Origin of the sequence: Janthinobacterium sp. BJB426 (assembly GCF_002735705.1) — a bacterium.
Lineage (GTDB): Bacteria > Pseudomonadota > Gammaproteobacteria > Burkholderiales > Burkholderiaceae_D > Janthinobacterium.
Window position 1 is genome coordinate 395,014 of record NZ_PDZL01000004.1, and the last position, 57,422, is coordinate 452,435.

General features: G+C 63.4%; 49 protein-coding genes and 1 riboswitch (2 of these 50 only partly in view). Of the genes, 31 read left to right on the top strand and 18 right to left on the bottom strand.

Translation table 11 applies throughout. The annotated features are described in order from the left end of the window. The 11 genes in view from gspI to CSQ93_RS09685 are tightly spaced (at most 58 nt apart) and all read left to right on the top strand, a layout consistent with a single transcriptional unit that may run on beyond the window. Positions 1-120, top strand: the final stretch of a protein-coding gene (gene gspI, locus CSQ93_RS09635) for a type II secretion system minor pseudopilin GspI (RefSeq protein WP_099377856.1). The gene continues 264 nt to the left of window position 1, outside the view; only the last 120 of its 384 coding nucleotides appear in the window; the start codon falls outside the window, past its left edge; the stop codon is at positions 118-120. Beyond that, entirely contained in the window at positions 120-743 is a 624-nt protein-coding gene (locus CSQ93_RS09640; protein ID WP_099377857.1) for a PulJ/GspJ family protein, read from the top strand. Before gspI ends, CSQ93_RS09640 begins: the two co-directional genes overlap by 1 nt. After that, a complete protein-coding gene (gene gspK, locus CSQ93_RS09645) occupies positions 740-1,714 on the top strand; it encodes a type II secretion system minor pseudopilin GspK (protein WP_099377858.1) in 975 nt (324 codons plus the stop codon). The genes CSQ93_RS09640 and gspK overlap by 4 nt, the downstream gene beginning before the upstream one ends. A gap of 19 nt (positions 1,715-1,733) precedes the next feature. Next, positions 1,734-2,963: a type II secretion system protein GspL gene (gene gspL, locus CSQ93_RS09650; protein WP_233516125.1), complete on the top strand. Its 1,230-nt coding sequence runs from the start codon at positions 1,734-1,736 to the stop codon at positions 2,961-2,963. Continuing rightward, on the top strand, positions 2,960-3,493 hold the full coding sequence (gene gspM, locus CSQ93_RS09655; protein ID WP_099377860.1) for a type II secretion system protein GspM: 534 nt from the start codon (positions 2,960-2,962) through the stop codon (positions 3,491-3,493). Before gspL ends, gspM begins: the two co-directional genes overlap by 4 nt. Beyond that, positions 3,490-4,266: a type II secretion system protein N gene (locus tag CSQ93_RS09660; RefSeq protein ID WP_099377861.1), complete on the top strand. Its 777-nt coding sequence runs from the start codon at positions 3,490-3,492 to the stop codon at positions 4,264-4,266. The genes gspM and CSQ93_RS09660 overlap by 4 nt, the downstream gene beginning before the upstream one ends. Further along, entirely contained in the window at positions 4,263-6,503 is a 2,241-nt protein-coding gene (gspD, locus tag CSQ93_RS09665; protein WP_099377862.1) for a type II secretion system secretin GspD, read from the top strand. Before CSQ93_RS09660 ends, gspD begins: the two co-directional genes overlap by 4 nt. A gap of 10 nt (positions 6,504-6,513) precedes the next feature. After that, the gene (gene gspE / locus CSQ93_RS09670) at positions 6,514-7,935 is read left to right on the top strand and encodes a type II secretion system ATPase GspE (RefSeq protein WP_099377863.1); all 1,422 of its coding nucleotides are present in this window, start codon (positions 6,514-6,516) and stop codon (positions 7,933-7,935) included. A gap of 10 nt (positions 7,936-7,945) precedes the next feature. Then, complete coding sequence (gene gspF / locus CSQ93_RS09675) at positions 7,946-9,166, top strand: type II secretion system inner membrane protein GspF (RefSeq protein ID WP_099377864.1); 1,221 nt, start codon at positions 7,946-7,948, stop codon at positions 9,164-9,166. Between the two features lie 15 nt (positions 9,167-9,181). Next, positions 9,182-9,745, top strand: coding sequence for a type II secretion system protein N (locus tag CSQ93_RS09680; RefSeq protein WP_099377865.1), 564 nt, complete (start codon positions 9,182-9,184; stop codon positions 9,743-9,745). Positions 9,746-9,803: 58 nt separating this feature from the next. After that, a complete protein-coding gene (locus CSQ93_RS09685; RefSeq protein ID WP_099377866.1) occupies positions 9,804-12,065 on the top strand; it encodes a patatin-like phospholipase family protein in 2,262 nt (753 codons plus the stop codon). Here the strand turns inward: CSQ93_RS09685 and CSQ93_RS09690 are convergent. Then, entirely contained in the window at positions 12,038-12,817 is a 780-nt protein-coding gene (locus tag CSQ93_RS09690) for a helix-turn-helix domain-containing protein (RefSeq protein WP_233516126.1), read from the bottom strand. The genes CSQ93_RS09685 and CSQ93_RS09690 overlap by 28 nt on opposite strands. A gap of 167 nt (positions 12,818-12,984) precedes the next feature. On the opposite strand from CSQ93_RS09690, the gene CSQ93_RS09695 reads away from it, so the two are divergent. Then, positions 12,985-13,599: an outer membrane protein gene (locus tag CSQ93_RS09695; RefSeq protein ID WP_099377867.1), complete on the top strand. Its 615-nt coding sequence runs from the start codon at positions 12,985-12,987 to the stop codon at positions 13,597-13,599. Between the two features lie 68 nt (positions 13,600-13,667). Here CSQ93_RS09695 and CSQ93_RS09700 read toward each other — a convergent pair whose 3' ends face one another. The 8 genes from CSQ93_RS09700 to CSQ93_RS09735 all read right to left on the bottom strand — a co-directional run bounded on the left by CSQ93_RS09700 (position 13,668) and on the right by CSQ93_RS09735 (position 21,025). Beyond that, positions 13,668-13,862, bottom strand: a complete 195-nt coding sequence (locus tag CSQ93_RS09700; protein WP_099377868.1) for a hypothetical protein — start codon at positions 13,860-13,862, stop codon at positions 13,668-13,670. 18 nt (positions 13,863-13,880) lie between these two features. Further along, positions 13,881-15,233: an ATP-dependent protease ATPase subunit HslU gene (gene hslU, locus CSQ93_RS09705; RefSeq protein WP_099377917.1), complete on the bottom strand. Its 1,353-nt coding sequence runs from the start codon at positions 15,231-15,233 to the stop codon at positions 13,881-13,883. Between the two features lie 43 nt (positions 15,234-15,276). Next, complete coding sequence (hslV, locus tag CSQ93_RS09710) at positions 15,277-15,813, bottom strand: ATP-dependent protease subunit HslV (RefSeq protein WP_010394217.1); 537 nt, start codon at positions 15,811-15,813, stop codon at positions 15,277-15,279. A gap of 210 nt (positions 15,814-16,023) precedes the next feature. Next, positions 16,024-16,476, bottom strand: coding sequence for an RNA polymerase-binding protein DksA (dksA, locus tag CSQ93_RS09715; RefSeq protein WP_034753066.1), 453 nt, complete (start codon positions 16,474-16,476; stop codon positions 16,024-16,026). Positions 16,477-16,957: 481 nt separating this feature from the next. After that, entirely contained in the window at positions 16,958-18,046 is a 1,089-nt protein-coding gene (locus CSQ93_RS09720) for a CobW family GTP-binding protein (protein WP_099377869.1), read from the bottom strand. Between the two features lie 135 nt (positions 18,047-18,181). Further along, positions 18,182-19,129, bottom strand: coding sequence for a tyrosine recombinase XerC (locus CSQ93_RS09725; RefSeq protein WP_099377870.1), 948 nt, complete (start codon positions 19,127-19,129; stop codon positions 18,182-18,184). 7 nt (positions 19,130-19,136) lie between these two features. After that, a complete protein-coding gene (locus CSQ93_RS09730; protein WP_099377871.1) occupies positions 19,137-19,814 on the bottom strand; it encodes a DUF484 family protein in 678 nt (225 codons plus the stop codon). 179 nt (positions 19,815-19,993) lie between these two features. After that, the gene (locus CSQ93_RS09735; protein ID WP_099377872.1) at positions 19,994-21,025 is read right to left on the bottom strand and encodes a porin; all 1,032 of its coding nucleotides are present in this window, start codon (positions 21,023-21,025) and stop codon (positions 19,994-19,996) included. Between the two features lie 415 nt (positions 21,026-21,440). Between CSQ93_RS09735 and CSQ93_RS09740 the strand changes: the two genes are divergently transcribed. Beyond that, entirely contained in the window at positions 21,441-22,943 is a 1,503-nt protein-coding gene (locus CSQ93_RS09740) for a tetratricopeptide repeat protein (protein ID WP_099377873.1), read from the top strand. Positions 22,944-22,967: 24 nt separating this feature from the next. On the opposite strand, the gene dapF is transcribed toward CSQ93_RS09740, so the two are convergent. The 3 genes from dapF to CSQ93_RS09755 are packed head-to-tail and all read right to left on the bottom strand — an operon-like array spanning position 22,968 to position 25,584. Beyond that, entirely contained in the window at positions 22,968-23,831 is an 864-nt protein-coding gene (gene dapF / locus CSQ93_RS09745; RefSeq protein ID WP_099377874.1) for a diaminopimelate epimerase, read from the bottom strand. An 11-nt stretch (positions 23,832-23,842) separates the two neighbouring features. Beyond that, positions 23,843-24,718 carry an LpxL/LpxP family acyltransferase gene (locus CSQ93_RS09750; RefSeq protein WP_099377875.1) on the bottom strand — a complete coding sequence of 292 codons (876 nt, stop codon included), beginning with the start codon at positions 24,716-24,718 and terminating at the stop codon, positions 23,843-23,845. Then, positions 24,715-25,584, bottom strand: coding sequence for a lysophospholipid acyltransferase family protein (locus CSQ93_RS09755; protein WP_099377876.1), 870 nt, complete (start codon positions 25,582-25,584; stop codon positions 24,715-24,717). Before CSQ93_RS09755 ends, CSQ93_RS09750 begins: the two co-directional genes overlap by 4 nt. 188 nt (positions 25,585-25,772) lie before the next feature. Between CSQ93_RS09755 and metK the strand changes: the two genes are divergently transcribed. From metK to metF, 4 genes are all read left to right on the top strand, one after another. Next, complete coding sequence (gene metK / locus CSQ93_RS09760) at positions 25,773-26,939, top strand: methionine adenosyltransferase (protein WP_034783537.1); 1,167 nt, start codon at positions 25,773-25,775, stop codon at positions 26,937-26,939. Positions 26,940-27,061: 122 nt separating this feature from the next. Next, a riboswitch (S-adenosyl-L-homocysteine riboswitch) is annotated at positions 27,062-27,130 on the top strand. 24 nt (positions 27,131-27,154) lie between these two features. Then, positions 27,155-28,579 carry an adenosylhomocysteinase gene (gene ahcY / locus CSQ93_RS09765; protein WP_099377877.1) on the top strand — a complete coding sequence of 475 codons (1,425 nt, stop codon included), beginning with the start codon at positions 27,155-27,157 and terminating at the stop codon, positions 28,577-28,579. A gap of 81 nt (positions 28,580-28,660) precedes the next feature. After that, entirely contained in the window at positions 28,661-29,017 is a 357-nt protein-coding gene (locus CSQ93_RS09770; protein WP_077398738.1) for a phage holin family protein, read from the top strand. Beyond that, complete coding sequence (gene metF, locus CSQ93_RS09775) at positions 29,004-29,834, top strand: methylenetetrahydrofolate reductase [NAD(P)H] (protein WP_035823894.1); 831 nt, start codon at positions 29,004-29,006, stop codon at positions 29,832-29,834. Before CSQ93_RS09770 ends, metF begins: the two co-directional genes overlap by 14 nt. Positions 29,835-29,848: 14 nt before the next feature. On the opposite strand, the gene CSQ93_RS09780 is transcribed toward metF, so the two are convergent. Next, on the bottom strand, positions 29,849-30,376 hold the full coding sequence (locus tag CSQ93_RS09780; protein ID WP_099377878.1) for a 5-formyltetrahydrofolate cyclo-ligase: 528 nt from the start codon (positions 30,374-30,376) through the stop codon (positions 29,849-29,851). Positions 30,377-30,480: 104 nt separating this feature from the next. Here CSQ93_RS09780 and CSQ93_RS09785 point away from each other — a divergent pair, with 104 nt between their 5' ends. From CSQ93_RS09785 to CSQ93_RS09800, 4 genes are read left to right on the top strand one after another with little or no spacing between them, the layout of a single operon-like run. Continuing rightward, positions 30,481-32,469: a lytic transglycosylase domain-containing protein gene (locus CSQ93_RS09785; RefSeq protein ID WP_099377879.1), complete on the top strand. Its 1,989-nt coding sequence runs from the start codon at positions 30,481-30,483 to the stop codon at positions 32,467-32,469. Positions 32,470-32,481: 12 nt separating this feature from the next. Continuing rightward, positions 32,482-33,198, top strand: coding sequence for a glutathione S-transferase family protein (locus CSQ93_RS09790; protein WP_099377880.1), 717 nt, complete (start codon positions 32,482-32,484; stop codon positions 33,196-33,198). Between the two features lie 12 nt (positions 33,199-33,210). Beyond that, positions 33,211-34,323, top strand: coding sequence for a multifunctional CCA tRNA nucleotidyl transferase/2'3'-cyclic phosphodiesterase/2'nucleotidase/phosphatase (locus CSQ93_RS09795; protein WP_099377881.1), 1,113 nt, complete (start codon positions 33,211-33,213; stop codon positions 34,321-34,323). Then, positions 34,320-35,033 carry a GNAT family N-acetyltransferase gene (locus CSQ93_RS09800; RefSeq protein ID WP_099377882.1) on the top strand — a complete coding sequence of 238 codons (714 nt, stop codon included), beginning with the start codon at positions 34,320-34,322 and terminating at the stop codon, positions 35,031-35,033. The genes CSQ93_RS09795 and CSQ93_RS09800 overlap by 4 nt, the downstream gene beginning before the upstream one ends. Here CSQ93_RS09800 and CSQ93_RS09805 read toward each other — a convergent pair. Then, positions 35,025-35,549: an Lrp/AsnC family transcriptional regulator gene (locus tag CSQ93_RS09805; protein WP_034753092.1), complete on the bottom strand. Its 525-nt coding sequence runs from the start codon at positions 35,547-35,549 to the stop codon at positions 35,025-35,027. The two genes, CSQ93_RS09800 and CSQ93_RS09805, sit on opposite strands and share 9 nt — an antisense overlap. 125 nt (positions 35,550-35,674) lie before the next feature. Here CSQ93_RS09805 and hppD point away from each other — a divergent pair, with 125 nt between their 5' ends. The 9 genes from hppD (at position 35,675) to kefC (ending at position 52,034) form a co-directional block, all read left to right on the top strand. Continuing rightward, positions 35,675-36,802, top strand: a complete 1,128-nt coding sequence (hppD, locus tag CSQ93_RS09810; protein WP_099377883.1) for a 4-hydroxyphenylpyruvate dioxygenase — start codon at positions 35,675-35,677, stop codon at positions 36,800-36,802. Between the two features lie 207 nt (positions 36,803-37,009). Then, positions 37,010-40,606, top strand: coding sequence for an indolepyruvate ferredoxin oxidoreductase family protein (locus CSQ93_RS09815; RefSeq protein WP_099377884.1), 3,597 nt, complete (start codon positions 37,010-37,012; stop codon positions 40,604-40,606). Between the two features lie 124 nt (positions 40,607-40,730). Further along, on the top strand, positions 40,731-42,227 hold the full coding sequence (locus tag CSQ93_RS09820; RefSeq protein ID WP_099377885.1) for a S41 family peptidase: 1,497 nt from the start codon (positions 40,731-40,733) through the stop codon (positions 42,225-42,227). Between the two features lie 163 nt (positions 42,228-42,390). Then, a complete protein-coding gene (locus CSQ93_RS09825; protein WP_099377886.1) occupies positions 42,391-45,111 on the top strand; it encodes a TonB-dependent receptor plug domain-containing protein in 2,721 nt (906 codons plus the stop codon). Positions 45,112-45,236: 125 nt separating this feature from the next. Next, positions 45,237-47,036: a M14 family metallopeptidase gene (locus CSQ93_RS09830; RefSeq protein WP_099377887.1), complete on the top strand. Its 1,800-nt coding sequence runs from the start codon at positions 45,237-45,239 to the stop codon at positions 47,034-47,036. Positions 47,037-47,155: 119 nt separating this feature from the next. Continuing rightward, on the top strand, positions 47,156-48,301 hold the full coding sequence (locus tag CSQ93_RS09835) for an ankyrin repeat domain-containing protein (protein ID WP_158301189.1): 1,146 nt from the start codon (positions 47,156-47,158) through the stop codon (positions 48,299-48,301). Between the two features lie 105 nt (positions 48,302-48,406). Further along, positions 48,407-49,558 (top strand): MGDG synthase family glycosyltransferase, encoded by a 1,152-nt coding sequence (locus tag CSQ93_RS09840; protein WP_233516127.1) that lies wholly within the window; start codon positions 48,407-48,409, stop codon positions 49,556-49,558. A gap of 10 nt (positions 49,559-49,568) precedes the next feature. Then, the gene (locus CSQ93_RS09845; protein ID WP_099377889.1) at positions 49,569-50,141 is read left to right on the top strand and encodes a dual specificity protein phosphatase family protein; all 573 of its coding nucleotides are present in this window, start codon (positions 49,569-49,571) and stop codon (positions 50,139-50,141) included. Between the two features lie 63 nt (positions 50,142-50,204). Continuing rightward, positions 50,205-52,034 (top strand): glutathione-regulated potassium-efflux system protein KefC, encoded by a 1,830-nt coding sequence (kefC, locus tag CSQ93_RS09850; RefSeq protein ID WP_099377890.1) that lies wholly within the window; start codon positions 50,205-50,207, stop codon positions 52,032-52,034. Between the two features lie 16 nt (positions 52,035-52,050). Here kefC and pepF read toward each other — a convergent pair whose 3' ends face one another. The 4 genes from pepF to CSQ93_RS09870 all read right to left on the bottom strand — a co-directional run bounded on the left by pepF (position 52,051) and on the right by CSQ93_RS09870 (position 56,312). Beyond that, complete coding sequence (gene pepF / locus CSQ93_RS09855) at positions 52,051-53,922, bottom strand: oligoendopeptidase F (RefSeq protein ID WP_099377891.1); 1,872 nt, start codon at positions 53,920-53,922, stop codon at positions 52,051-52,053. 180 nt (positions 53,923-54,102) lie between these two features. Next, positions 54,103-55,065, bottom strand: a complete 963-nt coding sequence (ttcA, locus tag CSQ93_RS09860) for a tRNA 2-thiocytidine(32) synthetase TtcA (protein ID WP_099377919.1) — start codon at positions 55,063-55,065, stop codon at positions 54,103-54,105. Positions 55,066-55,070: 5 nt separating this feature from the next. Beyond that, entirely contained in the window at positions 55,071-55,469 is a 399-nt protein-coding gene (locus tag CSQ93_RS09865; RefSeq protein ID WP_034783508.1) for a dihydroneopterin aldolase, read from the bottom strand. 54 nt (positions 55,470-55,523) lie between these two features. Further along, a complete protein-coding gene (locus CSQ93_RS09870; RefSeq protein WP_099377920.1) occupies positions 55,524-56,312 on the bottom strand; it encodes an SDR family oxidoreductase in 789 nt (262 codons plus the stop codon). 74 nt (positions 56,313-56,386) lie between these two features. On the opposite strand from CSQ93_RS09870, the gene CSQ93_RS09875 reads away from it, so the two are divergent. Beyond that, positions 56,387-57,422: the 5' portion of a class I SAM-dependent methyltransferase gene (locus CSQ93_RS09875; RefSeq protein ID WP_099377892.1), read on the top strand. 116 nt of this gene lie beyond the right edge of the window; only the first 1,036 of its 1,152 coding nucleotides appear in the window; it begins with the start codon at positions 56,387-56,389; its stop codon lies beyond the right edge, outside the window.

Below are 57,422 nucleotides of genomic sequence, written 5' to 3' on the forward strand. Positions count from 1 at the left end.
GAAGAGGAAGTGGTGGCCACGCCGAATCCCCGCATCCGGCAAGTGCGCGTCAACGTGTACGACGCGCAATATCCGGCCCGGCGCATCGTGCGCCTGGTATTACTTTCCTTTAACGACTGATGGCGCGCCGTCATCTTCCCGCCAAGGGGTTCACCCTGATCGAGCTGCTCGTGGCGATCGGCATCCTGGCCATGGTCGCCGTGTTGGGCTGGCGCGGCCTGGACAGCATCATGCGCTCGCGCGAAGTGCTGACCAGCCAGCTGGAACAGGCGCGCGGCATGCAGCTGGCGTTTGCCCAGATGCAGAGCGATTGCGACCACCTGGCCGGCGCCGGCCAGAACAATACCCTGCTGAATGGCCGCATCAACCTGTCGGCGGAGACTGACCGCCTGACCCTGGTGCGCCTGGCCGCCTCGGAACAGGAGCCGCAGCAGTTGCAAGTGGTCACTTACCGCCTGCGCGGCGGCGTGCTGACGCGGCGCGAGTCGAACGGCACGCGCGACCTGGCCGTGCTCGACACCCTGTGGCAGGCGGCGCGCGACGATACCGATACCTCCAGCGCCGACGTCACCTTGATGAACGGCGTCGACAGCATGGTCATGCGCGGCTGGAACAATGGCGCCTGGAACGTGCTGACGGCGGGCGCCACCATCTCCACGCAAGTGCCGGGCCTGGAAGTGACCCTGCAGATGCCGGGCCAGGACGCGGGCCTGTCGAAAGTCTTTTTATTGGGGCCGGGATGACGCGCTTCAAGTTTCCCTCGCGCCAGCGCGGCGTGGCCGTCATCACGGCCCTGCTGCTGACGGCGCTGGCTATTACCGTTGTCGCCAGCCTGTTCTGGCAGCAGCAGGTGCAAGTGCGTTCGATGGAAAACCAGCGCCTGCGCCTGCAGACGCAGTGGGCCATGCGTGGCATGGTCGACTTCGCCCGCTTCTGGCTGCGGCAGGACAACCCCATGCTGACGGCGCTCGATGGCGTTTGGGCCACGCCCATCGAGGAAGCGCGGCTCGACGATTATGTGGACCGCGAAAAGGTCGACACGGAAAAATTCGACGCCACCGTCTCGGGCCGCGCACTCGATGCGCAGGCGCGCTTCAATATTACGAACCTGCTTGAAGCCACGGGCGGCATCAATGCGAAGCAGGTGCTGGCCTACCAGCGACTGTTATCCAACTTGCAGCTCGATAGTTCCCTGGCGCAAGCGACGGCCGATGCCGTGCTGCGCGCGAAGCCGAAACCGCGCACTGTTGCCAGCGGCACCGACGGCAAGACGCCCGCCGCCATGCCCGCATCGGGCGGCGGCAGCGAGCCGGTGGCGTTCACGCAGGTCGAGGATTTGCTGGCCGTGCCTGGCTACACGCCACAGATCATTGAAAAACTGCGCGATTTCATCATCGTATTGCCGGAAATAACGCCCGTGAACGTGAATACGGCCCCGGCCGAGGTGCTGGCGGCCGTGACGATGATGTCGCTGTCCGAGGCCAGCGCCCTGACTTTGAGCAATCCGCGCAAAAAGTTTGTCGATAAGTTAAATTTCCAGAATAATATTAATGCTGCATTGATTGAAGGCGTGGAACTCGATGTGAAGAGCCGCTACTTCCTCACCGTCATCCGCGTGCGGCTGGATCGTGCCGCCCTGGACGCCGTGGCGCTCGTCAATCGAAAAACGGATCCGCAACGCACCACCAGCCTGGTCTGGCTGCGGGAAAATTAACAGCTGAAAGCGAGTCACTTTGACAATATTGTATATCCGTCACCCGGCCAAGGCGTCTACCAACAGCGCGCCTGCCTGCTCCTTTGTGCTGGCCGGCGACGGCGGCGCCCTGTTGCAACAGGGCAGCGCGCCGCTGGGCAGCCTGGGCCAGCTGATCGCCGGCGCGAAGCAGGTGCTGCTGCTGCTGGCCGCGGCCGATGTGACCCTGCTGCGCCTGAAAATGCCGCCGCTGGCCGGCGCCCGTTTGCGCGCAGCCTTGCCGGGCCTGGTGGAAGAACACATTTTGGGCGACGCGCAGGATTGCCTGCTGGTTGCCGGCGCGCCCGACGCTGCCGGCATGCGCACGGTGGCCGTGGCGCAGCGCGCCTGGGCCGAGGTACTCGTCAAGGCTTTGCTGGCGCAGGGCGCGCGCAAGGTGGTGCTGCTGCCGTCGCAGCTGTGCCTGCCCTTGCAGCCGGGCAGCGTGACGGCCGCCTTGCAGGCAAGCGGCGACGGCCTGGAACTGGCCTTGCGCCAGGCGCCGCAAGAGGGCCTGGGCCTGGTCTTGCCGCCCCAGCCGCAGCAGGCGCTGCTGACGACGCGCGCCTTTGCCGGCGATGTGCCGCTGACGGTCTATGTGGCGCAGGCCGAGCTGGCGCACTATCAACAGCTGGCCGCCGGCATGGAGGGTGTGACGGTGGAGCTGGACCACTGGGCGCACTGGATCGCCGGCGCCAAGGGCGCGGGACTGGACCTGGCCGGCGCCCTGGGCACGGCCACGGGATCGGCCACTGAATGGCGCCGCTGGCGCTGGCCGCTGCGCCTGGCGCTGCTGGCCGTGATCGTCAACCTGGCCGGCATGAATATCGAATGGATGCGCCTGAAGCGCGAGGCCGCCACCGTGCGCACCTCGATGCAGCAAACCTTCAAGGCTGCGTATCCGAACGAAGCGCCCGTGTATGGCCTGGAAGCGGAGCAGATGCGGCGCAATATCGCCGCTGCCCGCCTGCAGGGCGGGCAGGCCAGCATGGATGATTTTACGAGCATGAGCGCGGCCCTGGGCGAGGCGCTGGGCGGCCTGGCCGGGCGCGGCGTGGTGGCCTCGCTGGAATACCGCGAGCGCAGCCTGATCGTCAGGCTGAAGCCGGACATGGTCGACGCCAGCGCCCAGGCGCAGGTACGCGATGGCCTGGCCGCGCGCAAACTGGCCTTGAATGAAACGGCGCCGGGCGTGTGGAAGATCACGCCGGTCACGGGAGCAAAAGCATGAGTGCAGCAGTCAACAAGGCGCGCGCCGCGTGGGCGGGGCAGCAGCAGGCCGTGCAGGCCTTCTGGGCCGAACGCACGCAGCAGGAGCGCAAGCTCCTGACTATCGGCGGCGTGGTGGCGGGGCTGGCCCTCGTTTACGCCGTGTTTTTCGAGCCGGCCTGGACGGGCCGCATCGCCTTGCAAAAGAGCTTGCCCGAGCTGCGCCAGAATGCGGCCCAGCTGCAGGCGCTGGCGCGTGAAGCGGGCGACCTGGCGCGTCAGGCGCCCGTGCAGGTGGCGCCGATGAGCCGTGACAGCCTCGATGCGTCGCTGAAGGCGCGCGGCCTGGCGCCGCAATCGCTGTCGCTGACGGGAGAATACGCGCGCGTGCAATTGAACGGCGTGCCGTTCGCCAGCGTCATGCTGTGGCTCGATGGCTTGCGCCGCGAAGGCCGCGTGGCGGTGCAGGAAGCGAAGATCACGGCGCAGGGCAAGGCGGGCTTGGTCGACGCCAGTTTGAGCCTGCACCAGAGCCCGGGCGCGGCGCGATGATGCGCCTGCTTGGCTGGCTGCTGGCCATCATCGTCAGCGTCTGCGTTACCCTGCTGGTATTCTTCCCCGCCGGCTGGGTGGCCAGTCTCGTGGAAAAGCAGACGGGCGGACGTTTGACCTTGGGCGACGCGCAAGGTACCCTGTGGCGCGGCTCGGCCTTTGTCGGCGGGGCGGCCAGCGCGAATGGCGCCGTGACGCCGCTGCTGCCGGGGCGCTTCAGCTGGCGCATTTCGCCGTCCGTGCTGTGGGGATCGGTGGACGTGGAATTGCAGAATGCGCAGGCGCTGTCGCAGGCCGTCAATTTGCGCGGCTCGTGGTCGCACTGGCAAGTCAGCCCGGCGGCCCTGCTGCTGCCGGCCGATGGCCTGGGCGGCCTGGGTGCACCGTTAAATACCGTGGCGCCGACGGGCAGCATGCGCCTGTCGTGGAGCACCTTGCAGCTGGCACTGGAACAACAGCAGTTTTCCGCCGTCGGCCGCACGACCTTGCAGATGACGGACATGGCCTCGCGCCTGTCATCCTTGCGTCCGTTGGGCAGTTACGAGCTTGATTTCGATTGGCAGGGGCAGCAGGCGACGTTGACCTTGCGTTCCATCAAGGGACCGCTGCTGCTCGACGGCAGCGGCAGCCTGAATCAGGGGCGCATGCAGTTTTCCGGCCAGGCCCAGGCCGCAGCAGGATATGAAGAGACCTTGGCGAGTTTGTTGAATTTGCTGGGACAGCGCCGTAGCAATAGCGAAAAAAACATCATCGCCTTAGAGTTCAGACAATGAAAAAACCATCCGTGAGCCCAATTACCTCCTCCTTCTCGCTGCGCCGCCTGTCGGCCGCCGCCTTGCTGTGCTGTTCCGTGGCCGGCATGCCGGCACCCGTCTGGGCCGCGCCCGGCGATGAAGCGGCGCTCAATTTCGTCGGCGCCGACATCGAGTCGGTGATCAAGGCGGTGGGCCATTACACCAACATCAATTTCGTCATCGACCCGCGCGTCAAGGGCACGATCACGCTGGTGTCGGAAAAATCGATCAGCAAGACGCAGGCGTTCGCGCTGCTGGCCTCGGCCTTGCGCCTGCAGGGCTATGCGGTGGTTTCCGGCGACGGCTATGCGAAAGTGGTGCCGGAAGCGGATGCCAAGCTGCAATCCGTGCCGACCCAGGTGGGCAACGGCGCCAGCCAGGTGAAGGGCGACCAGATCGCCACGCAGGTGTTTTACCTGAACTACGAATCGTCGGCCAACCTGCTTGCCGTGCTGCGCCCCCTGATTTCGCCGAACAACACGATCAACGCCAACCCGGGCAACAACTCGCTGGTGATCACCGATTACGCGGATAACCTCAAGCGCCTGGCGAAGATCATCGCCGCGCTCGACGTGCCCGCCTCGACGGACCTGGACGTGATTCCCGTGCGCTATGCCATCGCGTCCGACCTGGCCTCGATGGTGAATAAACTGATGGAAGGCGGGAATGCGGCCGGCGCCGCAGGGGGCGACGCGGGCAAGGTGTCCGTGCTGGCCGACCCGCGCACCAATTCGCTGGTGCTGCGCGCGCCGTCGGCGGCGCGCGCCAACCTGGCCAAGTCGCTGATCTCGAAGCTGGATCAGCCGACCACGCAGCTGGGCAATGTGCACGTGGTGTACCTGAAAAATGCGGACGCCACCAAGCTGGCGCAAACCCTGCGTTCGGTGGTGACGTCGGACGGCACGGCCGCCTCGGCGCAGCAGCCGAGCAACAACAGCCTGAATACGAATAACCAGAATAACCAGGGCGGCGGCATGAACAGCACTGGCCTGGGCGGCAATACGCAAAGCGGCACCACGGGCGGCGCTTCGCTGAGCAACGGGCCGCAGCAGCTGTCGTCGGGCGGCGCGGCCGGCTTCATCCAGGCCGACGCATCGACGAATACCCTGATCCTGACCTGCAACGAGGCCGTCTACCGCAACCTGCGCGCCGTGATCGACCAGCTCGACGTGCGCCGCGCCCAGGTCTACATCGAGGCGCTGATCGTCGAAGTGACGTCGGCCAAGGCGTCCGAGTTCGGCGTGCAGTGGCTGGGGCTTTCCGGCGACAGCAGCAGCAGCTACCGCGTGGGCGCGCTGCAGTCGTTCGCCGGCGGCACCGACAACAATATCGCCAAGCTGGCGCTGGGCGGCGGCAAGGTGCTGCCGACGGGCGGCCTGACCCTGGGCATCTTCAAGCAGATCAACGGCGCGCTGGGCCTGGGCGCCGTGGCGCATGCGCTGGAATCGGACGGCAACGCGAACATCCTGTCGACGCCGAACCTGATCACCCTGGACAACGAGCTGGCGACCATCAAGGTGGGCCAGAACGTGCCTATCCTGACGGGCCAGTACACCAGCACGGCCGGCACCAACACGAATCCGTTCCAGACCATCGACCGCAAGGAAGTGGGCCTGACCCTGAAGGTGCGTCCGCAGATTTCCGAAGGCGGCACGATCAAGCTGGGCATCTATCATGAGACGTCGAGCGTCGACAAATCCACGTCGACAGCCGTCAGCGGCATCACCATCAACAACCGCGTGATCGAGAACAATGTGCTGGCCGACGACGGCCAGATCATCGTGCTCGGTGGCCTGATCGAGGACAGCACGGGCGACAACGCGGAAAAAGTGCGCGGCCTGGGCGACATTCCCCTGATCGGCAACCTGTTCAAGTACCAGACGCGCGAGCGCAAGAAAACCAATCTGATGATCTTCCTGCGCCCTGTCATCGTGCGCAACAAGGAACAGAGCGGCAGCCTGGCGGCCGACCGCTACGACTACATGCGTTCGGCCGAGACGGCCGCCGTGCCGGCCACGGGCAATCTGATGCTGAAAGACCTGGGCACGCCCGTGCTGCCTGCCTTGCAGGATGGCCAGCCGGTGGGCGGCAACATGGTGACGCGTCCCGTGCCGCCGGCACCGACGCCGCCGCCAGGCGCGCCGGCCAACGCGGCCACGCCGCCGCAGTCGCTGCTGCAGCAATATCAGCAACAACCGCAGCAGCCGCAGAAGTGATGGGACAGTCATGAGTAATCTGCTTCCCTACGCCTACGCGCGCGATTTCGGCTTGCTGGCCCGGCCCGGCGCCGTCGACGGTGCCCCCGTCGAGGTGCTGGTGGCCGCATCGACGGCGCCGGCGGCGATTGCCGAAGTGTCGCGCCGTTTCGGCCAGATCCAGCTGACGGTGCTGCCGCGCGGCGAACTCGATGCGGCCATTGCCGGCGCCTACGCGGGCGGCGGCGGCGACGCGTCGCAGATGGCCGATGAATTCGACGCCGACCTCGATCTGACCAAGCTGCTGCAGGACGTGCCGGCCATCGAGGATTTGCTGGAATCGTCCGACGACGCGCCCGTCATCCGCATGATCAACGCGCTGCTGACGCAGGCGCTGCGCGAAGGCGCGTCCGATATCCACATCGAGCCGTTCGAGCAGACCTCCGTTGTGCGCTTTCGCATCGACGGCAGCCTGCGCGACGTGGTGCGCCCCCGCAAGGCCATCCACGGCTCGCTGATTTCGCGCATCAAGATCATGGCGCAGCTCGACATCGCCGAAAAGCGCTTGCCGCAGGACGGCCGCATCACCCTGCGCGTGGGCGGCAAACCCGTCGACGTGCGCGTCTCGACCCTGCCCACCGGGCATGGCGAACGGGCCGTATTGCGTTTGCTGGACAAGGAAGCGGGGCGCCTCGACCTGCAGCACCTGGGCATGAGCGCGCCCATGCTGGGGCAGTTCGACGGCCTGATCACGCAGCCGCACGGCATCGTGCTCGTCACGGGCCCCACCGGCTCGGGCAAGACGACGACCCTGTACGCGGCGCTGTCGATGCTGAACGCCACCACCACGAACATCCTGACGGTGGAAGACCCGATCGAGTACGACCTGGCCGGTGTCGGCCAGACGCAAGTCAATCCGCGCATCGACATGACATTTGCCAAGGCGCTGCGGGCGATTTTGCGGCAAGATCCCGATGTGATCATGATCGGCGAGATCCGCGACCTGGAAACGGCGCAGATCGCCGTGCAGGCATCCTTGACGGGCCATCTGGTGCTGGCGACTTTGCACACGAACGACGCCTCTGCGGCCGTCACGCGTTTGCTCGACATGGGCATCGAGCCGTTCCTGCTGTCCTCGTCCCTGCTCGGCGTGCTGGCGCAGCGCCTGGTGCGCAAATTGTGCGGCTCCTGCAAGACCTTCGACGGGCAATACTGGCAGGCGGTCGGCTGCGAACATTGCGGCCAGACGGGCTACCAGGGGCGTGTCGGCGTATATGAACTGCTGCGCACGACGGAGCAGATCCGCGCGCAGATCCACAACCGCGCGTCGGAAGCGGAAGTGCGCACGGTGGCCCTGCAGGACGGCATGACGAGCATGCGCGACGACGGCGAACGCTGGCTGCGCGACGGCACCACCACGCAGGCTGAATTGCTGCGCGTGACCAAAGACTAGGCCCGCCACCATGCCCGCATTCCGCTATGAAGCCGTCGACGCCCAGGGCGCCACCCGCAAGGGCGTGCTCAATGCCGACAGTCCCCGTTCCGCGCGCGCCGAGCTGCGCGTGCAAGGCCTGGTGCCGCTGGCCGTCGAGCCGATCGCCGCGCAAGTCGACGCCGCCGGCGTGACCAAGCGGCGCGGCTTCGGCGAGCGCCTGTCCAGCACCGAGCTGGCCCTGTTTACGCGCCAGCTGGCCAGTTTGCTGGAAGCGGGCCTGCCGCTGGAGCAGGCCTTTTCCGCCCTGCTGGAACAGGCCGAGCGGCCGTATCTGCGCGACCTGATCGCCTCGATCCGCTCGGAAGTGATCGGCGGCGCCGCGTTTTCCGACGTGCTGGCGCGCCATCCGCGCGACTTCGCGGAAATTTACCGGGCGCTGGTGGCGTCGGGCGAACAGATCGGCCATCTGTCGCGCGTGCTCTCGCGCCTGGCCGACTATATCGAGCGGCGCAATGCGCTGGTGCAGAAGGTCAAGCTGGCGTTTACCTATCCGGCCATCGTCACGGTGGTGGCGTTTTCCATCGTGATTTTCCTGCTCACCTATGTGGTGCCGCAGATCGTTTCCGTATTTGCCAATACCAAGCAAAAGCTACCCATGCTCACCGTGATCATGCTGGCGCTGTCGGACTTCGTGCGCAACTATGGCCTCATCGTGGCCGTGATCCTGGCCGGCGCCTGGTTTGCCTGGCGCCGCGCCTTGCAGCAACCGGCCCTGAAACGCCGCTGGCATACCTGGCTGCTGACGGCGCCTTTGTATGGGAAATTTGAGCGCAGCCTGAATACGGCGCGTTTCGCCAGCACCCTGGCCATTACCACGGGTTCCGGCGTGCCGATCCTGCGCGCGCTCGACACCAGCCGCGACACCTTGACCAACGTGGCGATGCAGGAATTGGTGGCCGAGGCCAGCGGCGCCGTGCGCGAAGGCGTCAGCCTGGCGCGCGCGCTGTCGGCGCAAAAGCATTTTCCTCCCATGCTGATCCACATGATACGCGCCGGCGAAATCACGGGCGAGCTGCCGGCCATGCTGGAACGCGCCGCCAGCGCGCAGGAGCAGGACCTGGAACGCCGCACCCTGACGATTGCCGGCCTGCTGGAGCCGGCCCTGATCCTGGCCATGGGCGTGGTGGTGCTGCTGATCGTGCTGGCCGTGCTGATGCCGATTATCGAAATCAATCAGCTCGTAAGATAAGAATCCAAGGAAGCCATGAAGCGTTTGCCTCAAGTTACAAGTTTGCTCGCCGTCGTGGCGCTGTCCGTGTCGCTGGTCTATTGGGCCATGCAGCTGTTCAAGGCGCCGCAACGCCCCATCAATCCGCCCCCCAATCCGGTGGTGCAGGATGCCAGCGTGGAGGCGGGCGCTTCGCTGTTCGGCGGCCAGGTCAGCGTGGCCACGGCCAGCAACTACCAGCTCAAGGGCGTGGTGGCCGCCGGCAATGGTCGCGGCAGCGTGGCCATCATTTCGACCGATGGCAAGCCTTCCGTGGCCTTGCCGGAGGGTGCCGAAGTGGTGCCCGGCGTGACGGTGCTGGAGGTGCATGCGCGCCACGTGCTGCTGCGTGACGGCGGCGTGAGCAAGCGCATCGACCTGGTGGCCGACGACAAGGCGCTGGCCTTGCCGGGGCCGGTGTCCGCCACCCCAACGCCGGCCGCGGCCCCTGCGCCGGCATCGAATTTGGTGCCGCCGCCGCTGCCGATGGAGCAGCAGCGGCCGGCGACCATGATGCCGACGCCGCAAGTGAGCGGCAGCGTGCCGCCGCCGTCGAATTAACGCTGTTTTTATCGTATTTTGCCGATGGCGCCATGCCGCCATCGCCACAGGAGTCTTCATGTTCCCGATCCGTGCCGTCCTGGCGGGCTGCGTGGCGGCGCTGTGCGCCTTGCCGCCAGCTGCCGCAGCCGACGTCCCCGCTGCCGCCACTGCCTCTGCCTCCGTTGCCCCGCTGACCGTTCCCGCACCCGTGGCGGCGCGTCCGCGCATCGCCCTGGTGCTGTCAGGCGGCGGCGCGCGCGGCCTCGCGCATATCGGCGTATTGAAAGTGCTGCAGGAGCTGCATGTGCCGATCGACATGGTGGTCGGCACCAGCATGGGTGGCGTGGTGGGCGGCGCGTATGCGGCCGGCGCTTCCGTGGCGGACCTGGAAAAGATGGCGCGCGAGACCAACTGGGCGCGCGTGGTGGCTGACCGGCCGCCGCGCGACGAACTGGCGTTCCGCCGCCGCGAGGAAGATTTGTTGCTGCCGTCGCGCATCGAGTTTGGCGTGAGCCACAATGGCATTTCCACGCCGCCGGCCGCGGCCAGTAATGCGGCACTGGAGATGGCCTTGAACCGGCTGCTGCCGGCCGGCATGCGCGACCGCCCCGCCAGCCAGCTGCCGCTGCCTTTCCGTTCTGTGGCGTCGGACCTGGTCAATGGCGAGCTGGTGGAACTGGTGGACACGCCTTTGTTCCTGTCGATGCGCGCTTCGCTGGCCGTGCCGGGCGTGTTTGCGCCCGTGCGCGTGAATAACCGGCTGGTGGTCGATGGGGGGCTGGTGCGCAACCTGCCCGTCGACATGGCGCGCGCCATGGGCGCCGACATCATCATCGCCGTCAACGTGGGCACGCCGCTGGCGCCGGAAAAAGACCTGGGCAGCGCCATCGGCGTGGCGCAGCAGATGCTGCAAATCCTCACGGAGCAGAACGTGCAGCGCTCGCTCAAGGAACTGCAGGCGCAGGATATCCTGGTGGCGCCGGATTTGACGGGCGTCAGTTTCCTCGACTTTGAAAACTATGCGCGCGCCATGCGTGCCGGCGAGCAGGCGGCGCAGGCCCTGGCCGCCCGTCTGGCGCCGCTGGCCCTGCCGCCGGAGCAGTATGCGGCGCGCGAGCAGCTGCGCCTGGCCGCTCCGGCCCTGCTGGACGTGGCCCTGCCGCTCACGCGCCTGGCCGTGGAGAGCGAAGGCGATATCAATCCGCGCATCCTGCAGGCGCAATCGGGCCTGGTGGAAGGACAGTCGGTCAGCCAGGAAGATGTGCTCAAGGCGGCGGCCAGGCTGTATGGCCGCGGCGACGTGGCGCGCGTGGAGACGGAAGTGGTCGATTCCGGCGACCAGCGCGCCGTCACCATCAAGGCGGTCGAAGCGCCATGGGCCAGCAACCGCCTGCGCGTGGGCCTGGAACTGGCCAGCGATTTCAGGGACAGCAATAATTTCGCCCTGAAGCTGCTGCATGCGCGCTCGAACCTGAACAGCTGGGGCGGCGAGTTGCGCAGCACGGCGCAGATCGGTAATACGCGCGGCTATGGCCTGCAGTTCTGGCAGCCGCTGGGGGCCGGCAACCCGTGGTATATCGCGCCGCAGCTGCAATACACTTCGTCGGCGATAGATTTGTTCGACAAGGGCCGGCGCAACGCCCGCCTGGCCTATAACGGCCAGACAGCTGCACTGGTGCTGGGACGCCAGTTCGGTACCTGGGGCGATCTGCAGTTCGGCGTCGCTCGTACGGAAGTCAAGGGCAAGCTGGCGATTCCGGCCGACCCTACGCAGCCGGAGTCGCGCGCGCTGGGCACCACGCAGTTCGTGCGATTCCGCGCTGATACGCTCGATTCGCCGGGCTTTCCCACGCGCGGCGTCCTGCTTGAGGCCACCTGGGCGCGCGATACGACCACGGGGGCAGGCGAGGCGGCCCTGGGCCAATCGTCCATCACGGGCCTGAAGGCCTTTGGCCGCGGCAACTGGGCCGGTCACGTGTATGGCGAATGGGCGCGCTCACAGCGTGACGAAGCGCCTCTCAATCTCGGTGGTTTCCTGCGCTTGTCCGGCACGGAATTTGAATCGGTGAGAGGACGCAGTATCGCCTTCGCGCGCTTCGTGATGGCGCGCCGCATCGGTTCCCTGCCGAGTACCCTGGGCGGCGTGGTGCGGGCCGGCTTTTCGCTGGAGATGGGCGGCGGCTTCGATCAGAGCGAGCGCTGGAAAAGCAGCAAATTCACTCAGGCGAGCAGCGCCTTTGTGTCCGTCGACACGCGCTTCGGTCCTGTGTATGTGGCGGCGGGCGCGACCAAGGGCGGCGAGAGCACGCTTTATCTGTTCCTGGGACCGGTCTGGTAGGGCGCCGCGGGGGCGGCCGTACTGCGGCGCAGGGCCGTGAAGGCGGCAAATTCCCATGAGCGAAAGCCCAGCAGCAGGGTAAAGCCGTCGCGCTCGGCGGGTGCCAGGCGCCGGTCGTTCTGGTGCAGGCGCGCCAGTTCCTCGGCCAGCTGGCGGATCTTTTGCACCAGCTCCTGCGCGCTCGACAGCGACAGGCGCGCCGGGATGCACATCAGGGTTTCGCCGGCGCCGTCAAAATGCCCGCTGAAATAATCGGCCACCACGTGTTCGCGGAAGTACTGCTGCACCGGGCCGTCGGCCAGCCAGTGGAAGGCGTTCGAGACGCGAAGGCTGTAGCGGTTCAGGGGCTTGAGTTCGATCAAGCCCAGGCGATCCAGTTCGGCCAGGCAGCCGATGCATTCGGCCTGCGTCAGCGCATACGTTTCCACCACCTGCTCCAGGCTCCAGTGGCCGAGGCAGCAGATCGCCACCAGCAGCAGGCGCGGATGCGCGACCAGCGACTTTTCCTGCACCAAGGTGAGCGTGTCGGCATGCGGCGTGATGTCGGCCGCGCCGCGCAGCACATCTTCCATGGCGATGCCCGAGGCCTTGCAGATCAGGGCCAGGCGCGACAGCGACATGTCGTGCTGGCCAAACATGCGCTTGACGCTCGATTCGCTCATGCCGATGCGTTCGGCCAATACCTTGTAGGTGATGCCGGCGGCGCGCAGTTGGGTGCGCAGCACGCGCAAAACCAGTTCAGGTGAACTCACGATAGTTCCTTTATGCAAGTTTAGTAGCGGTTGACGGTACCGAATGTAGCCGTTAATGGCACTTTGCACAAGGTGATAGTACTTTTCGGCGAAAGCGATGACACTCCCGCTTGTGGCTCGCGCAGCGCGCTACAACCAGGCAATCCATCCACTTGTAGAGGTTATCCATGTTCTCCAAATTTCATTTTTCAGCAGCGCTGCTGGCGCTGGCCGCCATCGCTCCCCTGCATGCCGCCGCAGCCGAACCGGCACCGGGTCCGTTCTATGCGGGCGCCAGCTATGGCTTTCGCGCCAGCACCGGCCTCGATTGCATCGCCGGACAAAGCGATTGCGACAAGAGCAGCAAGCGCAATGGCAAGGCCTACCTGGGTTACAGTTTCGACGCGCTGCCGTTTCAGGGCGGCGTGGCCCTGCCTTCGATTGAGCTGGTGGGGTACACGGGTGGCGAGGTCAAATCCGGTTTCGACACGGGCGCCGGCAAGCGCGCGGGCCGCGGCAAGTTCACGGGTCTCGGCATGCAGGGCGTGCTCGGTTACCAGTTTGACGCGTTTACACTGAGCGGACGCGCCGGCGCTGCCTACACGCAGGGCAAGGTCGATTATCTGGGCGGCGGTTCGGACAAGAAGAGCAAGATCGGCCTGACCTACGGCATCGGCGCGGCGTATGCGCTGAACCAGAACTGGTCGCTGCACCTTGACTGGGACCGCGTGCCGGTCAAGTACAACAGCAAGCAAACGACCAAGGTCGACATGTTTTCGCTGGGCGCGTCCTACCGTTTCTAAGGGGATGCTGCTGCGGCACAGAGTGGCCTGATGGCGGACGCCCTATGAACAGGGTGTCCGCGGGCGGCCTATTTTTCCGTTTCGACTTTCAACAGCAATTTCGCCAGCAGGCGTTTTTCCTGCTGGCGCTGGCCTGACACGGTCTTCACGTGCGCCCCGGCGGCGCGCTGCAGGGCGGCAGTGGCGACCGGATTGCGCGGTTTTTGCGAGGGTTCGACGCGGAACTGCATTTTCTGCCGCGTCGCCAAGGCCTTGTTTGCCATCGGTTTCCCCCTTCCTTCCTACAGCACGTAGCGCGACAGGTCCTCGTTGACCGACAGCGCTTCCAGGCGTTCGTTGACGTAGGCAGCGTCGATCACCAGCAGGTTTTCCGTGGTGCTGCTCCCTTCGCTGGCCGTAAACGACACTTCTTCCAGCAGTTTTTCCATCACCGTGTGCAGCCGGCGCGCGCCGATGTTTTCCGTGCGCTCGTTTACCGAATAGGCGATTTCGGCCAGGCGCGTGATGCCTTCCGGCGCGAATTGCAGTTTCAGGTTTTCCGTCGCCAGCAAGGCTTCGTACTGCATCGTCAGGCAGGCATCGGTGCTGGTGAGAATGCGCTCGAAGTCCGAGATCGACAGCGATTCCAGTTCCACGCGGATGGGGAAGCGGCCCTGCAGTTCGGGGATCAGGTCCGACGGTTTCGACAGGTGAAACGCGCCCGAGGCGATGAACAGGATGTGGTCCGTGCGGATCATGCCGTACTTGGTGTTGACGGTCGTGCCCTCGACCAGCGGCAGCAGGTCGCGCTGCACGCCCGCGCGTGAAACGTCGGCGCCGCCCGATTCCGAGCGCGAGGCGATCTTGTCGATTTCATCGAGGAAGACGATGCCGTTCTGCTCGACGTTCTGGATGGCCTTCTGCTTCAGTTCATCTTCGTTGAGCAGCTTGGCCGCTTCTTCTTCGACCAGCAGTTTCAAGGCTTCCTTGATCTTGACCTTGCGCGCCTTCTTGCGCTGCCCGCCCACGCCCGAAAACATGGACTTGATCTGCTCCGTCATTTCTTCCATGCCCGGCGGCGCCATGATTTCCATCTGCGGGCCTGCCTCGGCCAGTTCGATCTCGATTTCCTTGTCATCGAGCTCGCCCTGGCGCAAGCGCTTGCGGAAGGTCTGGCGCGTGCTGTCGCCGCTGCCCGTGTCCACGGCCGCCGCCGTATTCGGCGTGAAGCCGAAGTCGCGCGCCGGCGGCACGAGGATGTCGATGACGCGGTCTTCGGCCGCATCTTCGGCGCGTGCGCGCACTTTCTTCATTTCCAGCGCGCGCGTCTGCTTGATGCCGATGTCGATCAGGTCGCGGATGATGGTGTCGACGTCGCGCCCCACATAACCGACTTCCGTGAATTTGGTCGCTTCGATTTTGATGAACGGCGCCTCGGCCAGCTTGGCCAGGCGGCGCGCGATTTCCGTCTTGCCGACGCCCGTGGGGCCGATCATGAGGATATTCTTGGGTGTGATTTCATGGCGCAGGGGCTCGGCCACCTGCTGGCGGCGCCAGCGGTTGCGCAGGGCGATGGCGACGGCGCGCTTGGCCTTGGCCTGGCCCACCACGTGCTTGTCGAGTTCGGTAACGATTTCCGACGGGGTCATGTTCATGATCATAGTTGGCTTTCTATTCTGTGCTCGGGCGTGCCTGGACTCAGTCCAGGGTCTCGATGATGTGCGACATGTTCGTGTAAATGCAGAGTTCCGCGGCGATGGTCAGCGATTTCTTGACCACTTCGGCCGGCGACAAGTCCGTGTTTTCCTGCAGCGCCTTGGCGGCGGACTGGGCATAGGTGCCGCCCGAGCCGATGGCGCCAATGCCGTCTTCCGGTTCCAGCACGTCGCCATTGCCCGTGATGACCAGGGTCGACTCGCTGTCGGCCACCAGCAGCATCGCTTCTAGGCGGCGCAGCACGCGGTCGGTGCGCCAGTCCTTGGCCAGTTCGACGGAGGCGCGCAGCAGATTGCCCTGGTGTTTTTCCAGCTTGCCTTCAAACCGGTCGAGCAGGGTAAAAGCATCGGCGGTGCCGCCGGCAAAGCCGACCAGGACCTTGCCCTGATACAACTTACGCACTTTGCGGGCCGTGCCCTTCATGACGATGTTGCCCAGCGTTACCTGGCCGTCGCCGCCCAGGGCGACTTGCTTGCCGCGCCGGACGCAGAGGATGGTGGTGCCGTGAAATTGTTCCATAGTGACCTCAAAAGATTCGTGCCGATGCGTGCAAGGCCATGCGATTGCGCGCCCATGGCTCAAAAGTGGGGATGGAAAAGGCAATTGCAAGCGGCAGTGCCTGCTTCAGTGTAGTCGGCGCGGGACGAAAAAAAAGCACGCAACCGAAGGTTGTGTGCTTTTTTATGCGCCATCGCGGGCCGCCGGGACGGCCGCGCAAGGGGAGGGCGATCAGTCGCCGTACAGCTTTTGCTTCAGTTCGCGCCGTTGCTGGGCTTCCAGCGACAGGGTGGCCGTTGGACGGGCGATCAGGCGCGGGATGCCGATAGGCTCGCCCGTTTCTTCGCACCAGCCATAGTCGCCGGCGTCGATGCTGGCGATCGATTGCTGCACTTTCTTCAGCAATTTGCGTTCGCGGTCGCGCGTGCGCAGTTCCAGCGCATGCTCTTCCTCGATGGTGGCGCGGTCGGCAGGGTCCGGTACGAGCACGGTTTCACGCAAGTGTTCCGTGGTTTCGCCGGCGTTTTTCAGCAGGTCTTTTTCGAGCTGCTGCAGGCGCGCCTTGAAGAATGCCAGTTGTGCCGGATTCATGTAGTCATCTTCGCTCATGGCGCGAATTTGGTCTTCGCTGATGAGAGGGATGTCTTGGTTGGCGGCCGGGGTCGATTTATTAGTTTTGGTCATAACTTCGCTTACCTTCGATACGACAGAGTTTTCAAATTGATCAGTTGATGCGGCGATACCGAGCAACTGTACAGGTTCCGCTTGGCATTGCTGTCCCGCTGTACTGCGTGCGACCTTGGCTTGCCGGCGAAAGCCAGGACTACCGGCCGGCTAAGGTGCCATGTTGATAACTTTTTACCGCTCTATGCCAGTCGCGCTATGCGCGCGTCAACAGGCGTGTTGGGTGGATCGGTTGCATGCCTGGCATGCGGCCAGCGGCAGTTTGCCAGCATTTCATGACAGGCGAACGACATGGGCCGTTTTCGTCGCTGATTTTGGCACGCTTTGCTTTATATTGCCATCCCGATTTGTTGACTAGCCGATCAGAAACGGCTACTTGTTGGTTTATGCCAGCAAGACGGGTGTCAGACAGCGGGAAAGCGTGCTTAACTTTCCCTTTTGTTTCTGCTTTGCAACGGATACTTTACAAAACCCGGCTAGTTTATACCAAACATTGTTCGAGTCCGCGAATAAAAATGTCTTTTGGTAGATTCTTGCCAATAAACACCATTTTGCTGCCGCGCACTTCGTTTTCGCCCCATTTGGCGCCCAGGTCGCTACCCATCAGTTGGTGCACGCCCTGGAAGACCACCTTGCGTTCGGCGCCCTGCATCAGCAGCACGCCCTTGTAGCGCAGCATGCGCGGGCCATACACTTGCACCAGGCCGCCGAGGAACTCATCGAGCTTGGCGCTGTCGAACGGTTGCGTGCTCTTGAAAACAAAGGCGGCGATATCGTCGCTGTGCTGCGCATGGTGGTGGTCGGCATGGCCGCAATCGGTGGCGCAGGCGTCGCTGTGCTCGTGTTCATGCTCGTGGCCGTGATCCTCTGCGTGTGCATGCGCGTGATCGTGGTCGTGGACGTGCGCCGTTTCCGTGGCCAGGAAATCCGGGTCCAGTTCCAGCTTTTCATTCAGGTTGAAACCGCGGATGTCGAGCACTTCGGCCAGCGGGGCGCGGCCGAAATCGACCTTGGCGATCGGTGCGCGGGGATTGATGCGCTTCAGGCGGCGCGTCAGCGTGGTCACGTCCTCTTCACTGACGAGGTCGGTTTTCGACAGCAGCAGTTTGTCGGCAAAACCCACTTGCCGCTGGGCTTCCTCGTATTCATCCAGTTGCTTCATGGCATGACGGGCATCGACTACCGTGATAATAGCGTCGAGCATGTAGTGGCTGCCCACTTCTTCGTCGACAAAGAAGGTTTGCGCCACGGGGCCGGGATTGGCCAGCCCCGTCGTTTCGATGACGACGCGGTCGAAGGCCAGCAAGCCGGCGTCGCGCTTGCGCGCCAGTTCCGTGAGGCCCACGATCAGGTCGCCGCGCACGGTGCAGCAGATGCAGCCGTTGTTCATCTCGATGATGTGTTCGTTGCTATCCTGCACCAGGATTTCATTGTCGATGTTTTCCTGGCCAAACTCGTTTTCGATCACGGCGATGCGCATGCCATGGTCTTCCTGCAGTATGCGGTTGAGCAAGGTGGTTTTGCCTGCGCCCAGGAAACCGGTGAGGATGGTGGTTGGAATCAGTGCCATGAGAGATGCCTTGTAATCGGTGGTGCCGCCGCGCAAGCGGAAGAATGCGGACGATTATGCCGGAATTTTGCAAAAGCTTGCAAATGCGCGCCCATCCGCTTGATATGGATCAGGCTGCCCCATTGGTGCGGCCGCCTACTTGAGCTTGGCGCGCGGGTGCGCCTGGTCGTACACGTGCGCCAGGTGCTGGAAGTCGAGGGCCGTGTAGACCTGGGTCGAGGTGATGCTGGAATGGCCCAGCATTTCCTGTACGGCGCGCAAGTCGCCCGACGATTGCAGCACGTGCGAGGCGAACGAGTGGCGCAGCACGTGCGGGTGCACATTCGCGGGAATTTCCGTCGCCAGCGCGTGCGCCTTCAGGCGCAGTTGCAGCACGCGGGGCGAGATGCGCGTGCCGCGCGTGCTTAAAAACAAGGCAGCGCTGCCATCGGCCGCTGGCGGGCGCACGCCCAGCCAGGCGGTCAGGGCCACGAGGGCCGCCTTGCCGACGGGCACCTTGCGCATCTTGCTGCCCTTGCCCGTGACGATGACTTCGAAGCTGGCCATGTCGAGCCAGCCCAGCGAGGCGGGCTGGCCATTTTCCGCCTTGCAGTAATGGGTATCCAGGCTGGTCAGTTCGGACACGCGCAGGCCGCTCGAATAGAGCAGTTCGAACATGGCGCGGTTGCACAGTTGTTCCGGTTCGGCAGCGCCTTGCTGGTGTTGCGCGGGCGCCACGAGGCGCACGGCGTCATCCACCGACAGGGCTTTGGGCAACGTTTTGGCCCGCTTGGGGGCGCGGATGCCGTCGACGGGATTGGCGTCGAGCGCCGTCTCGCCGCTGAGCCAGTTGAAAAAGCCCCGCCACGACGACAGCTTGCGGGCGATCGAGCGCGGGTCGAGGCCGCCGGCATGCAGCTTGGCCGTGTAGCGGCGCACTTCGTTGTGCGCCAGCGCCGTCCAGGGCGTGTTGCCGCTCAGTTCCAGCAAGGTGCGCAGGTCGCGCCCGTAGGCGTCCAAGGTATGCGGCGACAGCTTGCGCTGCGTGGCCAGCTGCGCCAGGTAGGCGTCGAGCCACTCGGCCTTGCCGCGCGCCTCGTTCATGGCTGACTCAGGCAGGCGAGCCGGCGCGCAGCGCGGCCAGGGCGGCGCTGGCCGTGGCGCCGATATGCACGAGGAAGTCCGTGCCCATGCTCGAGGTAAAACGTTCGCTGTCGGGCGAACCGAGCACCAGCAAGCCGAAAGTGCCCGTCGTGCCAGGCGCGCGCAGGGCGATCATGACGGCCGATTCGATTTTATCCGCTTGCAACCAGTGCACGGCTTCGAAATCGCGGTTGCTGCCGCAGTACGGCGTTTGCAGGCTGTTGGCGAACATGCGCACATCGGCCGTGACATCTTCCGTGAACCAGCCGTTGGCGTGTTCCGGCAGCACTTGCCACAGGCGCAGGCTGACGTAGGGCACGTCGAAATTGCTGTGCAAGGCATCGACCAGCACGCGCGGCATGTCTGCATCGTTGCGCACTTGCAGCATGGCCTGATTCCAGCCGTGGAATTTGCTGGCGATGTCGCCATTTTCCTCGGCCAGGCGGCTCAGCTTGGACATGCGCAGTTCCAGCGCCTTGTACTTGTCGCGCATCACTTCCATCTGCCGTTCCTGCAGCGAGATGGTGCGTCCCGTCAGCGGGCTGCTCAGCTTGACCTCACCGAGCAGGGCGGTATGCTCTTCGAAGAAATTCGGGTGCTCGCTCAGGTACTGGGCGACGGTGCTGGAATCGAGTGTGGCGGTCATTGAGAATATCTGTCAGTGAAAGTTGAACACTTCATTCTAACCGAGAGTGCGGCGCCATAGGCGCAAAGGGGACGGTAGCGATGCATTTTCCGTGCGCCCATGAAAAAAGCGGCATGGTTGCCCATGCCGCCTTGTACTCCTGGCTCAGCAATCACCCGTGGAGGGTGACTGGTCGGCCATTAGAAGTTGTGATGCAAGCCCAGACCGATGTAGGTCTTCGAAACAGCATCCTTGCGGTTCGAGATGTCCGCGTACAGGTAGGTGCGCTTCGACAGGTTGTAGTCGTAGCCCAGCGATGCTTGTTTGGTCTTGGTCACGCCGTCTGGTGTTTTTTGACCGTAGCCAGCGCGAATCTTGCCTGGGCCGACGTCGTAGTTGGCGCCAACGAGCCATGCTTTGGTGTCGGTGTTGATGATCTTGAAGTTGCCATCATCCTGATGCTGGTACGATGCCATCAGTTTCAGTTCCGTTACCGGATTGAACGATGCTGCAACCGACCACAGCTTGGCTTGCAGGCCATTGCGCTCATACGCGGCCATACCGGCGAACTGGCCGTAGTTGTACGTAGCCGAGACCGAGTACGGATTCGACGCTGGCACGGCATTGGCTGGCACGAAGTAGTTGCCTGCCGTCGCAGGAACCGCGATGTTACCGTTGGCTTCCTTGGCGGCGACAGTGGCGTTGAACTGGAAGCCGCTGATGACTGGCGAGTTGTAGAACACGGCATTCGAGAAGCGGTTACGCGAGTTGCCTGGCGCGCTCAGCGGATCGCTGCTGTAGGCGGCAACGGTCAGGTCGGTTTGGAAACCGGCTGGCGTAGGCATGCCCGACCATGGTTCAAACGCGGTGCTCGATTCCTGGAAGGCGGTCAGGCCACGGCCCAGACGCACGGTACCGAAGTTGCCTTGCAGGCCGACGCGGCTTTGACCCTGGAACAGGGGACGCGAATTGGCGCCCGACGTGTTTTCTACGGTGCCGGTGTCGGATTCATAGCGAATTTCCAGTTGGAAAATAGCTTTCAAACCATTGCCCAGATCTTCCGTGCCCTTGAAGCCCAGTTTGTTGTTGTCGCGCTTGGTGACAGCGGTGGTCGAACCAGTCGCTTTGCCCAGGCCTGCATCGATCGTGCCGTAGATTTGGACGGACGACTGCGCTTGTGCGGTTGCGGCAAAGGCGCCGAAGAGTGCGAGGGCAACGAGTGATTTTTTCATGTCTTATTCCCTATTAAAAGTGAGTTCCGTCCGAGATCCGAGCAGATTGAAACACGCTAACTGTCGCGTTTCGATGAATGAACCTTAATTCGTCGGCGCGCAAGACGTGCGGGATTGGTCAAATGTGCGTGAAAAGATTGGTGAAAAGCGGCATAACTGCATGCCCCTGTTGTATTTTTGTAACGCGCGGTTTATGCCGGTTCTGCGCCGGGGGCACGCGTTTCCCCACCGTCACGCCAGCCGCGCCTCGTCATCTTGACGTGTCCGGGCCAGGACATTGTTGCGTTGAATCAAGTTCTTAAGCCGGCTTTGGCTGATTTATGACACAAGGACGTTACACTAAGGGACGGCCTGCATTGATGGGCCTGGAGACGGCTCACTATTATTAGAATCATTGACTCAATATCGAGAATCGATGGCAAATCGCGAAACATTAGGATTGATCAAGGGCGCACGCGCGGGCGATGTGGCTTGCCAGCTGGCGTTGGGACGCGTGTATCTGTTTGGACAGGGTGTGCCGCAAAGCTTGCCCACGGCCTTGCACTGGCTGGCGCGGGCGGCCCAGGAGGATAGCGAGGAAGCGTGCCTGCTGATCGGCACGCACGTGCCGTTCGAAGTGGCGCAACCGGCAGCCAAGGCGCTGATCCCGTATTACGCGCAGGCGTTCGATGCGGGCCTGGTGCAGGCGGGCCTGGTGCTGGCGCAGCTGGTGCTGGGCAATGCCGCCAGCCACTGTGAAACCATGCGCGCCAAGGCGCGCGTTGCGCTGGACGCCGCCGTGCGCGCCGGCTTGCCCGATGCGCAATGGTTGTTATCCATGCAAGAGGGATCGCTTGCCGCTTCCGGGCCGGCCACCAGCCTGGCTGGCGAGCACGCCTTCGATGGCGACGCGCCGCTGTACGCCTGGCTGGAGCAGGCATGGAGCCAGGGCAACCATGCGGGCTTCCTGTCGCAAGGCTTGCCGCTGGCGCGCGAATTGCTGCAACGCCAGGCAGCGGCCGGGGCGCGCACGATCGCCCTCGACGCGCAGCAGGTGTTGTTGCTGTCGCGGTGCGCCCAGGCCTTGGCGCCTGGCGGCGATGCCGAGGGCTGGCAGTGTTGCGAGCTGGCCGCGCATGGCGGCGACCGCACGGCGCAGCTGGAGCTGGGGCTCGGCTATGCGCGCATGGATGCGCATGGCCAGCGCCTGGCCACGCGCAATGGCGCGGCCAATTTCAAGCGGGCCGTGCGCTGGCTGACGCAGGCTGGCGAGCAGGGACTGGCCGAAGCCTGGTTCGTGCTGTCGCGCATCTATACGAAACCGGAATTTTCCCAACGCAATGTGGTCGAAGCCCATTCCTGCCTGGAGCGTGCCGCCGACCTGGGGCATGGCCCGGCCCAGCTCGAGTGCGGCATGCATGCCTGGCGCAATCGCCGCGACGGCGTCAACAATGATGTGCGGGCCGCGTACTGGCTGCTGCAGGCGCAGGCGCAAGGCAGTCGTGAAGCGGAGGCGGCGCTGGCGAAGATTGCGCCGCAAGGCGAACCCGGCGACTGGGGCCAGTGCGCCGCCATGCACGCCGATGGGCATTTGCGGCAATTGGGCCAGAGCCACCCCCTGCTGGCGGCGCGGCTGGCACTGGCGCGCTGCTTTCATCTGTCGCGTGCCGAGGCGCTGCTGCTCGATATCCATGCAGCCGACCAGGGGCATTGTCTGTTGATCGATATCAGCGCCACGCATGGGCGCGGCAAGCGGCGCCTGGTGCTGATCCGCACGGCGCAGGAGCGGCAGCTGCTCGACCAGGCGGTGCGCCTGTTCGAGCGCGTCGATTGCGGCGTGGCGGGGCCGGAAGGCAATTACCGGCAGCGCCTGTACCGCCTGAAGTGCTACCTGGCGGAACTTGATGTCGCGCAGGAACAGCAGTTCCTGGCGGCCTGACTTTTACTGCTCACTTTCACCCGTCTACAACTCGATCGTGCCTTCGAACACGGTCACGGCCGGGCCCGTCATCAGCACGGGCTGGCCGGGGCCTTGCCAGGCGATCGACAGTTCGCCGCCGCGCGCGCTGATGCGCACGGGGGAATCGAGCAAGCCGCGCAGGATGCCGGCCACGGCGGCGGCGCAGGCACCCGTGCCGCACGCCAGGGTTTCGCCCGCGCCCCGTTCAAATACGCGCAGTTTCACATGATGGCGGTCGACGACCTGCATGTAGCCGGCGTTGACCCTGCGGGGAAAGCGCGGATGGTGCTCGATGCGCGGACCCGTCACTTCCAGGTCTTGCGCCTCGACATCATCGACCACTTGCACGGCATGCGGATTGCCCATCGAGACGACGGACACCAGCACGGGAGAGGTTTGGCCCGGCAAGGCCAGGTCCAGCGGCCACACAGTGTCGTTGCCTTGCGCCACGCCATCGATGCCGTTGGCATCGAACGGCACCAGCTGTGGCTCCAGCACGGGCGCGCCCATGTCGACCGTGATGCTGCCGTCGAGTTCCAGGCGCGGCGCGATGATGCCGGCCATGGTTTCTACGCGGATACTGTCCTTGGTCGATAAACCCTTTTCGCTGACGAACTTGACGAAGGCGCGCGCGCCGTTGCCGCACTGTTCCACTTCGCCGCCATCGTTGTTATAGATGCGGTAGCGGAAGTCGCAGCCGGGCAGGCGCGGCTTTTCCACCACGAGGATCTGGTCGGCGCCGATGCCGAAACGGCGGTCGGCCAGGCGCTGCCACTGGGCCGGCGTGAGGTCGATATCTTGATGGATGGCATCGATGACGATGAAGTCATTGCCGGCGCCATGCATTTTGGTAAATTGAAGTTTCATGGTCTGCCGTATCACTTGTGCTGGTTATAGAACGATGCTTCGCCTTCCGGACGCGTCTTGAAGCGTTTATGCGTCCAGAAATACTCGGCTGGTGCTTCGCGCACTCTTTCCTCGATGAATTCGTTCATGCGGCGCGTGGCGGCCGTGATGTCGTCGCCCGGATAATCGTCCCAGGCCGGGTAATACGTCACTTGCCAGCCCTGGTAATTGGGCAGAAAGGTGGCGATGACGGGAATGACTTGCGCCTTGGCGGCCAGCGCCAGGCGCGCCGTGGCCGTCAGGGTGGCGGCGGGCACGCCGAAGAAGGGCACGAATTCCGCATCCTTCTCGCCGAAATCCATGTCCGGCAGCATGAAATACGGCAAGCCGTCGCGCAGCGCGCGCAGAATCGTCTTGATGCCGTCCTGGCGCGTAAACAGCTTGGGCGGCTTGAAGCGCGAACGGCCGTTGCGCAAGGCCTGGTCGAAGGCGGCGTTCTTTTGCTGCACATACATCGACGAGGCGGAGATCTCCATGGCGGTAGCGGCGCCGGCCACGTCGAGGCAGACAAAGTGCGGACACAGCAGGATGGTCGGCTTGGCCGCGATCTGCTGGCCGGGGAAGGCGGGCACCTTCTTGATCAGGCGGTTCAGGCGTGCTTCCGATGACCACCACAGGATGCTGCGTTCCCACACGCTGCGCGAGTACGCCTGGAAATGCTGGCGCGCCAGCGCCACGCGTTGCTTTTCCGTCAGCTCCGGCATGCACAGGCGCAGATTCGTCAGGGCGATGTCGCGGCGCGCGGGCATGGCGATGAACAGCAGGCTGCCGACGGCCACGCCGAAGCGGCCGAGGATGGGCAAGGGCAGCCAGTGCAGCAGCCACATGAAGGCGATCAGCAGTCTCATGCCTGCTCCTTGGCGGCATCGGACGTGGCGGACGTGGGCGGCGGCGCGCCGCGCGGCACCTTGTAGCGATTGTAGCTCCACAGGTATTGCGCCGGGCTGCGCGCGATCAATTGTTCCATCGCCGCGTTGATGGTGCGCGCCTGCTCGGCCGAGGTGCTGGCTAGCGACTCGGTGAAGGGCACGAAATGCACGACATAGCCGCGCCCGCCCGGCAGGCGTTCCGCGTAAGTGATGATGACTTCGGCGCCGCCCATCTGCGCCAGCTTGGCGGGCAGGGTCATGGTGTAGGCGGGACGGCCGAAGAAATCGGCCCACACGCCTTCGCCTTCTTGCGGCACCTGGTCGGGCAGCAGGCCGATCGGTTGTCCTTTTTTCAGGCATTTGGCGAAGATGCGCACGCCCGACATATTGGCTGGCGCCAGCATCAGGTTTTCGCGCGCGCGGGCGCCTTCGATCAGCGGTTTCAGGGCGGCGCGCTTGGGCGGGCGGTACATCACGGTGAGCGGCGTGCGCAGCGCGATTTGCTGGGCGACGATTTCAAAGCAGCCCAGGTGCGGCGTCAGGAAGACGATGCCACGGCCGTGCTGCAGCGCTTTTTCCACCAGTTCCCAGTTTTCCACCGTTGCATGGCGCGCCACGCGTTCGGCTGGCGCGCACCAGATGAAGGACAATTCCAGCACGCTCTTGCCCGCTTCGGCCACGGCCGTGTGCAAGTGTTGCGAAAACCCCGCACCTTGCATGTTCTCGCGCATGCGGCGGCGGTAGGACGGGGAAATGGCGTAAATCACCCAGCCGAGCGCAGCGCCCAGGGTATGCAGGACGGGCAGGGGAAAGATCGATAAGAAGCGGAAAATTGGGACTAACATGTATAAGCTGTTTCCAGGAATGGCGTGTTGCCGTGCCAAAATTTTTTAAGAAGCGTAAAATACCACGTATGCAGTAACCGCTGAGTTAATAGACAACTTGCGATGCGGAATATAAATCTCGCTAAAGCGTCGCAGGCAAAATCCTCTTTACTGCGACAGAACATTCACATAGTAAACAGGAGCTTGCAATGTCAAACGACTATCTCTTCACTTCCGAATCCGTTTCGGAAGGCCATCCCGACAAGGTTGCCGATCAAATTTCCGACGCCATCCTTGACGCCATCCTGACCCAGGATCCAGCCGCCCGCGTGGCTGCTGAAACCCTGTGCAACACCGGTCTGGTGGTGCTGGCTGGCGAGATTACCACGCACGCCAATGTGGATTATATTCAAGTTGCGCGCGAAACCATCAAACGCATCGGCTACGACAACACGGAATACGGCATCGACTACAAGGGGTGCGCCGTGCTGGTGGCCTACGACAAGCAGTCGCCGGACATCGCGCAAGGCGTCGATGAAGGTGCGGGGATTGACCTGGATCAAGGCGCTGGCGATCAGGGCCTGATGTTCGGCTATGCCTGCGATGAAACGGCCGAGCTGATGCCCGCCGCCATCCACTACGCGCACCGCCTGGTCGAGCGCCAGTCGCAGCTGCGCAAGGATGGCCGTCTGCCATGGCTGCGTCCGGACGCGAAATCGCAAGTGACCCTGCGCTACGTCGATGGCCGCCCCGTCGGCGTGCACACGGTCGTGCTGTCGACCCAGCATGCGCCGGAAATCTCGCACAAGCAGATCGAAGAAGCCGTCATCGAAGAAATCATCAAGCCGATCCTGCCGCGCGAATGGCTGACGGAGACCAAATTCCTCGTCAACCCGACGGGCCGTTTCGTCATCGGCGGCCCGCAAGGCGATTGCGGCTTGACCGGCCGCAAGATCATCGTCGACACCTACGGTGGCGCAGCGCCGCACGGCGGCGGCGCGTTCTCGGGCAAGGATCCTTCGAAAGTCGACCGTTCGGCAGCCTACGCGGCCCGTTACGTGGCGAAAAACATCGTCGCGGCCGGCCTGGCGCGCCAATGCCAGGTGCAGGTCAGCTACGCCATCGGCGTGGCCAAGCCGATCAACATCACCGTCTACACGGAAGGCACGGGCGTGATTCCCGACGCGGAAATCGCCAAGCTGGTGCTGGCGCACTTTGATTTGCGTCCAAAAGGCATCGTGCAAATGCTCGACCTGCTGCGCCCGATCTACCAGAAGAGCGCCGCCTACGGCCACTTCGGCCGCGAAGAGCCGGAATTCACGTGGGAACGCACGGACAAGGTCGCCCTGCTGCGCGACGCTGCCGGCCTGAAGTAATCTAGTCAGACTTGCAAGAAAAGCGCCCCGGCCTCTGGCCGCGGGCGCTTTTTTTATGTGTTGTTACATGGCAATACATGGCGAACAAACTGGCGCGCCGGCCTTGCCAATGTTAAAATCCACAGTCCGAGGAGCGTTGCGACGAAGAAATTCGCCAGGCTCGGAATATCCTGCAACTGCGCTCACGTACCTTTTTCAACTGAAAGGAGGGCGTGATGAACGCCGTACTCAAATCGCAACACGACTACACCATCGCCGATATCACTCTGGCTGCATGGGGCGACAAAGAAATCAAGATTGCTGAAACGGAAATGCCTGGCCTGATGGCCATCCGCGAAGAATTCGCGGCAGCGCAGCCTTTGAAAGGCGCGCGCATCACCGGTTCCATCCACATGACCATCCAGACCGCCGTGCTGATCCAGACCCTGGAAGCACTGGGCGCGCAAGTGCGTTGGGCATCGTGCAACATTTACTCCACGCAAGATCACGCTGCCGCCGCCATCGCCGCCGCCGGCACGCCTGTGTTCGCCATCAAGGGCGAGTCGCTGGATGACTACTGGGAATACACGCACCGCATCTTCGAATGGCCGAACATGGACGGCAAGGCGGTCTACTCGAACATGATCCTCGACGATGGCGGCGACGCTACCCTGCTGCTGCACCTGGGCGTGCGCGCGGAAACCGACCTGTCGGTGCTGGCGAATCCGGGTTCGGAAGAAGAAATCTGCATGTTCAACTCGATCAAGCGTCATCTGCTGGCCGACCCGACCTGGTACTCGAAGCGTCTGCCGGAAATCCTCGGCGTGACGGAAGAAACCACCACCGGCGTGCACCGTTTGTACCAGATGCACAAGGAAGGCAAGCTGGCTTTCCCTGCGATCAACGTCAACGATTCCGTCACGAAATCGAAGTTCGACAACCTGTATGGCTGCCGCGAGTCCTTGGTCGACGGCATCAAGCGCGCCACCGACGTGATGATCGCCGGTAAAGTGGCCGTTATCGCCGGTTACGGTGACGTCGGCAAGGGTTCGGCCCAAGCCATGCGCGCCCTGTCGGCGCAAGTGTGGGTAACGGAAGTCGATCCGATCTGCGCACTGCAGGCGGCGATGGAAGGCTACCGCGTCGTGACCATGGATTACGCCTGCGAACACGGCGACATCTTTGTCACCTGCACCGGCAACTATCACATCCTCACGCACGATCACCTGACGCGCATGAAAGACCAGGCCATCGTCTGCAACATTGGTCACTTCGACAATGAAATCGACGTTGCTTCGTTGAAACAATACGAGTGGGAAAACATCAAGCCGCAAGTCGACCACATCATCTTCCCGTCGGGCCGCCGCATCATCCTGCTGGCCGAAGGTCGCCTGGTCAACCTCGGTTGCGGCACGGGCCACCCGTCGTACGTGATGAGCTCGTCGTTCGCCAACCAGACGATCGCGCAGATCGAGCTGTACGCGAACACGGCCAACTACCCGGTCGGCGTGTACACCCTGCCAAAACACCTGGACGAAAAAGTCGCCCGCCTGCAACTCAAAAAGTTGAATGCGCAGCTGACGGAACTGACGCAAGAGCAAGCCGACTACATCGGCGTGCGTCAAGAAGGCCCCTACAAGCCTGAACACTACCGCTATTAATCGGTAGCTCTGGGCTGTAACTCACCCTCTGAGGGCCGGCGCCTGCCGCCGGCCTGACCCTATTTTTGACAGGCTAGAGAAATGCGCTTGCTACTGATTTGGTTTATCAATGCGGCAGCCCTGTTTGCCGTCCCCTACCTGATGCACTCGGTGACGATGAGCAGCGGCTGGACGGCGCTGCTGGCCGCTGCCGTGCTGGGGCTGGTCAATGCGTTGATCCGTCCCTTGCTGATCCTGCTGACCCTGCCCGTGACGTTCTTGTCGCTGGGCTTGTTCATCTTGATCATCAACGGCTTCATGTTCTGGCTGGTGGCGCAGATGATCGATGGTTTCCATGTCGCCAGTTTCTGGTCTGCCGTGGGCGGTGCCATTTTGTACAGCATCATTTCCTGGGCCCTGTCGACCTTACTTTTGAGTAACGACGATGGAAAAGCATAATTTCAGTATTGAGTTTTTCCCGCCGAAAACCCCGGAAGGGGCGGAAAAGCTGCGTGCCACGCGTGTCAAATTGTCTGAGTTGCATCCGAAGTATTTCTCGGTGACCTTTGGCGCCGGCGGCACCACGCAGCAGGGCACGCTCGACACCGTGCGCGAGATCCTGGCGGCCGGCGAACAGGCCGCGCCGCACTTGTCTTGCGTGGGCGGCTCGCGCGAATCGATCCGCGCCGTGCTGGCTGATTTCAAGGCGGCCGGCGTGAAGCGTATCGTGGCCTTGCGGGGTGACTTGCCCAGCGGCTATGGCGCCTCGGGCGAGTTCCGCTACGCCAACGAGCTTGTGGAATTCATCCGCGCCGAGACGGGCGACCATTTTCATATCGAAGTGGCCGCCTATCCGGAAGTGCATCCGCAAGCCCGTTCGCCGCAGGATGACTTGAACGCGTTCGCGCGCAAGGTGCAGGCCGGTGCCGACGCGGCCATCACCCAGTATTTCTACAATGCCGACGCGTATTTCCAGTTTGTCGAGCAGACGCAGAAGATGGGCATCAACGTGCCGATCGTGGCCGGCATCATGCCGATCACGAATTACACGCAGCTGATGCGCTTTTCGGACATGTGCGGTGCGGAAATTCCTCGCTGGGTGCGTCTGAAGCTGGCCAGCTTCGGCGACGACAGCGCGTCGATCAAGGCTTTCGGCCTGGACGTGGTGACGGGCTTGTGCGAACGTCTGCTGGAAGGCGGCGCGCCAGGCTTGCATTTCTATAGCATGAACCAGGCGGCGCCCACGACCGCACTGTGGCAGCGCCTGGTGAAATAAACCGTCCTGACGCGTTAAAAAAGATCGCCCTCGGTCACGATGTGATCGAGGGCGATGTCGTATTCGCCGTTGGGAAAGCTGGCAGACAGGCAGGCATAGGCGATGCCGAGGGTGCGCGGACGGGGCGTGGCCGCCAGGGTGCGGTCATAGTAGCCGCCGCCATAGCCGAGGCGAAAGCGTTCTTGGTTAAAACCCAGGCAGGGCACCAGCAGGGTGGCGGGCGCCGCACGCAGGCGCAACTGGGCCGGCACGGCCACGCCCATGCCATCCTTCACCATGGCTTCACCGGGCGTCCAATTGCTGAATGCCAGCGGCGCATGCTTTTCAAGCACCACCGGCAAGCTTAATTGCACGCCGCGCGCGGCCAATTGCGCATAGGCGCCGTGCAAGTCCGGCTCGCCGTGCAGGGGCCAGTACACGCCCAGTTCCTCGACATTTTCCTGCGCGCACCAGTCCAGCAGGCGCTGCGCGATGGCCGCATCCCATTGCGCGCGCGTGGCGTCGGGCAGGGCGCGCCGGGCCGTCAGCAAGGCTTTGCGCAAGCCGGCTTTTTCCTGTGGCGCAATGGGTGGCCGTGCAGCCGGATCGCATGTTATTCTAGGGTCGCTATTCATATCACCATCAAGTTAAGATTGAGAGTCGTACATTGATTTCCCCACTGAAATGGATTGCCGGCACGATGCTGTGTGTTGCATCGGCCTTGTCTCCCCTGGCCGCCCTGGCCCAGGTATCGACCACCGCAACGCCTGCCGCGCCCGACACGCGCAGCGAGGACGATGCCTTCCTGCTGCTGCGCGACGCCGCGCGCAAGGATGACGTCGAAAAAGCCGACTTTTATGCGGGGCGCCTGACGAATTACCAGATTCCATCGTATGTTGACTATTATCGGCTGAAACCGCGCATCAAACTGCTGACCGAGGCGCAATTTCGCGATTACCTGAACCGCTACAAGGGCAGTGCCATCGCCGACCGTTTCCGCAACGACTGGCTGCTGGAACTGGGTCGCAAGCGCGACTGGGTCGTGTTCGATGAGCAATACCCGCAATTCGCCCTCGATGACGACACCCAGCTCAAGTGCTATGCGCTGATGTCGCGCGCGGCCAAGGGCCAGAACGTGGCGTCCGAGGCGCGCAACCTGCTCGTCTCGCCGCCTGGTTATGGCGAAGCGTGTGGCAGCCTGATCGCGGCATTGGCGCAAAATGGCCAGTTCGACACGAACGACCTGTGGGCGCAGATCCGCCTGGCGGGCCAGACGAATGCCACGGGCCCGGCGCGCCGCATCGCGCTGCTGCTGGGCGCGTCCGACGCGAAGATGGCGCAAGCCATCGATTTGCCCGCGCTGGTGCTGGCCAAGGGGGCGGGTCTAAGTCGCGCCGACCACGAGATGTACCTGGTGGCCGTCGGCCGCATGGCAAAAAGCACCTTGAAACTGGGCGTGGTGGCCTTGCAAAAGGCCAGTGCGCAACTGACGGCGCAGGAACAGGCCATCGGCTGGGCCAGCCTGGCCCTGCAAGCGTCGTACTCGCTTGCCCCGGAAGCATTTGAATATTGGCAAAAAACCAATGGCGCACCGTTGACCCAGGAGCAGATGCAGTGGAAGGCGCGTATTGCCTTGCGCGAAGGCAACTGGCCGCTGGTAAAGGCTGCCATCCAGGCCATGCCGGCCTCCCTGCGCGCCGACCCGACCTGGGTCTACTGGCTGGCGCGCGCGCAGCAGGCGGAAACGCCGGGTCGCCCGAACGCGCAGGCGGACGCCCTGTACCGCACGATCAGTGAACAATCGAATTTCTACGGCTTGCTGGCCAATGAAGAGCTGGGCAACCACCTGGTCTTGCCGCCGCCGGGCCAGCCGATCACGCCGGCGGAAATCGCCGCCATGGCCGCCAATCCGGGTTTGCAGCGCGCCTTGAAATTCTTCAACATGCGCTTGCGCTTCGAAGGCACGCGCGAGTGGAACTGGGAATTGCGTTCGATGACGGACAGGCAACATCTGGCGGCTGCGGAATTTGCGCGCCAGAACAATGTGCTCGACCGCATGGTCAACACCTCGGACCGCACGCGCCTGGAAGTGGACTACACGCAGCGCTACCCGACGCCGCACGACGACGTCATGCACCCGGCCACGCAAACCCTGGGCCTGGACAAGGCGTGGGTGTATGGCTTGATCCGCCAGGAATCGCGCTTCATCATGGATGCGCAGTCGCACGTGGGCGCGTCCGGCCTGATGCAGGTGATGCCGTCGACGGCCCGTTACGTCGCCAAGAAGATCGGCCTCACCGATTTCGTTACGGAAACCTTGAGCGACGTGCGCACCAACGTGTTGCTGGGCACGAATTACCTGAACATGGTGCTTGGCGGTCTCGACGGTTCGCAAGTGCTGGCCAGCGCCGCCTACAACGCGGGGCCGGGGCGCTTGCGCATCTGGCGCGCCACCATGACGCGTCCGCTGGAAGGCGCCGTCTTTGCCGAGATCATTCCGTACACGGAAACGCGCGGCTACGTGAAAAACGTGATGGCCAACGCCACCTATTATGCGGCCCTGTTCGAGAAGAGCCCGCAATCGCTGAAAGCCCGCCTGGGTACCGTGGGCCCGAAAAACAGCGCTGTTTCTGCCGATTTGCCATCATCCAACTAAAGCTCGCCGACCATGCAAACGACCATCCTTGATCCCAGCCTGACGCAAACCCTGGCCGCCGCGCGCGAGCCGGGCCTGACCCTCATCATCGGCAACAAGAATTACTCGTCCTGGTCGATGCGCCCTTGGGTGGCCATGACAGCGTTCGGCATCCCGTTCCAGGAAGTGCGCGTGCTGCTCGACCAGAGCGACACGGCCACCAAAATTGCCGAATATTCGGCTTGCGGCCGGGTCCCCGTGCTGTTGGCGGGCGAGATCACGATCTGGGACAGCCTGGCCATCTGCGAATACCTTGCCGAGCAGTTTCCCGATAAACACATGTGGCCGCAAGACGTGGCCGCGCGCGCCATGGCGCGCTGTGTCTGCGCGGAAATGCACTCGGGTTTCACGGGCTTGCGCACGGATATGTCGATGAATATCAAGGCGAAGTTGCCGGGACGTGGCCGCACGGCCGCCGCGCAGGCGGACATCGGCCGCATCAGTGAAATCTGGGAAGAGTGTTTATCGCGCTTTGGCCACCACCAGTTCCTGTTTGGCGACTTTTCCATTGCCGATGCGTATTTCGCCCCCGTCGTCATGCGTTTCCGCACGTATGGCGTGAGCCTGGCGCCGGCCCTGAACGCGTATTGCGAGCGCGTGCAGGCGCACCCGGCCGTGGCCCGCTGGATCATGGAAGCGCTGGCGGAGACGGAAGTTGCTGCCAAGCACGATGCGGAACTGCCTGATTAAGAAAAGAGTGTTATGAAGATATACACGGTCGGTGGCGCGGTGCGCGACCAACTGCTGGGCTTGCCCGTGAAAGACCACGACCACGTTGTCGTCGGCGCCACGCCGGAAGACATGCTGCGCCGGGGCTTCCGGCCCGTCGGCAAGGATTTCCCCGTGTTTTTGCACCCGAAGACGCAGGAAGAATACGCGCTGGCCCGCACGGAACGCAAGACGGCGCCCGGCTACCGGGGCTTCGTCTTCCACACGGCGCCCGACGTCACCCTGGAAGACGACCTGGTGCGGCGCGATCTCACCATCAACGCCATCGCGCAAGCCGAGGACGGTAGCCTGACCGACCCGTTCGGCGGTATTCAGGATATCGAGAACAAAATCTTCCGCCACGTTTCCGATGCGTTCGGTGAAGACCCCGTGCGCATCTTGCGCCTGGCCCGCTTTGCCGCCCGTTTTCATACTTTCACTGTGGCACCGGCCACCATGGAACTGATGCGCCGGATGGTGCAGGACGGCGAAGTCGACGCCCTGGTGGCCGAGCGCGTGTGGCAGGAAGTGGCAAAAGGATTGATGGAAGCGCGGCCGTCGCGCATGCTGACGGTGCTGCACGAATGCGGCGCGCTGGCGCGCATCATGGGCGAAATCAGCATCAGCGAACGCTTGCTGCAAGTGATCGACCATGCCGCCGTGCAAGGTCATGACTTGCCCGTGCGCTTTGCCGTCTTGATGCTGCATATGAGCAAGGATGCCATCGAACAGCTGAGCGAGCGCCTGCGCGTGCCCAACGAGTGCCGCGAACTGGCCATCATGGCGGCGCGCGAGTTGCATAATATCAACGGCGCGCTGGCGCTGAGCGCCGAAGAACTGGTGAGCTTGTGCGAGCGCTGCGACGGCTTGCGCAAGCCGCAGCGTTTCGTGCAGATGCTGGACGCCATCGCCTGCGATGTGCATGCACAGGATCCTGTATTTCCACAGTCCGCGTGGCTGCAAGCCATGCTGGCGGCCGTGCGCGGTGTCGATGCGGGAGCACTGGCACAAGCTTGCGCACAGGAACCGAAACGCATTCCGGCCGTCATCCATGCGGCGCGCGTGGAGGCCGTCACGAACGTGATCAGCCGTACGGAACTCCCATGACCCTGCCCAAATTGTTCCAGAACCCGTTTCGCCGCTGGCTGAGCCGTAGCGGCGGCGGGCGTCCGAGTGTGCTCGTCAAACAGTTGCATGAGCGCGACCGGCGCCGCATGATGAAGCATTTTCTTTCTCTTGAGAAAAGCGACCGCCTGCTGCGCTTCGGCAGCGCCTTGCCCGATGAATTGGTGGCTCAGTACGTGCAGAAGATGGATTTCTCGCGCGACATGATCTACGGCGTCTACAACAGCCTGTTCAAGCTGGTGGGGGTGGGGCATCTGGCGTTCGCGCCGAAGGACACGTCGCCGGCGAAAAGTGTCGTCACGGACAAGGAGCAGGTGGCCGAGTTTGGCGTGTCCGTGTCAAAATCCATGCGTGGCATGGGGGTCGGGTCAAAACTGTTCGAGCGGGCGGCGATTCACTGCCGCAACAACGATGTCGATACCCTGTACATGCACTGTCTGTCGTCGAACAAGACGATGATGCATATCGCCAAGAAGGCGGGCATGGAAATCCAGCGCGACTATGGCGAAGCCGATGCCTATCTGAAACTGTTGCCGCCGAACCCGAGCAGCATGCTGCAGGAAGCCGTGCAGGAGCAGTTCGCCATGTTCGACTACACGTTCAAGGCGAATGCGCGCGCCGCGTTCAAACTGTGGGATCGCTTGCCGGGGCGCAAGAAGAAGCCCGGACCGCCGGCACCACCGTCACAGTAAGGGCAGGGCCGTCGTATCCTTGATGCGCTGCAAGGCAAAGCTTGATTTCACATCCAGCACGGCCGGGTGGCGCAGCAGGGTCGCCATCATGAAGCGCGAAAAGTGCTCCATGTCTTCCACGTGCACGCGCAGCAGGTAATCCATCTCCCCCGTCATCGCATAGCAGGCCACCACTTCCGGCCATTGCGCCACCGCCACGGCGAAGTCGGCGCGCGGCGAGGTGTTCGTCACCAGGTTCGGTGCCAGCACCCTTGCCGTGCTGTGGGCGGTGGCATCGCTGTGCTTTTCCAGCCGCACGTTCACATAGGCGAGCAGGCCCAGGCCGATCTTTTCCGGGTCCAGCAGGGCCACGTACTGGCGGATCACGCCCGCTTCTTCCAGCCGTTTGACGCGGCGCAAGCATGGCGACGGCGACAGGCTGACCTGCTCGGCCACGTCCTGGTTCGACAGGCGGCCATCGGCCTGCAGGACGGCGAGGATCTTGCGATCCGTTTTATCCAGCGTAATTTTGCTCATGCTTCCTCCGGTGGTTCTTGTTTCACGCAATATTATTGCGCAAATCATGATTGTTCGGGAGATCTTTGGCATTTAATGCCCACAGACCGCGCCTATACTGTGCGCTACTTCTTGGAGGAGACATCATGCAATTTCAGCCTTGGGATAACCCGATGGGTACCGATGGTTTCGAGTTCGTCGAGTATGCAGCACCAGACCCAAAAGCATTGGGCAAGCTGTTCGAGAACATGGGCTTCACGGCCATCGCGCGCCACCGCCACAAGGATGTGACCCTGTACCGTCAGGGCGACATCAATTTCATCATCAATGCCGAACAAGATTCGTTCGCGCAGCGTTTTGCCCGCCATCACGGCCCGTCCGTGTGCGCCATCGCCATCCGTGTCGACGACGCGGCTTTCGTCTACCGCCGCGCGCTGGAACTGGGCGCCTGGGGTTTCGACAATAAAACCGGTCCGATGGAGCTGAATATCCCCGCCATCAAGGGCGTGGGCGATTCGCTGCTGTACTTCGTCGACCGCTGGCGCGGCAAGGGCGCCGACAAGCCGGACGCGGCCGCACCGGGCGGCATCGGCGACATCAGCATCTATGACGTCGACTTCGTCGCCATTCCCGGCGCCGTTGCCAACCCCGTCGGCCATGGCCTGACGTATATCGACCACCTGACGCACAATGTGCACCGTGGCCGCATGAAGGAATGGGCGACGTTCTATGAAAGCCTGTTCAACTTCCGCGAAGTGCGCTATTTCGACATCGAAGGCAAGCTGACGGGCCTCAAATCGAAGGCGATGACTTCGCCATGCGGCAAGATCCGCATTCCGATCAATGAATCGTCGGACGACAAGTCGCAGATCGCCGAATACCTGGACCAGTACCATGGCGAAGGTATCCAGCACATCGCGCTGGGTACGGACAATATCTACGCGTCCGTGCAAGGCATGCGCGATACGGGTATCGATTTCCAGGACACGATTGAAACGTACTATGAGCTGGTCAACCGCCGCCTGCCGAACCACGGCGAGCAGCTGGAAGAACTGCGCCGCCTGCGCATCCTGATCGATGGCCACAGCACGGAAACCGAACGCGAACTGTTGCTGCAGATATTCACGCAGACGGTGATCGGCCCGATCTTCTTCGAGATCATCCAGCGCAAGGGCGACCAGGGCTTCGGCGAAGGCAACTTCCGCGCCCTGTTCGAGTCGATCGAGCTGGACCAGATCAAGCGCGGCGTGCTGAAAGATACGAACGCGGCGTAATGTTGCTTTGTAATAAACGGTAGTAAAAACAGCAGCAAAAAGGTGAGAACACAGGAGTGCAGCGCAGCAAAGAACTGCGCGCATTCCTGTGGTAGTCTACGACAAACAAGTCATTTTTCCGCACCGGCATTGTCCACAAGGCACAGTCGGTACGTGTGAGTTCAACCGACTTTGCACGCGTAGCACAGAGAATAATGGAGACAAGTAATGAATGCACCAATCAAGGGCTCGAGTCTTGAGCCGGGCGCGCACGCGTCTGAAATTTCGCTAAACGATAAATACACGCTCGAGCGTGGCCGCGCCTTCATGACGGGCACGCAAGCGCTGATCCGCCTGCCCATGCTGCAGCGCGAGCGCGACCTGAAGGCTGGCCTGAATACGGCCGGCTACATCACCGGTTACCGCGGTTCGCCTGTGACGTCCGTCGACATGACGGCGATCAAGGCCAAGAAATACCTCGATGAACATCACGTCAAATTCCACCCTGGCCTGAACGAAGACCTGGCCGCCACGGCCGTCTGGGGCACGCAGCAAACGAACTTGTTCGAAGACGCGAAATACGATGGCGTGTTCGGCATGTGGTATGGCAAGGGCCCCGGCGTCGACCGCTGCGGCGACGTGTTCAAGCACGCCAATAACGCCGGTTCCGCCAAGCACGGCGGCGTGCTGGTGCTGGCCGGCGACGACCATGCGGCCAAATCCTCGTCCACGGCGCACCAGTCCGACCATATCCTGAACGCGTGCGGCATTCCCGTGCTGTATCCGTCGTCGGTGCAGGAATACATCGATTACGGCTTGCATGCGTGGGCCATGAGCCGCTACACGGGGCTATGGGTGTCGATGAAATGCGTGACCGACATCATCGAGTCGGGCGCCGCCGTCGATTTCGACCCGGATCGCGTGCAGATCACCCTGCCGACGGACTTCGAGATGCCGGCCGGTGGCTTGAACATCCGCTGGCCCGACACGGTGCTGGAACAAGAAGTCCGCATGAACAGCTACAAATGGTATGCGGCGCTGGCGTATGCGCGTGCCAACAAGCTCAATAAAATCATCTGGGACAGCCCGAAGGCGCGCATCGGCATCATCACGGCCGGCAAATCGTATCTCGACACGCGCCAGGCGCTGGCCGACCTCGGCATCGACGAGCAGACGGCGTCCGACATCGGCATCCGTCTGTACAAGATCGGCATGACCTGGCCGCTGGAAGCGGACGGCGTGCATGAATTCGCCAAGGGCCTCGATGAAATCCTCGTGGTGGAAGAAAAGCGGCAAATCCTCGAATATGCGCTGAAGGAAGAACTGTACAACCTGAAGGATGGCGAGCGTCCGCGCGTGGTCGGCAAGTTCGACGACACGGGCGAATGGAGCAACCAGAAGGGCACGGGCCACGGCGACTGGCTGCTGCCGGCCACGTATGAGCTGAACCCGGCCATGATCGCCCGCGCGATTGCCAGCCGTATCTCGCGCTACTACGCGGGCCACCCGGTCGAGCAGCGCGTGAAGGAGCGCATCGCCTACCTCGAAGCCAAAGAGAATGTGCTCAAAGCGATCAGCGTGAAACCCGATCCGCAAAAGGACCGCACGCCGTTCTTCTGCTCCGGCTGCCCGCACAACAGTTCCACGAAAGTGCCGGAAGGCTCGCGCGCGCTGGCTGGCATCGGCTGCCACTACATGGTGCTGTGGATGGACCGCGAAACGTCGACATTTACCCACATGGGCGCCGAAGGCGTCACGTGGGTGGGGCAGGCGCCGTTCACGAATGAAAAGCACGTGTTTACCAACCTCGGTGACGGCACGTATTTCCACTCGGGCATCCTGGCCATCCGCGCCGCCGTCTCGGCCAAGGTGAACATCACCTATAAAATCCTGTTCAATGATGCGGTCGCCATGACGGGCGGCCAGGAATTCGACGGTCCTTTGTCTCCGGCCATCATTTCGCGCCAGATCGCCGCCGAAGGCGTGGGCCCGATCATCGTCGTCACGGATGAACCGGAAAAATACCCGGACGATTACGCCTGGGCGGAAGGCGTCACCGTGCGCCACCGTTCGGAACTGATGGATGTGCAGCGCGAACTGCGCGACATGCCGGGCGTGTCGGCCATGATCTACGACCAGACCTGCGCCTCGGAAAAACGCCGCCGCCGGAAACGCAATGAATACCCGGATCCAGCCAAGCGCGCCGTCATCAATGAAGCCGTCTGCGAAGGCTGCGGCGACTGCTCCGTGCAATCTAACTGCCTGTCGGTGGAACCGCTGGAAACGGAACTGGGGCGCAAGCGCCAGATCAACCAGTCGTCCTGCAACAAGGATTTTTCGTGCACGACGGGCTTCTGCCCCAGCTTCGTGACGGTGGAAGGCGGCGGCCTGAAAAAGCCGAAGAAGGCAGCTGCCGCCGACAAGGACGCGCCAGCCGTGCCGGCCTTGCCGACGCCAAACATTCCCTCGACGGCCGAGCCGTTCGGCATCCTGGTCACCGGCATCGGCGGCACGGGTGTGGTGACCGTCGGCCAGATCCTGGCCATGGCGGCCCACGTGGAAGGCAAGGGCTGTTCCGTGCTCGACATGAGCGGCCTGGCGCAAAAAGGCGGCCCCGTGATGTCGCACGTGCGTCTGGCGGACCGCCAGGAAGACATCCACTCGACGCGCGTCGGCACGGGCGCGGCCGACCTGGTGATCGGTTGCGACCTGATCGTCACGGCCAGCCGCGACGCGCTGTCGCGCATGGGAGAAGGCCGCAGCTGGGCCATGATCAACTCGACCAGTTCGTCGACGGCCGCCTTCGTGAAGAATCCGGACTGGCAATTCCCCGGTGCTTCCGCGCGCATGGAAATCGAAAAGGCGTGCGGCAGCGACCACGTGGACTTCATCGACGCGGGCCAGATCGCCACGGCACTGATGGGCGATTCGATCGCCACGAATATGTTCATGCTGGGCTATGCCTGGCAAAAGGGCAAGGTGCCATTGAGCGAAGCGTCCATCATGAAGGCCATCGACTTGAACAACGTCTCGGTGGCGTTCAACAAGGCCGCCTTCAACTGGGGCCGCGCGGGCGCTCACGATACGGCCAGCCTGGTGCGCATGACCACACCGGCGAAAGTGGTGGAATTCAAGCGCATCGAAACGCTCGACGACCTGATCGAAAAACGCGTGGCCCTGCTGACGGCCTACCAGGACCGCGCGTATGCGCAGCAGTATCTGGACTTCATCAAACAGGTGCGCGCCGCCGAAAGCGCCCTGAATGGCCCGCACTTGCGTCTGACGGAAGCCGTGGCCCGCTACTTCTACAAGCTGATGGCGTACAAGGACGAGTATGAAGTGGCGCGTCTGTACACGGACGGCGCCTTCCAGGCGAAGATCGCCGCCATGTTCGAAGGCGACATCAAGCTCAAGTTCCACCTGGCGCCGCCGATCATGGCCAAGACGGACGCCCAGGGCCACCTGGTGAAGAAGGAATTCGGCCCGTGGATGATGAAGGCGTTCGGCGTACTGGCCAAGTTCAAGGGCTTGCGCGGCACGGCTTTCGACGTGTTCGGCCATACGGCCGAGCGCAAGATGGAGCGTGCGCTGATTCTCGAATACCGCGCGACGGTGGGCGGCTTGCTGCCGAAACTGACGACGGCCAAGCTGGCGCAAGCCGTGGCGATCGCCAGCATCCCGGAAGACATCCGCGGCTATGGCCATGTGAAGGAGCGTCATTTGAAGGCGGCGAAAGAGAAGGAAGCCAGTTTGCTGATCGCCTTTAACGCGCCGACGCCGCTGCCGCCCGTCGTGGCGGCGCCCGTGGCGGCCACCGTGGCGTGATGCGGTGAACTTCACGCTGTAGCAATGGCGCCTGCGGGCGCCATTTTTTTTGTATCAAAGAAAACAACGCCTGTTTGTAAAAAGTCTTATAATTTTTCGATAATTTCTTTTCGGAAAGTTCGTCATGCCTGCCCTGCGCCTCTCGTCCCTGGCCGTTCCTCTCGTATTGTTGTTGAGTGCCTGTGGCGGAGGCGGCGGCAGCGACAGCGCGCCTGTCGTGCCGCCCGTGACGCCGACGGGCCCGACGGCGCTGGTCGCTTCCTCGACGGTGGCGAACCGCTGCGAGGCGCCGCGTAGCGGCAGCAGTATCGACAAGCCGGGCAGCTTGCTCGATGAGCAGACGTGGGTGCGCAGCTGGATCGATGAAACGTATCTGTGGTACCGCGAAGTGCCGACCACCTACCAGCCGCAAAGCTTCACCACGGCCAAGGCGTACTTCGATGTGCTGAAAACGACGGCCACGACGGCATCCGGCAAACCGAAGGACCAGTTCCATTTCACCTTGTCGACGGCAGAGTGGGAAGACTCGCTCAACGGCGTGGAACTCGGTTACGGCATGCTGCTGGCGCTGACGCGCACCACGCCGCCGCGCAGGGCCGTGATCTCGATCATCGAGCCAGGCTCGCCAGCCGACCTGGCGGGCTTGCGGCGTGGCGACGTGCTGCAAACCGTCGATGGCGTCGATTTCGTCCATGCCCCCGACACGGCCAGCGTGAATATCCTCAACGCGGGCCTGTTCCCCACGGCGCAAGGCACGCACACGCTGGGATTCAGCCGCAACGGCGCGCCCCTGTCCAGGAGCCTGACGGCGGTGGACGTGAACACCAGCGCCGTGCAGAACGAGCGCATCATCGACACGCCCACGGGCAAGGTGGGCTACCTGACCTTCAATACGCATAACAACGTGGCCGAACGCCAGCTGGTCGAGACCATGACCCGCTTCCAGGCGGCCGGCATCAGCGACCTGGTGCTCGACGTGCGCTACAACGGCGGCGGTTATCTGGATGTCGCCAGCGAACTCGCCTACATGATTGCCGGCCCGCAAGTTACTGCCGGCAAGACCTTCGAGCAGGTGCTCTTCAATGACAAGACGCGGCCGGAAGCGCCCGTGCCATTCCATGCGCAAAGCCAGGGCTTCGGCGGCCCGAATCCCCTCGCCAAGGGAACGCCGTTGCCGTCCCTGGCTCTCAAGCGCGTGACCTTGCTGACAACCGGCAATACCTGTTCGGCCAGCGAAGCGATCATCAACGGCTTGCGCGGCGTGGACGTGCAGGTCAACCTGATCGGCGGCACGACGTGCGGCAAGCCCTACGGTTTCTTTCCCGCGCCGAATTGCGGCACCACGTATTTTGCCGTGCAGTTCCAGGGCGTCAATGCCAAGGGCTTCGGCGACTTTGCCGATGGCATGGCGCCGACCTGCGACGTGGCCGACGATTACCAGCACCAGCTGGGCGATCCGGCGGAAGGCATGCTGGCGGCGGCGCTGCGCTACCGCAGCAGCGGCAGCTGCACGCCGGCCACGGGCGCCATCAGGCTGTTGAGTTCGATCGAGAGTCCGACCGACACGGCTACGCGCCTGTTACGGCCATTGCACAAGGAAATTGCCATCATGCGCCATTAAGGCGCAGGTTCCTGCCATGCGCCAGGGTCAGCGCGTGACGATTTCCTGCTCATGAATCTTTCTATATAACAATTTTGATATATAGAAAGATGAATCCATTCGTTCTGGAATGACTGGCATTTTGCTATCTTGCCGCTTTTCTCCCACCTTGAGAAGCGCAACGATGTCGAAACAGTTCAAGTTAACCCCGCTCAGCCTTGGCGTACTGGCCATCCTGGGCGGCACCGCATGGCAGGCGCACGCGCAAACGCAAGCGCCCGCAGCGGATCAGCAGCCGGCGGCCACCCCGCCGGCCGTCGTGGTCACCGGTTCGCGCATTCCCCGCGCCAGCCTGGAAGGCCCGTCTTCCGTCACCATCCTGACCGGCGATGAAATCACCAAGCAGGGCTACAAGAACGTCTTTGACGCGCTGACCAGCCAGGTGCAGAACAGCGGCTTTACGCAAGGCGAGGATTACGGCAATACCTTCACGCCGTCGGCCAATACCATCAGCCTGCGCGGCCTCGGTCCGAACCATACCCTGATCCTGCTGAACGGCCGCCGCCTGGCCGACTTCCCCATCGCCTATGACGGCGCCGTCAACTTCACCAACCTGGCGAACATCCCGGCTAGCATTGTCGACCGCATCGAGATCCTCAACGGCGGCGCCTCGGCCATCTATGGCTCGGACGCGATCGCCGGCGTGGTCAACGTGATCCTGAAAAAACAGGCGGAAGGCTTCGATATCAACGTCAAGGTTGGCGGTACCTCGCGCGGCGGCGCCGGCAACCAGCGCGTGCAACTGACGGGCGGCGGCAATTTTGACAAGCTGCATACCCTGTTCAGCGTGGAGCTGAGTGAACGCGATCCGCTGTGGAGCATGGACCGCGACTTCATGACCAGCCGCTCCGGCGTGCCGACCACGGTTGCTTCGCGCCGCACCCAGGCCTCCGGCACGTCCGGCAGCTATGTCGACCTGGGCGACACCTGCAACCAGTTCGGCGACATGTTCGGCGGCAGCGTCGTCAAGTACCAGGCGAAGAATGGCAGCTATTGCGCCAGCCCGAAAGCCCGTCCGACCTACTGGACCACGCAGACCAAGAACAGCAGCCAGAACGTGTTCGGCAGCGCCAATTACGAGCTCGATGCGGAGACCACGCTGTTTGCCGATTTCCTGCTTGGCAAGAACAAGACCGTCAACAATACACGCGGCCCGTCGTGGACCTCGGCATCGCTGAACGGGGGCTCTTTCCTGAACCAGAACACCGGCGCCTACGAAGAGTGGACCCGCTTCATGGCGCCCGAGGAAATCGGCGGCGTGCAGCGCTACAACCGCAGCTGGGAGGACCTGGCCACGGCCATCTCGCTGGGCGCCAAGGGCCGTATTCCTGGCACCGCCTGGCAGTATGAAGCCAACTACAACGCTTCCATCTACAAGAGCGAAGGCCATACGCCGCGCATGTTGTCGAACATCGACAGCTTCTTCCTGGGACCCAAGCTGGGCACGGATGCCAAGGGCGTGGCCATTTACGCGCCGGATGCGGCGCGCCTGTCGCGCCGCCTGACGGCTGCCGAATTCGACAGCATCACCGGCTACAGCGACAGCCGTGACAAGGCCTGGACGAATACCCTGAGCCTGGCTACGAATGGCGACCTGTTCCAGCTGCCTGCCGGCACGGTGAAAGTCGCCACGATTGCCGAGGCGAGCAAGCAGGGCTTCAGCAACGAACCCGACGCGCGCATCGACCAGGGCTATTTCAATATCGCTACCGGTTCGGGCACCACGGCCGGCACCCGTTCGCGCTATGCGCTGGGCGCGGAATTGAATGTGCCGCTGCATGAGAAGCTGACCGCTACCGTGGCTGGCCGTTATGACCGCTACAGCTTTGCCGGCCGCAAGGAAGGCAAGTTCACCTACAACGGCGGGCTGGAACTGCGCCCGACGCCGGACCTGCTGTTCCGTGCCAACTACGCCACCAGCTTCCGCGCGCCGGACATGAACTACATCTACCAGGCCCGCGGCAAAGGCTATTATGCGAGTACCACCGACTACTACCGTTGCGACGCCGCCGGACAGGCCATCGACGGCTGCGAGTACGCGAATAAATCGCCGGGCGCCGATTACGTGCAGAACGGCAGCCGCGACCTGCAGTCGGAAAAGGGCAAGTCCTTCGGCGTGGGCGCCGTCTGGTCGCCGAGTGCCAATTTCGACGTCTCGGTCGACTATTGGAACATCAAGATCGACGACCTGGTGACGAACCTGGACGCCGACAAGCTGCTGCGCGACGAATCCGATTGCCGCCTGGGCAAGGCCGACATCGGCTCGCCGACCTGTATCGACACCCTGGGCCGCATCGAGCGCTACGCGGCCAATGCCTTGAACAAGGCGGGCGAGATCAAGACCATCACCGTCAATCCGATCAACGCGGCCAAGCAAAGCAGCAGCGGCATCGACGTCAGCCTGAAGTATTTGCTGCGCACGACAGACTATGGCCGCTTCGCCTTCAAGGCCAACTACGCGCGGGTGCTGAGCAAGAAATCGCAGCAATTCGCCGGTGACGCAGAGACCGATGAAACCAAATCGATGACGAACAGGGATTGGCCTGACAAGCTGAACCTGAGCGTCAACTGGGGCGCAGGCGACTGGTCGAATACCTTGCTGGTCAGCCGCTACGGCAAGGTGCCTAACTCTGCCGGCAAGGGCTACCTGACGCCGACGGCGCTGGCCAACATCAGCACCGTGTACCGCATCAACGACCGCGCCACCGTGTCGCTGATCGTCAACAACGTGTTCGACAAGATCAAGCGCGATACCAGCAACGGCTGGCCGTACTACCCGATCGGCAACTACAGCCCGCAAGGCCGCCAGGGATGGGTCGAATTCAACTACCACTTTGGCTCGTAATTCACGCTTGCCAGAGCAAGGCCGGAGCAGCTGACGCTGTTCCGGCTTTTTTATTTGCCACGGCGTTTTTACCTGACCGCCACTCTATAATTGCCCGCTTGTCCTCTCTCGATGGAGTTTGACCCATGCTACGCCACGCCCTGCTGTCCGCCGCCTTGTTTTCCCTGTTTGCCGTCAATGCGCATGCCGCGCGCGATATGCGGCTGTCTTCCCTGAAAACGGTGGCCGAGTACTCGGGCTTCAAGAATACGGGCCGCTACGAGGAAGTGGAAGCCTTGTGCCGGCGCTTCGAGGAGCACCGTCCGAAACAGGTGCGCTGCTTTGAATTTGGCCGCACGCCGGAAAACCGCCCCATGCTGGCGCTGGCCGTTTCCAACACGGGTGCGCTGACGCCGGACGCGGCCAGGCTGCGCAAGATACCGGTACTGCTGGTGCAGGGTGGCATCCATGCGGGGGAAATCGACGGCAAGGATGCAGGTTTCCTGGCCTTGCGCGAAGTATTGGAGGGCAAGGCGGCGCCCGGCGCGCTGGACAAGCAGGTGCTGCTGTTCGTGCCGGTCTTCAATGTCGATGGCCATGAGCGCTTCGGCCAGTGGAACCGTCCGAACCAGCGCGGCCCCGTGGAAATGGGCTGGCGCAGCACGGCGCAAAACTACAATCTGAACCGCGAATACATGAAGGCCGATACGCCCGAAATGCAGCACATGCTGGCGCTGGTGAACGCCTGGGATCCGCTGGCGTATGTCGACCTGCACGTCACCGATGGCGCCCAGTTCGAACCCGATATCTCGATTCAGGTCGAACCCGTGCATGCGGGCGATGCGGCCTTGCGCGCGGCGGGAACGGCGCTGCGCGACGGTGTGCTGGCCGACCTGGCAAAGCAGGGTTCCGATCCGAAGCCGTTCTACATGTCATTTGCCGAAGAAGACAATCCGCAGTCGGGTTTTGTCGATTCGACGCCGAACCCGCGCTTTTCGCACGGCTATTTCCTGTTGCGTAACCGTTTCGGCGTGCTGGTGGAAACCCACTCGTGGAAGGACTACCCGACCCGCGTGCGCATCACGCGCAACACCATCATTTCCCTTCTTTCGCAGATGGCGCAGCATGGCGCGCAGTGGCGGCAAACCGCCTCGGAGGCGGACCAGCGGGCGACGCAGCTGGCCGGCAGTGCGCTGCCCCTCAGCTACAAGACCACGGAGAAAAGCCGCATGATCGCGTTTCGCGGCTATGCGTATACGCGCACGCCGTCCGAGGTGTCGGGCGCCCTGATGACGCGCTATGACGAAAAGACACCGCAGATCTGGAATGTGCCGCTGCGCGACGAGATCGTGCCTGACCTGCAGCTGACCGCACCGAAGGCCGGTTACCTGGTGCCGCGCGCGGAGGCGGCCATGGTGGGCGCCAAGCTGCGCCAGCACGGCATCGCCTACAAGGAAATGCGCAGCATCTTCGCCCGGCAGAATGTGGAAGTCTTCCGCGCCACTGCCGTCAAGTTTGGCGCGCAGTCGTTCGAGGGACGCCAGACGGCGGCGGTACAGGGCGAGTGGCAGAAAGAGGAGCGCCTCGTCGATGCCGGCGCGCTGTACGTGCCCGTCAACCAGCCGAAGGCGCGCCTGGTGGTGGCGCTGCTCGAGCCGCGCGCGCCCGACTCGCTGCTGGCCTGGGGCAGCTTCAACACGGCGTTCGAGCGCAAGGAATACATGGAGGACTATGTGGCCGAGGATGTGGCGCGCGCGCAGTTGGCGGCCGATCCGGCGCTGGCGGCGCAGTTCCGGCAGAAGCTGGCCGACGAGCCCGAGTTTGCAAAGAATCCACGCGCGCGCCTGGAGTTTTTCGCCCGCCGCCACGCCTCGTGGGATGAGCGGCTGAATCTGTATCCGGTCATGCGCGTCGACGTCGCGCCTGTCAGTTTCATGGATTTGTAACGCCAATACGCGCGTCGCCGCACGGTGCACACCGAAGTTGTCAAATCGCGCAGATTAATCGAAAGAAAATGCTATTCTCCGCTCGATGCTGGCGCCGCCACCACGAGCAGGGAACATGCATGGTCGACAAGACACTCTACAACCAGTACCGCGAGGCGTTTTTTCGCCTCTGCGACGCCGTCGGCGAGAATCAGGTGGAACAGGTGCGCAGCCTGCTCGAGGCCACGCCGCCGCTGCTGACCTTGCGCCGCTACAACATGGATGACGGCGAATCGCTGCTGCATCTGGCCGCGGCCGGCGGCAGCCGCGAGGTCTGCGCCCTGCTCGTATCGCTGGGCATGGACGTCGATCTGCCCCTGCCCGGTTACCGCAACCTTACGCCGCTGGACGCGGCGGCAAGCCATGGCCACCTCGATACCTGCCGCTGGCTGCTCGAGCAGGGCGCCGCCGTCGATGGCTTGCCGGACAATATACTGTCGCCGCTGGACAGTGCCTGCGTTGGCGGCCACCAGGACGTGGTCGCATTGCTGCTGCAGCGGGGCGCCAATCCGAACCGCCTGCATACGCGCTGGAACCAGGCGCCGGTCGATATCGCCACCGGCTGGGGCTTCCCCGGCATCGCCCGATTGCTCGCTGCCGCCGGCGGTGTCAGCATACTCGACGTGCCGCAGCAAGCGGCCGCCTCGCCGCAGGAAGCGATCCGCACCTTCATGCACAACAGCGCCGGCTGGGTGCTGCCGGCCTTGTTCAGCCCGGACAGCGGCGACGCGCGCTTTTCGCTGGGCATCAGCTGCATCGGCGGCAAGCGCGATTTCAAGCTGTTGTTTACGGCCGGCCTGTTCCAGCAATCGCCGATGACCGAACTGGCCATCTGCCTGCCGGCCCGCTGGCCGCTGACCGTGCATGGCTTCGCGGAGCACAGCCCCTGGCGCTTTCCCGTGGCGCTGCTGGCGCGCCTGGGACGGCGCACGCTCGACCTGGCCAGCCTGGCGGCGGGCGAGCTGCTGCGGCGCGACGATCCACACCTGGCGGACCTGGCCTGGCCGGACGGCGTCGATGCGTTGCTGGCCATCGACAAGCGCTGGAATCCGGCGCCGGAGGAAGGCGACATCGCCGACGATGACAAGGTCACCATCTATCTGCTGGTGCCGGTGGCATTCACCAAAAAAGGCGCGCCCGACGCCAGCGCCTTGCCGGCCCTGATGGAACGCAAGCTCAAAGGCAGCTGGAAAGTGTCGGCCCTGCCTGTCCCCGTCATTGGCTAGCGTGCACGCGCACAGGACCAGATCAAGCCGGCCAGCCTGCAGCGATGTTATCCTGACTATGCATCTTCCGCGTCCGCGCGCAACCTGTTCACGCATCGGTTTTTCATGACACAAAAAATTCTGGTCCTGAGCGTTTCGGCCGGCGCCGGCCACATGCGCGCGGCGCAAGCCATCGAGGCGTATGCGGCGCGCGATGACCACGGTGGCGGCGGCCCTGCGGCGCAGGCTCTGCATCTCGACGTGATGGATTTCGTCACGCCCGCCTTTCGCAAGCTGTACACGGATGTGTATATCAAGCTGGTCAACAAGGCGCCCGCGCTGTGGGGCTATCTGTATCACGCCACCCACGATGCGCCGCGCGACAGCTCGATGCAGCGCCTGCGCCGCGCCGTCGAGCGCCTCAACACGCGTGCGCTGATGGCGCAGATCGCCGCCTTCCAGCCCGACGCCATCATCTGCACGCATTTCCTGCCGGCCGAACTGCTGTCGCGCGCACTGCGCCAGCAGCAGCTGGCTTGCCCCGTGTGGGTGCAGGTCACGGATTTCGACCTGCACCGCATGTGGGTGCACGAGCAGATGCAGGGCTATTTCGCCGCCACCGACGAAGTGGCGTTTCGCATGCGCCACGAAGGCATCCCCGTCGAACGCATCCACGTGACGGGCATCCCCATCATGCCCGCGTTTGCGCAGGCACCCGGACGCGTGCAGAGCGCGCAGGCATTTGGCCTCGACCCGCAGCGCACGACGATACTGCTGATGGGCGGCGGGGCGGGACTGGGCAGCCTTGAAACGGTCGCCGCGCGCCTGCTGGCGCTGCCGGGCGACTTCCAGCTGATCGTACTGGCGGGGAAGAACGCCGCCGCGCTGGCGGCGCTGCAGGCACTGGCTGGCCAGTATCCCGGCCGCCTGCTGGCGCAAGGCTTTACCAGCGAAGTCGAGCGCCTGATGGCGTGTGCCGACCTGGTGATCACCAAGCCGGGCGGGTTGACCACCTCGGAATGCCTGGCGCTGGGCTTGCCCATGATCGTCAACTCGCCGATTCCCGGCCAGGAAGAGCGCAATGCCGACTATCTGCTGGAGCAGGGCGTGGCCCTGAAAGCATTCGATGCCGTGACCCTGGAATACCGCGTGCGCCTGTTGCTCGATCATCCTGAACAGTTGCAAGCCATGCGCGCGAAAGCGCTGGCCCTGGGCCGCCCGCGCGCCGCGTTGGACGTGCTGGCGCAGGTGCTGCGCGCTGACGCCGTTCTTCAATAACAAGGAAGCCATGATATTGCATGTCGTACTTTTGACCCTCGCCCTGGGGCTGGCCGCCGTGCCGGCCGGGGCACAGCCATCGCCGCCACGCCACCCTGACTGGGCCACGCCGCTGCCGCAGGTGTCGAACCTGCACCAGGTCACGCCCGTCTTGTACCGCAGCGCCAGGCTGGACAGCGCCGACGTGGCCCAGTTGCAGGCGCTGGGCGTGAAGACGGTGATCAGCCTGCGCTCCTTCCACTCCGATACGCAGGTGCTCGATGGCAGCGGCATCCGCGCCGTGCGCATTCCCATCAATACCTGGGCCATCCGCGACAAGCACGTGATCGACACCATGCGCGCCATCCGCGCCGCCGGACAGCAGGGACCCGTGCTGCTGCACTGCCTGCACGGCGCCGACCGCACGGGCATGATGGCCGCCATGTACCGCATGCTGTACCAGGGCTGGCCGCGCGACAAGGCGATAGACGAGCTGAAAAATGGCGGCTATGGCTACCACGCCGTGTGGAAAAATATCGAAAGCTACCTCAAGCGCGTGAATGTGGACGAACTACGCGCACGTATCGATGCGCCGCAACCCTGATACCCCGCTGGCGCGCCACTTCAGGCATGATTGCGATTCCAATCACGTTTTTCCGGAATCCGCATGGAACACCACAGCTTTCTCATCAACATACTGTTTTACCTGGTCGCCGCCATCATCATGGTGCCGCTGGCCAAGCGCCTGGGCATGGGCGCCGTGCTGGGTTACCTGGTGGCCGGCGTCGTCATCGGACCGTGGGGCCTGGGCCTGATCAAGAACGTCGAGGTCATCCTCAGCTTTTCCGAATTCGGCGTTGTGCTGCTGCTGTTCCTGATCGGGCTGGAACTCGAACCGAAGCGATTGTGGCTGCTGCGCCGCCCGATTTTCGGCTGGGGCGGGGCGCAGGTGGGCGTCGTCAGCGCGGGCTTGTGCGCCGTGGCCATGGCCTTTGGCGTGGACTGGCGCACGGCGCTGGTCGGCGCGCTGGGGCTGTCGCTGTCGTCGACGGCCATCGTGCTGGCCACCCTGGGTGAACGTAAATTAATGAGCACGCCGGCCGGTTCCGCCGGCTTTTCCATCTTGCTGTTCCAGGATATCGCCGCCATTCCCATGATCGCGCTGGTGCCCCTCTTGGGCGGCCTCGTCACGCACAGTGGCGAACCGGGCTGGCTGCGCGTGGCCAAGCTGGCGGCCGTGCTGGCGGCGCTGGTGATCGGCGGGCGCTTCCTCGTGAACCCCATCCTGCGCTTCATCGCCCGCACGGACTTGCGCGAAATCTTCACGGCCTTCGCCCTGCTGCTGGTGATCGCCATCTGCGTGCTGATGGAATCGGTGGGCCTGTCGATGGCGCTGGGCACTTTCATGGCGGGCGTGCTGCTGGCCGACTCCGAATACCGCCATGAGCTCATTTCCGACCTGGAGCCGTTCAAGGGCCTGTTATTGGGCCTGTTCTTCATCGCCGTTGGCATGTCCGTCGATTTCGGCGTGCTGCGCGCGCAGCCCTTGCTGATCCTGGCCCTGGTGGCGGGCCTGCTGGCGGTGAAAATCGCCTTGCTGTATGTGCTGTCGAAGTTTGTCGACATTCCCCGCGGCCAGCAGCTGTTCTTTGCGCTGCTGCTGTCGCAGGGCGGCGAATTCGCCTTCGTCGTGTTTGCCGCCGCCGAGGCCGCGCACGTGTTTGCGCCAGAGACGGCCGCGCTACTGGTCGTGGTGGTGACCCTGTCGATGGTGGCCACGCCCTTGCTGCTGCTGGCGCACGACAAATTCGTCGCGCCGCGCCTGCAGAGCGAGAAGAAGCGCCGCCCCGACGACCATATCGAGGCGCAGGACAATCCCATCGTCATCGCCGGCTTTGGGCGCTTCGGCCAGATCATCGGCCGCCTGCTGGCGGCGAACAAGATCGGCGTGACGGTGCTCGATCACGATCCGGACCAGATCGACCTGCTGCGCAAGTTCGGTTTTAAAGTATTTTATGGCGACGCCACGCGCGTGGACTTGCTGGTGGCGGCCGGCATCGAAAAGGCCAGGGCGCTGGTGATCGCCATTGACAACGTGGAAGACAGCCTGGCCCTGGTCGACGCCGTGCGCCTGCGCCTGCCGGAACTGACGATTTTGGCGCGCGCGCGCAACGTCACGCATTACTATGAATTGATGAAGCGGGGCGTGACCCTGATCGAGCGCGAGACGTTTGCCGCGGCGCTGCTGTTGGGCGAGCAGACCTTGCAGCAGGTGGGCTTCAGCGCGGAGCGGGCGCAGCGCGCGGCCGGCATCTTTGGCCGGCATAACCTGAAAACCCTGCTGGAAGTGGCGCCGCACTTCCAGGACCAGCAAAAAGTCATGTCCCTCACGCGCCAGGCGCGCGAGGAACTGGAAGACATGTTCGAGAGCGATGCGGCGGCGTTTGCGGCGGCTGAAACTTCGGGGTCAGACCCGGGGGCAGACCTTCGGGTTTGATGGGGAGTCTCCAGCCTTATTTGCCCCGCTTCGCTTCAATCGCCTCGATCTGATCCATGATGCCGTTCATGCGCGCCACCAGCGCCTGGTACGGTTTTGGCGAAGCCAGGTCGACGCCGGCCGCCTTCACCAGCTCATACGGGTAGGCCGAGCCGCCCGCACTGAGCATCTTCAGGTAGGCAGCCAGCGCGCCGGGTTCCTTGTCGAGGATGCGCTGCGCGAAATCCTGTGCCGCCGCGATCGAGGTGGCGTACTGGAACACGTAGAAGCCGTGATAAAAATGCGGCACATAGGCCCATTCCAGCGCGTAGGCGGGATCGATGGTCATGACGCCTTGCGCTTCGCCATGGTAGCGCTTGAGGATGCCGGCATAGATGGCCGTGATTTCTTCACCCGTCAGCGATTCTCCCTTGTCTACCTTGCCGTGGATGGCGGCCTCGAATTCGGCGAACATGGCCTGGCGGAAGTAGGTGCCGCGCAGGTTTTCCAGCGCCGCGCCCAGGTACAGCAGGCGCTCGTCGTCATCCCTGGCCTGCTTCAGGCGCGCGTCGAGCAGCAGCGCCTCGTTCGTCGTCGAGGCGATTTCCGCGACAAAGATGCTGTATGGCGCATAGATCGATGGCTGCGCCTTGTTGGCCAGCACCGAGTGCATGGCGTGACCCCATTCGTGCGTCAGGGTGCTGACGGCTTCGTAATTGTCCGTGTAGTTAAGCAGCACGAACGGGTGCACGTCATACGCGTCGCCATTCATGTAGGCGCCCGCCGCCTTGCGCGGGCGCGGGTACACATCCATCCAGCGCGCGTCCACGGCGGCGCTCAATGCCTTGACATAGTCGGGGCCCAGCGGCGCGACGGAGGCCAGCATCATCTGCTTGCCTTCGGCCAGCGGGAACGTGCGGTCGCTTTTCAGCAGCGGCGCATAGATGTCGTAGTACGCGAGGTCCTTGACGCCCAGCATGCGCGCGCGCAGCTTGAAGTAGCGGTGCAGGGTGGGCAGGTTGGCGTTGGTTTGCGCGATCAGGGTCTGGTAGACGGCAGGCGGCAGATGGTCGGCGTCGAGCGCGGCGCTTTGCGAGTCGGCATAGCGCCGCACCTTGGCGTAGGCGGCATCCGTCTTCAGCTGGCCGTACAGGGTTTCGCCGAACGTGCGTTCATATTCCTTCCACTTGCCGAAGAAGGCGTCGAACACCAGCTTGCGGTCGGCGCGCAGGTCGTCGTCGCGGTACTTGGTATAGGCCGCCTGGTCGAGGCGCACCTGCGTGCCATCCGACAGTGTGACGGTGGGCCACGCGATTTCCGCATTGGCCAGGGTGCGGTAGACGCTGGCGGCCGAGCTTGTTGCCAGGCCGAACTGGGCCACCAACTGTTCGCCTGCTGCGTCGAGCGTATGCGGTGCGCTGCGCAGCATGTTGCTCAGTTGAAAGCGGTACAGCTGCAAGTCCTTGTCTTGCGCCAGCATGGCGTCGATGCGCTTGCTGCCCAGGGCGAGGATTTCCGGCTGCAAAAAGGTCGTCGCCTGGGAAAAGTCGTTGCCCAGCAGGGCGGCGCGCTGGTTCAGCTGGTTGCCCTTGCTGTCGCCCGTGTCCTGGTCGTAATACTGCGCCGCATAGGTGCTGAGCGTGTTGACGCGCTTGCGCGCCTCGGCGACCAGACCCAGGCAGCTTTTCAGGCGGGCGGGCGAGGCTTTCAACTGCCCCTTGCAGGCGCCCAGTTGCTGCAGCTGGGCCGACAGCTTTTTCGCGTCGGCGTCGAAGGCGGCGTCGTTTTGATACAGCGCCGTCAGGTCCCAGCGGTCGGCCTGGCGGTCGGCGGGAGCGGCAGAGGCGGTGGCGAGGCCGAGGGCCAGCAGGGAGAACAGCAGGGGGCGCTTGAGCGCGGATGGCGTCATGGTTCATTCCAGTGAGGTTGTCGGAAGAATGCGTGCTGACCGCCGGGCAGGAATGCGCGCGTGACACATCGCGTACCGGCAGAGCTGACTACGGTACATCAAATGGACGCAGGGGGAAAGAGGAGGGATGCCGCCACCTGGGCGGTGGCGGCGAAAACAACACGGGCTTACAACAGCGGCTTACAGCGCTTGCAGCGGAATGGTGCCGAACGTGGTCGGTGTCGAGCACGGCTCTTCGTCAAACGCGATGTCGCCCATGGGGCTGGCTACGCCGTCCGCCTTCAAGTCCTTGAAACCGAACAGTTTCGGGTCCATCAAATGCGATGGTGCTACGTTCGACAGGGCCGAGAAGATGCTTTCCACGCGGCCGGGGAACTTCTTGTCCCATTCGCGCATCAAGCCCTTGATCTGCTTGCGCTGCAGGTTTTCCTGCGAACCGCACAGGTCGCATGGAATGATGGGGAAGCCTTTGACTTCCGCATAGCGCTGCGTGTCTTCTTCCTTCACATACGCCATCGGGCGGATGACGATGTGCTTGCCGTCGTCCGATTGCAGCTTGGCCGGCATGCCTTTCAGTTTGCCGCCGAAGAACATATTCAGGAAGAACGTTTCCAGGATGTCATCGCGGTGGTGGCCCAGCGCGATCTTGTTGGCGCCCAGCTCGTCGGCCACGCGGTACAGGATGCCGCGGCGCAGGCGCGAGCACAGCGAGCAGGTCGTCTTGCCTTCCGGGATCAGACGCTTGACGATGCTGTAGGTATCCTGGTTTTCGATGTGGAAGGCCACGCCCAGTTCCGTCAGGTAGGCGGGCAGGATTTCCGGCGGGAAGTTCGGCTGCTTCTGGTCCAGGTTGACGGCGACGATATCGAAGTGAATCGGCGCGCGTTCGCGCAAGGTCATCAAAATGTCCAGCAGCGCGTAGCTATCCTTGCCGCCGGACAGGCACACCATCACCTTGTCGCCGTCTTCGATCATGTTGAAATCGCCGATGGCTTGCCCCACCAGGCGGCACAAGCGCTTGTGCAGCTTGTTGTTTTCCAGGGCGATCTTTTCCGCCTTCTTGCGCGCCAGTTTCTGCGCTTCCACATTGGCCGGGAATTCCACAGCCGTTGTCGTTGTTTCCAGTACTGCGGTGTTGTTCATGTTGCTCATGCTTCATCCTTGATCTTGAATACTTCCACGCCCACGCCTTCGCAGTCGGGATACACGTCCGGTTTCATGCTCGACACACGCGCCGCGCGCACGCGCGGGTGGGCCAGCATGGCGGCGAGCACGTCGTCGACCAGGCTTTCCTGCAGCTGCACGTGGCCCTGCGCCATGCGCCTGGCGATGGTCTCGCGCATGAAGTCGTAGTCGACCACTTCTTCCAGCTGGTCATCCTTCGGCGTCGACAGGGCCAGGGGAATGTACAGGTCGACGTTGATGAGGACGCGCTGCTCGCCCTTTTTCTCGAAGTCGTAGACGCCGATGTTGATGAGAACTTCGTAATTGCGCAGGAACAGGCGGCGGCAATCGGCCAGGCGAGGATGGGACAGGGCGGACGACATAGGTTTTACCTTTTAGGGGATGCTGGAATGCTGGTTGTTTGGTATGGCTGCTGATTATTTGGTCAAAAACATAACATCGCGCGGCAAGCCGATCAAATGCTGGCCGCCATCGACCAGCAGGGTCGTGCCCGTCAGCGCGCGCGCGCCGGCCACGTAACAGACGCTGTCAGCCACATCCTCGGGCGTGCTGGAGCGTCCCAGCGGCGTGTTTTCATGCGCCTTGACAAAGTTCGCTTGCGTCTGCTCGCCGGAGACCATGGTGATGCCGGGTGCGATGCCCACCACGCGCACTTTCGGCGCCAGCGCCTGGGCCAGCATGGTGGTCGCCGACAGCAGCGCCGCCTTGGACAGGGTGTACGACAAAAAATCAGGATTGAGATTGTACAGTTTTTGGTCCAGCAAGTTGATGACCACGGCTTGCCCGCCTGCCGGGGTGGCCTGGTACAGCGCTTGCGCCAGCAGGATGGGAGCGGCCAGGTTGGCGTGCATGTGGGCGTCGAGCGCGGTGAAGGAAAAATCGCCCGCATTGTCGTATTCAAACAACGATGCGTTGTTGACCACGCAAGTAACGGGCCCCAGCGCCGCCTGCGCCTGCGGCAGCAGCTGGCGCACTGCCTCTTCCTGCGCCAGGTCGCAGGGGAACGCTTGCGCGCGGCGGCCCAGCGCGGCGATGTCCGCCACCAGGCTGAGCGCCTCGTCGCGCGAGTCGCGGTAGTGCACGGCGATATCCCAGCCATCGCGCGCCAGGCCCAGCGCGATGGCGCGACCGATGCGGCGCGCGGCGCCCGTGACGAGGGCGACGCGGGGAGTGCTGTCGAATGGCGTTGTCGTTGCTTCTGTCATGTCTTTGCTATGGTTGAGATATTCGGTGGACGCCACACTGGCGGCATGCGCCGCCGATTCGCTACAATGCGGGAATGTCTCTTCCCGCACCCGATAGCGACGCGCTGGCCGCGTCCCATGCCTTGCAGCACCTGATTGCCGCCGAAATCGCGCGCAATGACGGCGCTATTCCCTTTGTCCGCTTCATGGAGCTGGCGCTGTATGCGCCTGACCTCGGTTATTACAGCGGCGGCGCCGCCAAGCTGGGCAAAGATGGTGATTTTACAACCGCGCCGGAGATTTCGTCCCTGTTCGGCGCCACCCTGGCCCATGTGGCTGCCGCTATTATGGCGCAAACGGCCCCGCGCATCCTCGAATTCGGCGCCGGCACGGGCAAACTGGCCTGCGATATCCTGACGGAAGCGGCGAATGCCGGCATCGCTATCGAACAGTATGCGATCGTCGAATTGTCCGGCGAATTGCGCGCGCGCCAGGAGCTGGCCCTGGCCGCCTTCCCGCAAGTGGTGTGGCTCGACGGCTTTCCCGACAGTTTCGAGGGCGCCGTGTTCGGCAATGAAGTGCTGGACGCCATGCCCGTCAACCTGATCAGCAAGACGCCCGCCGGCTGGTGCGAACTCGACGTCAGTATCGCCGATGGCCAGTTCGTGTTTGTCGAACGGCCTGCCGGCGCGGACGTGGCCGCGCAGATCGCCGCCCAGGTGCCGGATGCCGATGCATTGCCGGTCGGCTATGTCACGGAAATTCATGGCGTCGCCTGCGGTTTCATGCGCTCGCTGGCGCGCATGCTGACCAATGGCAAGGGTGGCGCGGCCGTGCTGTTCGATTATGGTTTCCCCGCGCATGAATATTACCTGGACTTGCGCGCCACGGGCACGCTGATGTGTCATTACCGCCATCACGCCCACGCGGAACCGTTTTATCTGCCCGGCTTGCAGGACATCACGGCCCACGTGGATTTCACGGCCATGGCGGTGGCGGCGCAGGATGCCGGCCTCGATGTGCTCGCCTACATGAACCAGGCCTCCTTCCTGCTGGGCGCTGGCCTCGGCGACTTACTGCTGCGCACCGATCCGCAACAGGTCAAGACCTATTTGCCGCAAGCCAGCGCCG

What these genes read in the sequence shown, in the direction of transcription:
- CSQ93_RS09640 (WP_099377857.1), top strand. Translation starts at nt 120, where the DNA reads ATGGCGCGCCGTCATCTTCCCGCCAAGGGGTTCACCCTGATCGAGCTG.
- gspK (WP_099377858.1), top strand. Translation starts at nt 740, where the DNA reads ATGACGCGCTTCAAGTTTCCCTCGCGCCAGCGCGGCGTGGCCGTCATC.
- gspM (WP_099377860.1), top strand. Translation starts at nt 2,960, where the DNA reads ATGAGTGCAGCAGTCAACAAGGCGCGCGCCGCGTGGGCGGGGCAGCAG.
- CSQ93_RS09660 (WP_099377861.1), top strand. Translation starts at nt 3,490, where the DNA reads ATGATGCGCCTGCTTGGCTGGCTGCTGGCCATCATCGTCAGCGTCTGC.
- gspD (WP_099377862.1), top strand. Translation starts at nt 4,263, where the DNA reads ATGAAAAAACCATCCGTGAGCCCAATTACCTCCTCCTTCTCGCTGCGC.
- gspE (WP_099377863.1), top strand. Translation starts at nt 6,514, where the DNA reads ATGAGTAATCTGCTTCCCTACGCCTACGCGCGCGATTTCGGCTTGCTG.
- gspF (WP_099377864.1), top strand. Translation starts at nt 7,946, where the DNA reads ATGCCCGCATTCCGCTATGAAGCCGTCGACGCCCAGGGCGCCACCCGC.
- CSQ93_RS09680 (WP_099377865.1), top strand. Translation starts at nt 9,182, where the DNA reads ATGAAGCGTTTGCCTCAAGTTACAAGTTTGCTCGCCGTCGTGGCGCTG.
- CSQ93_RS09685 (WP_099377866.1), top strand. Translation starts at nt 9,804, where the DNA reads ATGTTCCCGATCCGTGCCGTCCTGGCGGGCTGCGTGGCGGCGCTGTGC.
- CSQ93_RS09695 (WP_099377867.1), top strand. Translation starts at nt 12,985, where the DNA reads ATGTTCTCCAAATTTCATTTTTCAGCAGCGCTGCTGGCGCTGGCCGCC.
- CSQ93_RS09700 (WP_099377868.1), bottom strand. Translation starts at nt 13,862, where the DNA reads ATGGCAAACAAGGCCTTGGCGACGCGGCAGAAAATGCAGTTCCGCGTC.
- hslU (WP_099377917.1), bottom strand. Translation starts at nt 15,233, where the DNA reads ATGAACATGACCCCGTCGGAAATCGTTACCGAACTCGACAAGCACGTG.
- hslV (WP_010394217.1), bottom strand. Translation starts at nt 15,813, where the DNA reads ATGGAACAATTTCACGGCACCACCATCCTCTGCGTCCGGCGCGGCAAG.
- dksA (WP_034753066.1), bottom strand. Translation starts at nt 16,476, where the DNA reads ATGACCAAAACTAATAAATCGACCCCGGCCGCCAACCAAGACATCCCT.
- CSQ93_RS09720 (WP_099377869.1), bottom strand. Translation starts at nt 18,046, where the DNA reads ATGGCACTGATTCCAACCACCATCCTCACCGGTTTCCTGGGCGCAGGC.
- CSQ93_RS09725 (WP_099377870.1), bottom strand. Translation starts at nt 19,129, where the DNA reads ATGAACGAGGCGCGCGGCAAGGCCGAGTGGCTCGACGCCTACCTGGCG.
- CSQ93_RS09730 (WP_099377871.1), bottom strand. Translation starts at nt 19,814, where the DNA reads ATGACCGCCACACTCGATTCCAGCACCGTCGCCCAGTACCTGAGCGAG.
- CSQ93_RS09735 (WP_099377872.1), bottom strand. Translation starts at nt 21,025, where the DNA reads ATGAAAAAATCACTCGTTGCCCTCGCACTCTTCGGCGCCTTTGCCGCA.
- CSQ93_RS09740 (WP_099377873.1), top strand. Translation starts at nt 21,441, where the DNA reads ATGGCAAATCGCGAAACATTAGGATTGATCAAGGGCGCACGCGCGGGC.
- dapF (WP_099377874.1), bottom strand. Translation starts at nt 23,831, where the DNA reads ATGAAACTTCAATTTACCAAAATGCATGGCGCCGGCAATGACTTCATC.
- CSQ93_RS09750 (WP_099377875.1), bottom strand. Translation starts at nt 24,718, where the DNA reads ATGAGACTGCTGATCGCCTTCATGTGGCTGCTGCACTGGCTGCCCTTG.
- CSQ93_RS09755 (WP_099377876.1), bottom strand. Translation starts at nt 25,584, where the DNA reads ATGTTAGTCCCAATTTTCCGCTTCTTATCGATCTTTCCCCTGCCCGTC.
- metK (WP_034783537.1), top strand. Translation starts at nt 25,773, where the DNA reads ATGTCAAACGACTATCTCTTCACTTCCGAATCCGTTTCGGAAGGCCAT.
- ahcY (WP_099377877.1), top strand. Translation starts at nt 27,155, where the DNA reads ATGAACGCCGTACTCAAATCGCAACACGACTACACCATCGCCGATATC.
- CSQ93_RS09770 (WP_077398738.1), top strand. Translation starts at nt 28,661, where the DNA reads ATGCGCTTGCTACTGATTTGGTTTATCAATGCGGCAGCCCTGTTTGCC.
- metF (WP_035823894.1), top strand. Translation starts at nt 29,004, where the DNA reads ATGGAAAAGCATAATTTCAGTATTGAGTTTTTCCCGCCGAAAACCCCG.
- CSQ93_RS09790 (WP_099377880.1), top strand. Translation starts at nt 32,482, where the DNA reads ATGCAAACGACCATCCTTGATCCCAGCCTGACGCAAACCCTGGCCGCC.
- CSQ93_RS09795 (WP_099377881.1), top strand. Translation starts at nt 33,211, where the DNA reads ATGAAGATATACACGGTCGGTGGCGCGGTGCGCGACCAACTGCTGGGC.
- CSQ93_RS09800 (WP_099377882.1), top strand. Translation starts at nt 34,320, where the DNA reads ATGACCCTGCCCAAATTGTTCCAGAACCCGTTTCGCCGCTGGCTGAGC.
- CSQ93_RS09805 (WP_034753092.1), bottom strand. Translation starts at nt 35,549, where the DNA reads ATGAGCAAAATTACGCTGGATAAAACGGATCGCAAGATCCTCGCCGTC.
- hppD (WP_099377883.1), top strand. Translation starts at nt 35,675, where the DNA reads ATGCAATTTCAGCCTTGGGATAACCCGATGGGTACCGATGGTTTCGAG.
- CSQ93_RS09815 (WP_099377884.1), top strand. Translation starts at nt 37,010, where the DNA reads ATGAATGCACCAATCAAGGGCTCGAGTCTTGAGCCGGGCGCGCACGCG.
- CSQ93_RS09820 (WP_099377885.1), top strand. Translation starts at nt 40,731, where the DNA reads ATGCCTGCCCTGCGCCTCTCGTCCCTGGCCGTTCCTCTCGTATTGTTG.
- CSQ93_RS09825 (WP_099377886.1), top strand. Translation starts at nt 42,391, where the DNA reads ATGTCGAAACAGTTCAAGTTAACCCCGCTCAGCCTTGGCGTACTGGCC.
- CSQ93_RS09830 (WP_099377887.1), top strand. Translation starts at nt 45,237, where the DNA reads ATGCTACGCCACGCCCTGCTGTCCGCCGCCTTGTTTTCCCTGTTTGCC.
- CSQ93_RS09835 (WP_158301189.1), top strand. Translation starts at nt 47,156, where the DNA reads ATGGTCGACAAGACACTCTACAACCAGTACCGCGAGGCGTTTTTTCGC.
- CSQ93_RS09840 (WP_233516127.1), top strand. Translation starts at nt 48,407, where the DNA reads ATGACACAAAAAATTCTGGTCCTGAGCGTTTCGGCCGGCGCCGGCCAC.
- CSQ93_RS09845 (WP_099377889.1), top strand. Translation starts at nt 49,569, where the DNA reads ATGATATTGCATGTCGTACTTTTGACCCTCGCCCTGGGGCTGGCCGCC.
- kefC (WP_099377890.1), top strand. Translation starts at nt 50,205, where the DNA reads ATGGAACACCACAGCTTTCTCATCAACATACTGTTTTACCTGGTCGCC.
- pepF (WP_099377891.1), bottom strand. Translation starts at nt 53,922, where the DNA reads ATGACGCCATCCGCGCTCAAGCGCCCCCTGCTGTTCTCCCTGCTGGCC.
- ttcA (WP_099377919.1), bottom strand. Translation starts at nt 55,065, where the DNA reads ATGAACAACACCGCAGTACTGGAAACAACGACAACGGCTGTGGAATTC.
- CSQ93_RS09865 (WP_034783508.1), bottom strand. Translation starts at nt 55,469, where the DNA reads ATGTCGTCCGCCCTGTCCCATCCTCGCCTGGCCGATTGCCGCCGCCTG.
- CSQ93_RS09870 (WP_099377920.1), bottom strand. Translation starts at nt 56,312, where the DNA reads ATGACAGAAGCAACGACAACGCCATTCGACAGCACTCCCCGCGTCGCC.